Below are 56,069 nucleotides of genomic sequence, written 5' to 3'. Positions count from 1 at the left end.
TGCGGGCCGAGACCTGATGGCGGCTGCGCGGGTCGGTCGGGACGGAGACGTCGACCCCGCCGTCCTGGGTGTGTGTCGCGACCTTGTACGTCGTGCTGCCGGGCAGCGTGAGGGTCAGGGAGCCGTCCTGGGCGTGGGCCGTGACCCGGTCGGGCGCCGTGCGCAGGGCGATGTCGACGGAGCCGTCCTCGCTGTCGGCCGAGACCTGCCGGGCGTCGATGCCCGAGGCGTGCAGCGAGCCGTCCGCGCTGCGCATCCGGAGCGGACCCGAGGTGTCCGAGACCCGGACCGAGCCGTCCCGGGTGGAGATGTCCACGCCGTTGCCGAAGCCGCGCGCACGGACGCTGCCGTCGCCGTTGTCGACGACCAGGGCCACCCCGCGCGGCACCTCGATGCGGTGGCGGGCCGAGCAGTCCGTGAGGATGCCGCCGCAGTGCATCCGCAGGGTGAGCCGGTCCTGCGCGGCGTCCCACCGCCAGGTCGCCCGGGGCGAGGAACCCGCCACCGAGGACCCCCGGAACCAGCGGGTCACCTTCACCTGGTCGCCGTCACCGGGCACGAGTTCGAGTGTCGAGTCGTCCGAGTCCACCGTGAGGGTCCGCCCGTGCAGGGCGAAGGTCCGATGGTCCGGGTGCCGGTCGTCCGAGGCGTCGGCCCCGCAGGCGCTCACCGTCGCGGCGAGGGCCGCCACGGCCGCGGACGCGGCCAGTACGCGGGCGGTGCGGCGTGAGCGAACGGTCATGATGAACTCCCCCTGTGGCGAACCGTGTCCCTCGAACGTAGGTCCGCGCCCGCACCTCCCACGATCCGGACCGCCACCGGATCACAGGTGGGGTTAACCCCCGCAGTCCGGTGTTTGCGGTGCAGGGGCATCGGCAAGGTAGGCTGTCGGCTCGTCCTGGTCGCAGCGCCAGGAGTGCTCGGGTGCGTAGCTCAGGGGTAGAGCGCCTGCCTTACAAGCAGGATGTCGGCGGTTCGAAACCGTCCGCGCCCACAGTAGTTGAGTAGCAGTTCAGGGGCCTCTCGGTGATCGCACCGAGGGGCCCCTTCTGCGATCGAGGTCCCCATGGAGTCCGCGACGCCACAGGATCATCGCGCCCGATCGGCCGCCCCCACGAATGAAGCTGCTCCCCGGGCAAGGGCTGGGCACGGGGAGCAGCCCGGCCCTCGTACCCCGGACCGGGTGGCACATGCGCGCCGCTGAGGACGGTGCCGCCGGACCCGGACCGCCGCGATGCCGACCACTGCCTGTGTCAGGCGGCGCCGACCCGTGCCGAAGTGGTCCGGCACTGGCGCGTGTGGGCCAGGCCGCGGGAGACGAAGCCCTCGGTGCAGCACGCGTTCTGGAGTTCGGCGTCCGGGTCGTGGGGGCGCAGGCAGCCGGGGCCGTGGACCTCGCCGGCGGAGAGGGTCCACAGGGAGCAGCAGGGGAGGCCGTCGTCGATCAGTTCGCCCGTGGCGAGGCGCCGGGCTCTGTCGTGGGCGGCCAGGATGCGGTGATGGTCCGCGCGGGAGCGCTGGGCGCAGTAGGCGAGCAGCGCCGTGACGTAGCCGACGGCGACGGCCCACCACACGGCGTTCGTGGCGGCCAGCCAGGCCGCGGTGGCCGTGGTGAGGACGGCGGCGGCGGTGAGGGCGCGGGCGGTGCGGAGCGCAGGGGTCATGCGCATCGGATTCCCCCGCGGCCCCGCACCATGCGGTGCCGCGGGGAGCGTGAGGCGGGCCGCGGCGGGCACTAGTAGGGCATGAAGATACTGATCATTATCGTCGTCATCGCCGCTGTCGCCTGGTTCATCACCTCGCGCCGGAGCCGCTGACCGCCGCGGCCCGGCAGCCGAAGGGGCTCAGGCGTCGGGTGCCGGGTCGTCGTGCACGTGCTTCAGGCGCGCCCGGGACCGGACCGCCTCGGTGCCGGCGAGGGCGGACCAGTGGCGGTGGCAGGTCACGAAGACGGCCAGCTCCAGCTCGCGCTGCCGGAGTTTCTCGACCGCCGCCTGCTCGTCCTCGGTCCAGCCGGGGGACGCGGGCCGCTCCAGCTTGCGCCAGCCCTGGGTGTCGCTGATCGCGTCGACCGGCTCGACCGACCAGGGGAGCCGCTTGAGCAGGGCTATCAGCTCCGCGCGCACCTGGTGCAGTTCCTCCTGCCCGGCGACGAGGTCGCTCGGGAAGCCCAGGGTGCCGGTGGAGTCGTCGCTGTCATCGTTCGCTGCCACCCGGCAATGGTACGTCTGTTCGAATTTGCGGGGCGAGCCACTTCCGGGCATTCGTCGAGGAGTTCACGCGAACGTGTGGCCGAGCGGCCGGATCGCGGCAGACTGGAATCATGTGCCGCAGCATCAAGACCCTCCGCCCGCCCGTGCTCCCCGAAGAGGCCACCGAGGACGAGATCCGGGCCGCAGCCTTGCAGTACGTACGGAAGGTGTCCGGGTTCCGGGCGCCCGCCGCACACAATCGAGAAGTGTTCGAACGGGCCGTGGACGAGATCGCCCGGGCCACCGCCGAGCTGCTCGACGGCCTTGAGGTGCGGGGTTCCGCGAAGGCTCAGGCTTCCTGAGGGACCGGGCGGCGCATGACGTACGCCGCCACCGCCCCCGCGCCGATCAGCGCGAGCACCGACACGCCCGTGGACAGCCAGCTCGCGCCGAGCCACTGCGCGCCGAAGTAGCCGAGCGCCACGCTGTACGCGGCCCAGGCCACGCCCGCCAGCGCCGACCAGGGCAGGAACTCGCGGACCCGGCGATGAGCCGTGCCCGCCGCGAACGAGACGATCGAGCGGCCCGCCGGCGCGAACCGGGCGATGATCACCAGGAGCCCGCCGCTGGACCGGGCGAGCGCCCCGCCGAGACGTTCCTGCGCGGTCGTGAGGCGGCGGGAGCGGGCGATGGCCCGGTCCAGACGCTCCCCGCCGCGCCAGGCGAGACGGTAGGCGACGAGGTCGCCGAGGACCGATGCCGTCGCGGCGCAGAGCGTGAGGGCCAGCAGCTCCGGGGTGCTGCTCGGCAGCTGTCCCGTCGCGGCGCCCGCCGTACCGGCCGCGGCCGCCGTCGCCGCCGTCACCACGAGGAAACCGCTGGGCAGCACCGGCAGGAAGACGTCGAAGAGCACGGACAGCGCCACGATCACGTAGATCCATGGACTGTCGGCCAGCGACCCCACACTCTCCAGCACTGCGCGCCAACTTCCTGTACGAGCCGTTCTACGGCCGTTCCCTCCACGCGGGAGCACACAGGAGCGGCTTCATGTCAGCTGTACAGCGTACGCGTCGGGTGTGGCGGAAGTGGCGAAAGTGGCACAGATGTTCCTCATCTCACGCGCGGCCCTCCCATCTGTGTCCGGTTCACCCGGGTGCCGCGCCCGGCTCGGTGTGGTGCGCTCGGTTCCCGTACGAACGACCGCAGACGCAGAAGTCGAAGAAGAGGAGCGGTGATGGTGGCAGGAATGGTGACCGGCGCCCTCGCGGCGGCCGTGCTCGCGGCAGGCGGCGGTGGGGGCGGCGCTGCCGGGGATTGCTACTGGGTGATGGCGCAGGGCAGGTTCGCACCGGTGACGGCGTTCGTGCCCGCGTCGGCGATCACGTACGACCAGAAGCTGGTTCCCGCCGGTTCGTCGATCAAGGTCCAGCAGTTCGGGGACGACTCCGGAATGACCGTGGATCTGCGGGTCTCGGGCCTGGTGCCCGGCCACACGTACGGCGCGCATGTCCACCAGAAGCCCTGCGGCGCCGATCCGAAGGCCGCGGGCGGGCACTACCAGCACGTGGTGGACCCGAAGCAGGCCAACGACCGGAACGAGATCTGGCTGGACTTCACCGCCGACGCCTCGGGCGCCGGATCGGCGGTCGCGCGCAAGGCGTGGGGGCTGCGGTTCGGCGGTGCGGGATCGGTCGTGCTGCACGACATGCCGGGCATGAAGGGGGCGCGGGTCGCGTGCCTCACGGTGGGGTTCGCGCCGTCCCCGCGGTCCTCGTGACCCTGGGGGTTCCGCCCGCGCGGAGCTGACGCGGCGCCCGCGCTCCCGAAGGAGCGTGGGCGCCGCTGTCGGTGCGCGGGTCAGACCGCCAGGGTCTCGCGCTGCGCGGGGCTCTCCGCGGCCTGCGCGCCACGGCGGGTGAACAGCCGGTCGAGGCCGAGCGCGCCGGAGCCGGTGAAGACGAGCAGCAGCATCGCCCAGCAGAACATGGCCGAGGCCTCGCCGCCGTTCTGCAGCGGCCACAGGGCCGAGGGCTGGTGCACGTCGAAGTAGGCGTAGGCCATCGAGCCCGACGCGACGAAGGCCGCGACGCGGGTGCCGAAGCCGATCAGCACCAGACCGCCGCCGACGAGCTGGATGACGGCCGCGTACCAGGCGGGCCAGGCGCCGGCGGCCACCGTGCCGCCGCCCTGCGAGCCGCCGAGGACGCCGAAGAGGGCGGCGGCGCCGTGGCAGGCGAAGAGCAGGCCGACGACGATGCGGAACAGTCCGAGGGCATAGGGCTGGGCGGTGTTGAGACGTCCGGTCATGGGGGGACTCCTTCGGTCGGTTGTCGGTCCTCGGCCGAGGTTGGGGACGTGGCCGAGTTCACCGATGTGGTCGGCGCCGCCGTTGCCGCCGTTGCCACCGATGTGGGAGTGGTTCAGATTAGGGGAGCCTAAGTTGTGCTTGCAACTTCAACATTCGGCCATGATCGACCCTCGGTGATCTTGGCGACCGGTTCCGTTTCGGCCCTTTCGTCGCTGTCGGCGGAGCGCAGTGCCGCCCGCGCCACCGCGTCGGCGTCCGACAGCGTCACCGAGTCGACCCCGGGGCGCGCGCCCGCCGCCGTCACCCAGTGGACCCCCTCGGTGGGCACGCCGAACGCGAACCGACGTGCGTGCGCCCGTCCCTGACGGTTGATCAGGCGGTACGGGCGCGGGGTGACGTCGAGGCCGCCGGTCTCGTGCTCGTCGACGGTGTGCGGGCGGGCCTGGCCGGTTTTCAGCAGCCGGGCGAGCAGGTCGTCGGCGGTGCGGCGCACGTCCGGTTCGGGGAGGCGGGCCTCGATGAGTGTGGTGGCCGTCACGGTCGAGCCCGGCACGTCCGGCGAGTGCGCGACGAACCGGCCGTCCTCGGGTACGACGTCCAGGCGCGGGCCGACGACGGTCAGCACGCCCGCCTCGATGAGGGCCGTCATCTCCTCGATGCGGCGGCGCGGCGGGCCGATGGACAGGAACGCGTTGAGCGGGGTGTACCAGCGGTCGAGGTGGTCGCGGCGCGAGGCGCCGGTCAGGCCGCCGTGGTCGACGACGAGCCGCAGTTCGTTGCGCAGGTCGCGCAGGACGTCGAGGGCGGCCTTCACGGGGCCGTCGACATTGCCGAGCGCGGCGTGGGCGGCGTCCTCGCGCAGGCGGTCGAGGAGCCAGTCGCGCCAGTCGGCGGAGGAGGCCGTGGTGCGGCCCGCGTGCGGGCGCGAGATCCGGTCCCAGGACCAGTGGTCGGCCTCGGGTATCCCGAACTCCCGGAGTATGTCGGCCTCTTGAGGGTCCGTGGGGGAGCGGTCGAGCGTGGCGAGGTAGCGGTCGCGGAAGTCCGGGGCGCGCCGGCCGGCGGCTCTCAGCAGTGCCTCGTAATAGACCGTCTCCACTTCCTTGGCGACCAGTGGCCAGATGTCGGCGAGGAAGTCGGGGGCGTCGCCGGAGTCGGCTCTCTTGCGGAAACGGGCGATCGATTCGGCGGTGAGGGCCAGCGGCCGGTGCCGTCCGTACGGGCCCTTCGCGTTGTCGCCGCGTGCCTGGTACGGGATGCCGCGGCGTGAACCCGCGTACAGGCGCGGCTCGGCGCCCGACGGCAGGTAGCGCAGGACGCCCTCCGGTGTCCGGGTGTAGCGGCCGCCCCGGGCCTGCGTGAACAGGGCCATGTGGTCGAAGAAGTTGAGGCCGAGCCCGCGCAGCAGGACCGTTTCGCCGGGGTGTACGCCGGTCAGGTCGAGGTCGGCCGGGTTGGCGGGCGGCACATGGCGCAGGCCGTGCCGGCGGGCGTACTCGGTGAGGGCGCTCTCGGTGCGGGTGGGGGAGACCGGGAGGTGGCCCTGCGCGAGGACGACGGCGTGCAGGCCGGTGAGGGTGCGGCCGTCGGCCAGAGTGAGGGTCTGGCGGCCGTCGGGGGCGTCGTCGAGGCGGACGGCGCGGGTGGGGTGGACGCTGACCTCGACGGCCCGCGGGGCCCTGGCCACCGTCTCCGCGAACACCCAGCGCAGATAGCGGCCGTAGCGGGCGCGGGTCGGGTAGTCGTCGGGGCCGAGCGGTTCGTCGTCGCCGGTGTCGTGGTCTGCCGCCCACTCCCACAGGCTCGGGCCCGGGCGGACCGGGCCCGAGCAGTCGACGCTGTCGTCCGTGAAGAGGGTCACCTGCGAGGCGACCGTGTTCATCAGCAGCTCCGGCGCCTGGTCCGTGCGCCAGACCGCGCCCGCGCCCGGGGGTGCCGGGTCGATCACGTGGACCGTGAGCCGGGCGCCGCGCGGCAGCAGCTCCGGCGCGGAGGCCGTCAGTCGTTCCAGGACGCTGGTGCCGCGGGGGCCCGCACCGACGATCGCGAGGCTGAACGCTCGGGTCGGTTCAGCGTGGGGCTCGGTGGGGGTGCGGGGCAAAGCGGGACTCCCGGGGCATGTGGGGCTGCTGGAAGCGGATGGTCCGCATCATCATGCCGTTTCGGGGGCGTGAGGGGAGGGGCGGAGGTGGGGTGTGGGGTGGATCACGGGTGGGTGGGGATGGGTGCGCAGTTCCCCGCGCCCCTCTCGGGGCTGTGAGGGGCTGGGTGCGCGGTTGTTGGGCTAGTTGTGGGTGGGGAGTGACCGGGAGAGGGCGTTCACTGTCACGTTCGCTACGGACCTGAGCTGTGCGGGGCTTGCGCCGGCTCTGCTCATGACGGCCAGGGACTGGTTCACGGCTGCCGCGTGGACGGCGAAGGTCTCGGCGTCCGCGTCGGTCATCCGGGCGGCCTTCAGCGCGGCGCGCAGGCGCTGGAGCTGGAGGCCGAGGGCCTGTTCGGCGTGGGCCGCCACGGCCGGGCTCAGGACGGGAATCGCCATGACCGACTGGGCGACCAGGCAGCCGTCGGGCACTCCGGGATCGGCGATGCGGTCGAGGGTCACGTCGAAGAACGCGCGGACGGCCGCGACGGGCTCGGAGGCCGCGCACGACAGGGCGGCGTCGTACTTCTCGCCGTAGCGCGCCGCGTAGCGGTCCAGGCAGCGCAGGAACAACGTGTCCTTGTCGCCGAGCGAGGAGTAGATCGAGCTGCGGTTGAGGCCGGTCGCCCGGGACAGGTCGTCGACCGAGGTGTCGGCGTACCCGGCGCGCCAGAACTGGACCATCGCGGCGTCGAGCGCCGTGTCCATGTCGAACTGCTTCCTGCCTGCCACGTGCCACTTCCTTGCCGATGCGTGAGGTGCTGCTCACCACTCTATCTTGAACTGATTGGTTCAAGATGGGTTAGCCTTCCGGCATGACGCTCTCCGCACGCAATCCCGTCCCCGGCCTGCCCCTGCACGACCTCACCGGCTTCACCCACCGCTGGGTCGACGCGGACGGCGTCCGACTTCATGCCGTCGAAGGGGGCCGGCCGGACGGCCCGGCCGTCGTGCTGCTCGCCGGGTTCCCGCAGACCTGGTGGGCCTGGCGCGAGGTCATGTCCGGCCTCGCCGACCGGTTCCGCGTCATCGCGATCGATCTGCCGGGGCAGGGCCACTCCGAGCGCCCGGAGCGCGGCTACGACACCCACACGGTCGCCGCCCACGTCGATGCCGCTGTGAAGGCGCTCGGGGTTCCCGCCTACTGGCTGGCCGCCCACGACGTCGGTGCCTGGGTGGCCTTCTCCCTCGCCCTCGACCACACGAGCCGACTGCGCGGGGTCGCCCTGCTCGACGCCGGAATCCCCGGCATCACCCTCCCGGAGGCGATTCCCACCGACCCGGCCCGGGCGTGGAAGACCTGGCACTTCGCGTTCCACCTCGTGCCCGATCTGCCCGAGACCCTGCTCGCCGGCCGCGAACGGGAGTACGTCGGCTGGTTCCTGAAGGCGAAGTCCTTCGATCCCGGCACCTTCGACGACGCCGAGATCGACCACTACGCGGCGGCCCTGGCCGCCGACGGCGGCCTCCGCGCCTCCCTCGCCTACTACCGGGAAGCCGACGAGTCGGCGCGCAGGAACCACCGGGCGCTCGACCGGCAGCGCCTGACGGTGCCGGTCCTCGGGGTGTCCAGCAGCCACGGCTCCATCCCGGACATGGCGGCCTCCCTCGGCCCCTGGGCCGACAACATCACCGGAGTCGTCGTCCCCGGCGCCGGGCACTTCATCCCCGACGAGCAGCCCGAAGCCGTCGCCGCCGCGATCGCCGACTTCATCGCGGCCGGCGCCTGACACCGCCCGGACCAGCCGGGCCGCCCACCCGCGCCGCTACGAGAGGTTCCGGTGCGCGGCCCTGTGCAGGGTGGCGTCGGGGCGGGCCTGGTCCAGGGTGAGGTCGGCGGAGCGGGCGCGCAGGGTCAGGGTCATCAGCTGGTTGCCGAACCACGGGCCGCCCGTCCTGCGCCACCGGAACCGCGGGGCGGCCGCGCGGGCATGGCGGGCGAAGACACGGCCGAGGGCGCGGCCCGCGCGGCTCCAGCCGAAGCGGAAGCCGAGCCGTATCCCGGCCGGGACGGAGTTGTGCACCGGCGAGCAGGTCAGCTGGAGGATCCGGGCCGTGGGCGCCGCGGCGTCCGGCCAGTGCGGTTCCGCGATGTACGCGTGGTGGACGTCCCCGGAGAGCACGGAGATCGTCGCGGGCGCGTCCGGCCCCGAACCAGCCTCGGCGATCACCTCCCCGAGCCCGTCGAACGACGCCGGGAACGCCGCCCAGTGCTCCAGATCCGCCCGCCTGCGCAGCCGCTCCCCGAACCGCGCCCAGCGCGCCCCGCGCTCCCCGCGGCTCAGCGCCGCGTTCCAGTGCTCGGCGTCGTGGATGAGGTGGGGGAGGAGCCAGGGCAGGGAGGTGCCGATGAGGAGGTGGTCGCAGGGCTCGGTCCGGTCCAGGGCCTGCTCGCGGAGCCACTGCTCCGTCTTCGGGTCGAGCATCGAGCGGTGCTGCTCCTCCAGCACGCGGGCCGCGCGGCTGTCCACCATCAGCAGCCGTACGCGGCCGAAGTCCCTGCGGTAGCTCCACCGGGCCGAGGAGGGGTCGGCGTCGGCCCGGCTCGCGAACTCGCGGAGCGCGTCCGTGCCGTCGGGGGCCGCGCACACCGCTCGGTAGACGGGGTCGGCGTCGAGCTCGGACGGCGGCAGGTTCCCGATGTGCTGGTGCACCCAGTACGACATCAGGCCGCTGAGCAGCCGCTCCCGCCACCAAGGCGTCTCCCGCATCTCCGCGAGCCACGCGGCGCTGGTGTTCCAGTCGTCGACGATGTCGTGGTCGTCGAAGATCATGGTGCTGGGAACGGTGGACAGCAGCCAGCGGATCTCGGGGTCGAGCCAGGATTCGTAATAGAGCCGCGTGTACTCCTGGTAGTCCGCGACCTGGGTGCCGGGTGCGTCGGTGAGGTCGCGGCGGCGGGCCAGCCACTCCTGGGTCGCCGGTGAGGTCTCGTCCGCGTAGATCTGGTCGCCGAGGAGGACGAGGACGTCGGGGCGCTCGGCGCCGGGGTCGGCGGCGAGGCGGGACGCGAGAGTGTCCAGGGCGTCGGGACCCACCGGGTCGTGCTCGTCGGCCGGCGGCGCCGCCCAGCGGCAGGAACCGAAGGCGATGCGGGTCGTGCGGTCGCTGCCGTACGCGGGTGTGCTGATGGTGCTCGGCGGGAACCGGGAGTCCGGCTCGGGCCAGACCGCGCCGCCGTCGAGCACGACCTCGTACGGGGTCGTGGTGCCGGGAGTGAGCCCGGTGACCGGGATCAGCGCGTAGTGGTGGCCGTCGACCTGGAAGGTGTGCGCGCTGCCCCGCGCGCCGTCCGCGCAGCGCACCTCGGCGCGGCACGGCCGGCTCGCCTCGACCCAGACCGTCGCCGTCCCCTCGTCCACGTACCGCAGCAGTGGGCCCAGACGGAGCCTCGCCATGTCATGTCCTCCCCAGTCCTCCGACGTCTCCGTACGGTACGGAACGCCGGAGGGTGGTGGGGAGGTTCCGGCGGGGTTGGTTCGGCGGGGCGGTGTCCGGCCGGCGGGTTCGGGGCCGGATCGTTTCCGCAGGCGGTGCGGGCGGTTACCGGGTCAGCAGCCCGAGAGGCCGGACTGGATCGCCGACTTCTCCGCCGAGTCGACCGCGAGGCTGTAGTAGTGCTTCACCTGGACGTACATCCGCAGGTAGGTGCAGGCGTACGCGGCGCGCGGCGGCATCCACTTCGCCGGGTCCTTGTCGCCCTTGGACTGGTTGACGTTGTCGGTGACGGCGATGAGCTGCGGGCGCGTGAGGTCGTTGGCGAAGGACTGGCGCTGGGCCGTGGTCCAGCCGCTCGCGCCGGACTTCCACGCCTCGGAGAGCGGGACGACGTGGTCGATGTCGACGTCCGAGGACGCCGTCCAGGTCGCGCCGTCGTACTCCGAGTACCAGCTGCCCGCCGTGGCCGCGCAGCTGGAGCTCGTGGTGACGTTCTTGCCGTCGCGCTTGAGCACGGTCTCGCGGGTGTCGCAGGTGCCGGACTGGGTGATCCAGTGCGGGAACTTGTCGCGGCTGTAACCGTCCGACGAGCCTTCGGTCTTGACGGTCAGTTCGGAGAGGTAGGTGCGGGCCGTGGAAGCGGCGATGGGGGTGGGCGGGGAGGCCTGGGCCGGGGTCGCCGCGGTGAGGAGGGTGAGGGTCGCTGCGGCTGCCGTGGCTGCTGTAGCCAGGATCGTTGCGCGGCGGTGGGGGTGACGCGCGTAGACGGAGGGCGTGCTGTGGGGTGCGGGGCGCATGGGAACTCCCTTGGTGTGGGGGGTTGTTGAGGGGTGGCCGGGCTTGGCCATGGTGTGGGGGTGGGGTTTCCGGGAGGTGTGCGTTGGGTGACAGGGTCGCGTCAAGTTGATGTGCGGGGCAAGGGGCGGTGCCGGGTAACTGGAAATTGGGCGGGGGGAGTTGGGGTGGGCGCGACGCCGTCGCGGCTGGTCGCGCGGTTCCCCGCGCTTCTGGGTTGTTCGTCGCGCGCGGCCCGGTGGCCGCTTCTCGCGCAGTTCCCCGCGCCCCTGAGGCAGCGCTTCGCGCGCCTCTCCCCCCGGGGGCACCCGTGATGAGATGGCGCACGAAGTGCGCATCTCAGGGGCGCGGGGAACTGCGCGACCAGCCACGACGGTGGCGCACCTGACCGACCACCCATGAGGGGCGCGGGGAACTGCGCGGCTGGCCCGCGCCCGGGAGGGGCGCGGTGGTCAATGCCGGGAGCGTTTTGTATCGTGTAGGAACAAAGTGGTTCCCGCCCACTCACCCTGACCGGTGGGCGGGGCCGCCTTGGCTCGTTCCCCCAGCCCAGCCTCCGTTCCCAGGAGCCCGCCGATGACGGCCACCCCCACCGTGCTCACCGCGCGCGCCCTCCTCCTCGACATGGACGGCACGCTTGTCAACTCCGACGCCGTGGTCGAGCGGATCTGGCGCCGCTGGGCCACCGCGCACGGCTTCGACGGCGACGAGGTCATGGCCGTCGCCCACGGCCGCCAGGGACACGCCACCATGGCCGAACTGCTGCCCGAGCGGTCCGTCGCGGAGAACCGTGCCGACAACGCCCGGATGCTCGCCGAGGAGACCTCCGACATGGACGGCGTCGTACCGGTGCCGGGCGCGGCGGCGTTCCTGGACTCGCTGCTCTCGGGCGCGGTGCCGCACGCCCTGGTGACCTCCGCCGACGTGGCGCTGTCGACCGGGCGGATGGCCGCCGCCGGGCTGCCGTACCCCGAGGTGCGGGTCACCGCCGAGAACGTCGGCGCCAGCAAGCCCGACCCCGAGGGCTTCCTGAAGGGGGCCGCCGAACTGGGCGTCGACCCCGCCGACTGCGTCGTCTTCGAGGACTCCGGCGCCGGTATCGCGGCCGGGCTCGCCGCCGGGATGCGGGTCGTCGGGATCGGGCCCCGCGCCGCGCAGCACGGGCCCACCGTGCACGTGCCCGATCTGAACGCCGTACGGGTCGAGGTCCTCGCCTCCGGAGAGATCCTGCTCCACGTGGGCTGACCGCGGGCCCCTCAGTGGGTCTCCGCCTCCAGCGCCTTGCGGGTCGCCGGGCCGTACGTGCCCGGCTCGTCACCCTGCACCCCGCGCGCCATCTGGTAACTGCGCACCGCGAACTCCGTCTGGCCGTTGAAGCGGCCGTCGGGCCGGCCGTAGTACAGCGACAACTGCCCCAGGCGCTGCTGGAGTTCGGTCACCGCGGGGCCTTGGTCACCCCTGCGCAGGGTCGCCGCCGGAGCCACCTCGTTCGTGGTCTGCGACGCCGACGGAGACGCGGAGCGCGACGGCGCGGCCGTGCTGTGGGTCGGCGACGCGCTCGCGCTGCGGCTCGCGGACGGCGATGCCGTCGACGGCGTGGCCGAGGGCGACGGCGCCGACGCGGAGGGCGCCGCCGCGCTGGTCGTGGGGGACGCGCTCGGCGCCGTGCTGGTGGCGGGGGCCGAGCTCGGCCGGGCCGCGGACGACCGGGTGCCGTCCGCCGCGGTCGCCACGTCGCCGCTGTCGCCGCCCGAGGTCACCAGAACCATCACCAGCGCCGCCACGCTCAGCACCCCGGCCACCGCCGTCAGCATCAGCACCGGGGCGCGGCGGGCCGCCGGCTGCCCGGGCTCCTCCTCGTCGTCGTCGGCGGCGGCGACCGGCTCGACGGCGGCCGGAAGCTCCTGCCGGAGAGGCGCGGCGCCGGCCGGCGGGTGCGCGTACGGGTCGGCGGGGCGGGGCGGTGGGGGCTGGGTGGGTTCGGGCAGGGTGACGTACGGGCGGACCCGCAGCGGGCTGAAGTCCTCCGCCTCGCGGTCGGCCGCCGCCTTCTGATCGCCGGTCCCGCTGCCGCCCGGGGTCCCGGCGCCGGGCTTGCCGTCGCCCGGTATCGCGTCGCCCGGTATCTCGGGGCCGGGCTCGCGACCGCCCGCCTCCTGGCCGCCCTCGCCCCCCGAACCAGCCTCGGCACCGGCCCCCGAACCGGCCCCAGTCCCTCCCGGAGTCTCCGGTTCCTTCTCACCCATAGTCATCGTCCGCTCCCTCCCCAAGAGCCCCGCCCTCCCCCGAGAGCTGAGCGCATTATGCAGACACCGGTAGCCCGGCGCAGCGCCCGCCCCCGGGAGAACCGGGCGGTCCGTGACGCCCCGCCGCCGGCCGAGCCGGACCGGAAGCGCCCTCAACAGGCCAAACCGCATCACACCGACCAGGATGGAAGTACCAAGCCCCTGGCCCTCCCGGCGCCGGGGAGCCATGGGAGGTGGCCATGAGCACCCCGGAGAGGGAGCACCCGGAGAGAGGGCACCCGGAGACGGAGCGCCCCGAGACGGAGAACGGCGGCGGCGCGACGCGCATCGGCGGCGGCAGCCGCACCCATGAGACGGCCCCCGTCGACAGCGCCAAGAGCAGCAGCGTGCTCATCTCCATCGGCGCCCTGCTCCTCGGCATGCTGCTCGCCGCGCTCGACCAGACCATCGTGGCCACGGCGCTGCCGACGATCGTGAGCGACCTCGGCGGCCTGGAGCACCTCTCGTGGGTCGTGACCGCCTATCTGCTCGCCTCGACGGCCGCGACCCCGCTCTGGGGCAAGCTGGGCGACCTCTACGGGCGCAAGAAGCTCTTCCAGATCGCGATCGTCATCTTCCTCGTCGGCTCCGCGCTGTGCGGCATGGCGCAGAACATGGCCGAGCTGATCGGCTTCCGCGCCCTCCAAGGACTCGGTGGCGGCGGGCTCATGGTGCTCTCCATGGCGATCGTCGGCGACATCGTCCCGCCGCGCGAACGCGGCAAGTACCAGGGCCTGTTCGGCGCGGTCTTCGGCGCGACCAGCGTCCTCGGCCCGCTGCTCGGCGGACTGTTCACCGAGCATCTGAGCTGGCGCTGGGTCTTCTACGTGAATCTGCCGCTCGGCGTCGTCGCGCTCATCGTCATCGCGGCCGCCCTGCACATCCCGGTCCGTTCGCAGAAGCACCGCATCGACTACCTCGGCACCCTCCTCATCGCGTCCGTGGCGACCTGTCTGGTCCTCGTGGCGTCGCTCGGCGGCACCACCTGGGCCTGGGGCTCCGCCCAGATCATCGGGCTCGCGGTGCTCGGTGTGCTGCTCGCCGTCGCCTTCGTGTTCACCGAGTTCCGGGCCGCGGAACCGGTCCTGCCGATGAAACTGTTCCGCGTCCGCACCTTCACCCTCTGCGCCGTCATCAGCTTCGTCATCGGCTTCGCGATGTTCGGCGCGATGACGTACCTGCCGACGTTCCTCCAGGTCGTGCACGGTGTCTCACCGACCATGTCCGGTGTGCACATGCTGCCGATGGTGGCCGGTGTGCTGATCGCGTCGACGGGGTCCGGGCAGATCGTCAGCCGCACCGGCCGCTGGAAGGTGTTCCCGATCGCGGGCACCGCGATCACCGCCCTCGGCCTGCTCCTCCTGCACAATCTCACCGAGACCAGCTCGGCCTGGGAGATGAGCGGCTACTTCTTCGTCTTCGGCTTTGGTCTCGGCCTCGTCATGCAGGTTCTCGTCCTCATCGTGCAGAACGCCGTCCCGTACGAGGATCTGGGCGTCGCGACCTCAGGAGCGACCTTCTTCCGCTCCATCGGCGCCTCCTTCGGTGTCGCGATCTTCGGCACGATCTTCGCCAACCGGCTGACGGGCAGGCTGAGTTCGGCCCTCGCGGGCCAGCAGCTCCCGCCCGGTGTCTCGCCGGACTCCCTCGGCGCGGACCCGCGCGGCATCGCCGGACTCCCGGCCGCCCTCCAGCCCGCCGTCCTGCACGCGTACGCCACCTCGATCACCGACGTCTTCCTCTACGCGGTGCCGATCGTGCTCGTCGCCTTCGCGCTCGCCTGGTTCCTGCGCGAGGACCCGCTGCGCGGCTCGGTCACCGCGCCCGACGCCACCCAGACCCTCGCCTCCAACCCCGTCGAGCGGTCCTCGTACGACGAGTGCGCGCGGGCCGTGTCCGTGCTCGGGACGCGCGAGGGCCGGCGCGAGATCTACGAGAAGATCACCGCGAAGGCGGGCTACGACCTTCTCCCCGCGGCGAGTTGGCTGGTCCTGCGCATCAACCGCTACGGCTGGGCCGAACCCTCCGCCCTCGCCGAACGCAGCGCCGTCCCGCTGCCCGTGATCCTTGAGGCCGCCCGCCAGGTGGAGGAACGCCATCTCGCGGTCCGCGAGGGCCTGGACCTGGTCCTCACCGACGAAGGCCGCGAAGTCGCCGTCCACCTCGGCGCGGCCCGCGAGGAATCCCTGGCCGAACTCCTCGGCGACTGGTGGGGCACCGAACGCCCCACGGATCTCATCCAGTTGGTGTCCGAACTCAACGCGGAAATGTGCGGCTCGGACGCGGAACGCCCGCACGACAGCGGCCCGAGGCCGCACGCTACGGCAGCTTCTTGACGAACCAGTGCTCGGCGTGGATGTCGTCGTTGAACGGCTCGGTCTCCGCGTAGCCGAGTCGTGCGTACAGGGCCCGTGCCTCCGTCAGGTCGGAGCGGGTGTCGAGTCGGATGTGCGTGGCGCCGAGTGTCCGGGCCGCTTCCTCGGCGGCGGTCACCAGGAGGGTCGCGCCGCCCTTGCCGCGCAGTTCCTCCCGTACGAATACGCGCGTCAGCTCGGCGGTGTCGGTGTCGGCGAGCCGGATTCCGGCGGTTCCGGCCGAGTCGTCCTCGTAGCGTGCGACCAGCAACTGGCCTGTCGGCGGGGCCAGTTGTGATCCGGTCTCGGCCGCGATCCCGCGTTCGAGTTCCGCCGGGTCGGTCCTGCGGCCCTCGTGCAGCAGGTACCAGCGGTCGCTGACCTCGGTGTAGTACGCGCGCCAGAGCGCGGCGGCGACCGGGGAGTCGTACGGCTCGGGGGTGACGGTCCAGGCGTTGCGCATGGCGCATTGTGAGGTCGGCGGGGCGGGTGCCCGCAACCGAATTCGATGCGCGAGCGATCCGGCCTGTTTGGCGGCGCCAGGGGCGGCAACTCGGTGCGGGACGGACACCGATACCGAGACCGAGACCGGGAAGGTCGGGAGACATTCATGTCGACAGGCGTGATCATCGCTCTGATAGTGGTGGGAATCGTGGTCGTCGCCGCGGCGGGAATCTTCGCCGCGCGCACCGCATCCCAAGGCGGACCCGGCCTCAAGCGCCGGTTCGGCCCCGAGTACGACCGGGCGGTGGCCCGGCACGACGGTGACACCAAGGCCGCGGAGCAGGAGCTCACCGAGCGGGTGAAGCAGCACGGTTCGCTGCGGGAGCAGCCGCTGGAGCCCGCCGCCCGTGAGCGGTACCTGACGCGCTGGGCCGAGGCCCAGGAGCGTTTCGTCGAGTCTCCGGCCGACGCGGTCGTCGAGGCCGACCAGCTCCTGGCCGACCTCGCGAAGGAACGCGGATTCCCCGACGGCGCCGGCTACGACGAGCAGTTCGCCGCGCTCTCCGTCCACCACGGCCCGCACGTCCACGGCTACCACCGCGTGCACCACGCGGCGCACAGCCGGCCGGGCAGCGCCGAGGAGAGCCGCGCCGGTACCGAGGAACTGCGCACGGCGATGGTCGAGGCGCGGGCCCTGTTCGACGTCCTGCTCGGCACGGAGCGCACGGAGCGCACCGCGCGCCGGACGCACGACACCGGCACCGCTGCCGCCGCCCGCACCGACGCCGACACCGCAGAGCCGCACAAGCAGAGCCGGGGTGGCCTCAAGGGCCGCCTGGCGAAGGGCAATTGAGGGGAGCCGAGGAACACGATGACGGACATCGAGCGCGATCGACAGAAGCGAGAGAACGGCCTTCAGCACGACCCGGAGACCACGCGGCCGGACGCCAAGCGGGACGAGACCGTCGCCGCCCCGGACCGTGATCTGACCCGTGGCACGGAGACGGCCCCGGGGGACCGCGACCTCACCCGTGACCCGGTCCTGGGCACGCCCAAGAACACGAGCACCGGTACGAGTACGAGCACCGGTACGAGTACGGGTACGGGTGCCGCCAAGGGGACGGGCGCGGGCATCCCGACCGACGCGGACATCGCGCCCGGCAAGGACGCCTCCGGCACCCACCGTTCCGCGACCACCGAGAAGAAGCCCGGCGACACCGCCCTGAGCACGCCGGCACCGGGCCGCCACAAGGCGGACCCGCTCGCCACCGGGACCGGTGACCACGAGCGCGGCACCCACCACCGGGACAACGGCCACGCGGGCGACCACGGCAACGGCAACGGCGCGACGGACAAGCGGCTCGTCCCCACCGGCACCCACGACGAGTTCACCGACCGGCTGCGTCAGGCGGTCACCGGCTTCGTCGACCAGCCGCGCGCGTCCGTCGAGGAGGCCGACCACGTCCTGGAGGACCTGACGGCCCGCCTCGCCGAGACCCTCGCCGGCCACCACCGCACCCTGCGCACGTCGTGGCAGGAGTCCGCGGACGACACGGAGAAGCTGCGGCTCGCGCTGCGCGACTACCGCGAGACGGCGGAGAAGCTGCTCAAGCTCTGACCGTCGCCGCGCCGCCGCGCCTCCGAAAGACCCTGTGCCCGCGCCCCCTCCTCACCGGGGGTCGCGGGCACAGCGCTGTGGCGGGGCGGGGGCTCAGCAGCCGCCGCAGTTGTAGTACGTCACGTCCCAGTGATTGCCCTCGTCGGCGTAGATGTTGCCGGAGGCCGCCTTGTACTGCGGGGCGCCGTCGCCGCGCAGGCCGATGTAGGAGAAGTTGTTCTTGATGTAGTTCGTCAGGCAGGTGCTCTTGCCGAAGTCGAGCTTGTAGCCGTTCCAGTGCGAGTACGTGCCGCTCGCGTGGCCGGTCTCGGTGCCGCCGGTGATGTTCAGCGCGCAGCCGCTGGCCGACTTGAGGGTCTGGGCGCCCTGCGCGGTGGCCAGGTTGAGCTGGTCGAACGACGTACAGGTCGAGACGTTTCTGTTGGAACAGCCGCCGGACGACGACCAGGTGATGCCGACCGAGCTGAACATCGACGTGGCGGTCGCGTGAGTGATCTTGGAGACGGCGAAGGCGTCGGTCGAGGTGGTGAGAACGCCGAAGCCGGGGGCGACGAGAGCGGCCGCGGAGAGCGCGAGCGCGGTGAGTGCGGAACGAACACGCATGGGAGGTGGGGTCCTTCCTGCCGGTGCCGGGGCAAGTGATGGTGGGGGAACGTGCGTGGCGCCTGTGGTGCAGGTGGAACGCAACAGATCGTGCCAGGGTCTACGCGCGTACGGAAGACCCACCATCGATCACGGCCCGGACCGGCCGGAAGGACTCCGGGAGAAGGGCTACTCGCCCTTGGGTGACGCCTGCTGGACGACCTCGAAGGACCACACCGACGAGCCGCTGGCGGCGGGCTTCGGGCGGTCGCCGCCGCCCTGGTGGGCCGACTTCATCGGGCCCTCCATCCAGGCCTGGAACGACTCCTCGTCGCGCCAGCGCGTGTACACGAGGTAGTCGTCCGTGCCCTCGACGGGGCGCAGCAGCTCGAACCACTCGAAGCCGTCGGAGTTCTCGACGGCGCCCGCGCGGGACGCGAAGCGCTTTTCGAGGACCTCGCGCTGTTCGGCGGGTACGGAAAGGACGTTGATCTTGACGATGCTCATGGCTGCCATCCTGCCGCAGCCGGGATACGGATCAGGTGAGCGGGGCGCCGTGCTCGTCGGTGACGCTCCATGCGGCGGGGGCCGTCAGCCGTGACCCGTCCGCGAACTCGACGACCAGGCGTCCGCCCGGGTGGACCACGGCCGAGACGGTCTCCGCGCCGAACAGGGTGAGCGCCGGGGCGACGTCCTGGGTGGCCGGGTCGAGCGCGGCCGTGCCGAGGGTGGCGGGGGCCGTGACGGTGATCCGTACGCCCGTGTCCAGTACGAGGGTGAGGTGGTCGTCCACCTGGACCTGGCGCACGGTGAGGCCGGTGACGGGCAGGCGGCGGCCCGCGCGGTCCAGGCGCCACTGCCGGATCACCTCGTCCACGTCGTACGGCTTGAGGCCGAGATGCGGGCCGGGCGGCGGCTTGAACATCATGTCGCGGATCTTGTCGTTCAGCTCCGTGAGGACCCGGCGGACCGTGTGTTCGGAGGGGGTGCGCGGGAAGGCCGCGAAGGCGTCCTCGACCTCTTTGCGCAGGGCCAGGGAGGGTGGCAGGACGGACAGGCCCTCGCGGGCCATCTTCCGCTTGATCCACCAGTTCTCGTCGTAGGTGGTGGAGTCGTCGTCGGGCGCGAAGGGCTTGCCCGCGCCGGACAGGGTGCTGAATTCGCCGCGGCGCTCCGCTTCGCGGATTTGTTTGTCGACGAATGACTCGAAGCTGACGCCGGGTGGTTTGCGTTCGGTCATGAGCACATTGTCCCGCAGGCGGCGCCGGTCGGGGTGTGGGGGCTTAGGATGCGGCCGCTACGGACATCCTTCGTGATGACGCGAACGGTGGGGGGACGCGGTGCTGGAGCTGACGATGGCAACGGTGAGCGGAGCCGAAGCGGGGGCCACGGCGGGGATGACGATGGCCGAGTCGCCGAGCGATCCGGGGGCCGTGCTGCGGGTGGGGCGGGACGGGAGCGTGTGCCGTCTTGTCACTCCCGAGGACTGGCTGTTCGTGTCGCGGGTGCACCTGGAGTTCCGGTGCGGGCCGCACGGCGAGTGGAGCGTCTTCTGGCTGCGCGGATCACAGGCCGACCCGTCGGCGGAGGTCCGCGTGCGCTTCGAGACGCAGGCCGCGCACGAGCCCGGCCTGCCGCTGTCCTACGGCGGGATGACCGAACTGCCGCGTGACGGCTCCGGCGAGGTCGTCGTCCTGGACCGCAGCGGGCCGCGCAGTGTGCATGTGGGCTTCTACCACGAGGCGTGAAGCCCGCCGGGCTTGAGGTGCGCCAGGTGTGGAGCATGTCCATCATGACAGGTCAGCGGCGTTTTTCGTAGGACGGAAAGCACAGTTCGCGAACCTTGTCCGGTCCGGCCCCCGACTCCCAGAATCTCCCTCGTGATTCCACCCGGAGACAGGGAGCTTATGGGGACGATCGATCACGACGCGGTGCTGCGGGCGCGAGTGCTGCTGCTGGGGACGGGGCGGCTCGCACTGCTCCAAGAGGTCAACGCGTACCGGGTACTTGCGGAGGTGAGCCCGAAGGCGTACCTCCCGAAGTTCGTCGACGCGCTGTTGCTGATGAGTTACCGCACCCGGGATGCGGAGGTGCGCCTGCTGTTGACGCGGGAGGCCATCGAGGCGGTGCGGAAGATCGAGGCCGGGATGCCGCGCCGGGACGAGCGGGTCCGCTCCGCGCTGGACGCCCACCAGCGGGCGCTGTTCGGCGTCGGGCGGCGGGACGAAGGACGGGCGGTCTGCGAGGAGTTGGCGCGGAAGGGGCAGAGCGAGCCTCTGGCCAGGGTCCTGACCGAGGAGGGCCGCTTCGGGGAGGCCGCGGCGCTCAACGAGGCGGCGGGCCGCGGTGGCGATCCGGCGGAGCAACCCTTCTGGCGGCTGGTCCCGTGGGCGGCGAATCTGGAGGGCGCCGGACAGCACGCCGAAGCAACGGCCGCCTTCCTGGGGCTGGTTGACTGGACGCGACGTCAGGCCACGGAGCGGCGCTCGGCGCTTGCGGCGCTGGCCTGGGAGGCGGTGCATCTCTCGCGGATGTACGAGACGGCCGGGCGGGGACCGCAGGCCGCCGCCGCCCGGCACGAGGCCCTGGCCGTCCTGGCGGACCTCGCGGCGGACGGGGGGCCGGGCAGCGGGGCCGGCGACCTCTCGCAGTGGTCGACCCTGTTCGTCCTGTCGGGGCGGTCCGGTGAGCCCGCCGCGAGTGCCGACGCGCCGCTGTTCCCCTTCGGTACCGACGTGAATCGGGTGAGCGCCACCCGCGGCGCCTTCCTCGGCGCGCTGCCGGAGCTGGAGGCGCGGGCCCAGGCACTGGAGGAGGCCGGCCGTCTGCCCGAACTGTCCGACGTACGGCGCAGGATCGGCGTCCGCGCGGTCCTCCGCCAGGCAGGCCACTTCCACCTGTTCGAGGAGAGGCTCGCACCGCACTTCGACGAAGGAGTGGCCCTCGCCCGGCGATTGCCGCGCGATCCAGGGCGTCTTGCGCGGGCCCTGACGGACCGCTCGGTGTTCCGGACTGCGATCCGGGCCTTCGGGCCCGCGCACGCGGACTTCGCCGAGGCCGTCGCCGTCCTCGGCGCCCGCTAGGGGTTCGCTACTCCTGTACGTAGGCCAGGGCGAAGCCGTCGTAGCCCTTCGCGCCCACCGTCTGGATCGCCGTCGCGTCCAGTTTGGGGTGGTCGGCGAGGAGTTGGAGGGCGGTCCGGGTGCCGATGACGTCCGGGTCGGTGTTGTCGGGGTCGGCCACGCGGCCGCCGCGCACCACGTTGTCGACGACGATCACGCTTCCCGGGTGGGTCAGGCGCAGCGCCCATTCGAGGTAGTGGGGGTTGTTGGCCTTGTCCGCGTCGATGAAGACGAGGTCGAAGTCCCTTTCCTCGTCGACCAGTTGGGGGAGTGAGTCGAGGGCCGCGCCGATCCTGACCTCGACTGTCTTGTCCAGGCCCGCGCGGGCGATGTTCGCGCGGGCCACCTCCGCGTGGTGGGGGCTGTATTCCAGGGTGATCAGGGTGCCGTCGGCGGGGAGCGCGCGGGCCATCCAGATGGTGCTGTACGCGCCGAGGGTGCCGATCTCCAGGATGTTCTTGGCGCGCTGGATGCGGGCGATGAGGTGGAGGAGTTTTCCGTTGACGGCTGAGACGCTGATGCTGGGGAGGCCGGCCGCGTCGCTGTCCGCGAGTGCGGTGCTGAGGGCTTCGTCGGCGGGGGCCAGCAGGTCGCTGAGGTAGGCGTCCACTGCGGTCGAGGTTCCCGGGGGCGGTGTCGTCATGCCGCCACCCTAGGCTGGCCCGCGCTTCTGGGTTGTCCGTTCGCCCGCGGCCCGGTGGCCGCTTCTCGCGCAGTTCCCCGCGCCCCTGAAAACCTGCGGTTCGTTGTCGGCTGACGGCCGGTGGGCGGCTGGTCGCGCAGTTCCCCGCGCCCCTGAGATGCGCACTTCGTGCGGCATCTCATCAAGAGCGGCGCGCCTTGGGCTGCCTCGCATGGGAGAGGCGCGCGAAGCGCAGCCTCAAGGGGAGGCGGCGCGCAGCGCCTGCCTCAGGGGCGCGGGGAACTGCGCGATCAGCCACGACGAGAGCCGCGGGCGAAGGACGGCTCAGGGGCGCGGGGAACTGCGCGAACCAACCCCGCCGCGCCCCAGCCCCGTCACACCGCCGGCGGGGAGCCCGGGAGGGGTCGGCCTGCCGATTCGCGCATGCGCCAGGCCGCGATGCCGCCCACCAGCGCCGCGCCCATCATGTAGTAGGCCGGAATCATCAGGTTGCCGGTGCCCGCGATCAGGGCCGCCGCGATCAGCGGCGTCGTGCCGCCGAAGAGCGACACCGAGAGGTTGAAGCCCACCGAGAGGGAGCCGTAGCGGACCTTCGTCGGGAACAGGGCCGGGAGCGTCGACGGCATCGAGGACGTGAAGCCGACCAGGAGCAGGCCCAGGCCGGCGAGGCCCAGGGCGATCGCCCAGGTCGAGCCCGCCTGGATGAGGAGAAGCGCCGGGACCGAGAGGAGGACGAAGCCCAGGCAGGCGCCGCCGATCACCTTGCGGTGGCCGAAGCGGTCGTTGGCCATGCCCATCGGCAGCTGCACCACCATCATCAGCAGCATCACGCCGATGAGGATGATCGTGCCGTGCGTGGCGTCGTAGTGCAGTTCCTCGCTCAGGAACGTCGGCATGTAGGAGAGGAGCATGTAGTCGGTGACGTTGAAGACGAGGACGAGGGCGATGCAGGTGGCCATGGCGCCCGCGTTGCCGACGAACATCTCCTTGAGCTTCGGCTTCGGGAAGGACTTCTCCTTCGCCTCGGCCTCCTCCGCCAGCTTCTGGAAGGCGGGGGTCTCCTCCAGCTTCATGCGGACGTACAGACCGACCAGGCCGATCGGGCCCGCCACCAGGAACGGGATGCGCCAGCCCCAGCTGTAGAGCGAGTCGGACGGGAGGGTCGTGATCAGGACTGTGGCCAGGGTGGCACCGGCCACGTAACCGGCGTTCGTGCCCAGCTCCAGGAACGAGCCGAAGAACCCGCGCCGCTTGTCCGGCGCGTACTCGGCGATGAAGGTGCACGCACCGCCGTACTCACCACCGGTCGAGAACCCCTGCACCATGCGCGCCACGATCAGCAGCACCGGAGCCCACACGCCGATCGCCGCGTACGACGGGATCAGGCCGATCGCGAAGGTGCCCGCCGCCATCATGATCATGGTGATGGCGAGGACCTTCTGGCGGCCGATGCGGTCGCCGAGCGGGCCGAAGAAGGCGCCGCCGATCGGCCGCACCAGGAACGCGGCGGCGAACGTGCCGAGCGTGGACAGCACCTGCGCCGAGCTGGACGCCGTCGGGAAGAAGACGTGGCCGAGCGTCGCGGTCAGGTAGCCGTAGACACCGAAGTCGAACCATTCCATCGCGTTGCCGAGGGCCGCGGCCTTGACCGCCCGCTTCACGAGCGCGGGGTCGGTGACCGTGACGTCCTGCTCGGCCTTCTTGGTGCGGCCCCGCGCCGGAGCGTGGAGCCTGCTGGTACTGGGTGCGATGGAAGCGGCGCTCGACAAGGTCTCGCTCGCCTGCCTTTCGTGGGGGACAACGGCAAGGCCGTTCACGCGTCAGCGGAACGGCCGAAAGCGACGATAGGGTGCGACACGATCATCGCGCCGCGTGCCCGATCCGCTACGCTCCGCACGTAAACCCCCTCCGAGCTGGGAAAACGCAGAGCGCTACAGACGGCCCAAACGGGCCGAACTGTGAGCTATGTCGCGGAACCAGGTACGTGGAACGGGCAACTAAGTGGCGCGGGCCACCGTCTTCCATGGCATCTTCCGGTCAAATCCGGAGGGACGGACAGGTGAAGCAGGGGTTGCCTGCGTCTCACACCGATGGGGGCACCGATGGAGGCGGTGTGAACCTCCGACGATGATGGGAGGGCGGGCAGCGCGTGGCGAATGTCGAGCACGGGAGACCGGCGGGACCCGCGGGAGCGGTGACCGGACGGACGAGTGTCCTGCGGGCGGGACTGTGGCTGATCGCCGCCGTCCTCGCGGCCCGTCAACTCGTGGCGGTCCTGAGCACCCCGCGCGGTGAACGCCTCACCGACCTGGAGACGTGGATCGGCCCGCACGGCGTCCTCCACGTCAAGGACTCCCTCTACGACGCGCCCGACCGGTTCACCGGCACCCCGTTCTCCGGGCTCGTCCTCAAACCGTTCTCCCGCGCCGCCGAGCAAGCCCTCGGCTGGGGCTGGACGTTCGGCTCGCTCGCCCTCGTCGTGGCCCTCGGTCTGGTCGCGGCCCGCGCGCTGCCGCAGCCCGTCTCCCGCCGCACGTCGCTGCTCGCGGCGCCCGTCGCGATCAGCCTGCTGATGCTGTCGCTGCCGGTGCGCAACGCGTTCACCACCGGCCAGACCAGCATCATCCCGGTCCTCCTCGTCCTCCTCGCCTGCTTCACCGCGCGCGACGAGCGCGCGTCCGGCCTGCTCATCGGCGTCGCCGCGGCGCTCCAGCCGACGGTGCTGCTCTTCGCGCCGCTGCTCTGGTTCACCGGCCGCAGACGCGCGGCCGTCTCCTCCGCCGTCACCTTCGCCGCCGCCACCGCGCTGGCCTGGGCGGCGATGCCGCACGACTCGTGGACGTACTGGATCCACCACCTGGCCGGCGCGGGCCTGTCCACCACCCCGGCGGCCACCGCCAACCAGTCCCTGCACGGCATGCTGCTCCGCCTCGGCGTCGAGGGCCCGCTGGAGATCACCCTCTTCGCGCTGCTGAGCGTCGCCGTCGCCGTGCTCGGCCTGCGCCGCGCCGTCACCTACGCGCGCGACGGCCAGCTCCTGCTCGCCGTCGCCATCACCGGCTGCGTCGCCGTCGCCGTCTCCCCGACGACCTGGCAGCACCAGCTGCTGTGGGTGCTGCTCGCCGTCGTCGGCCGGGTCGGCAAGCGCGCCTCCGACCGGTACATGTGGCCCGTTCTCGTCGTCCTCGCGCTCAGCCTGCCCGCGAAGATGATGCTGCCGGAGATGACGTTCCTGGTGCCGGTCCGGGACAACATCGTGCTCATCGCCGCGCTCGCCGCCGCCTGCGTCGTCCCCTTCCTCTCCCGTACGTCACCGCTGTACGCGACGCCTGTCCCCACCGAGTACGCGGCGCCGGTGCCCGCGCGCTGGTCGTGGGTGCCGCTCGTTCCGGTCTGGCGCCGGGTCGCGGCCCGCCCGAACCTGATCCTGGAACTGCTCCTCATCCGCGTCGGCTACTCCGCGTACCAGCAGGTGCGGCTCGCCGCGACGGGCGGCACCATCTCCGGCGGCCGGGCCACGGCGGAGGCGCACGGGCGGCAGATCCACTCGATCGAGCAGTTCCTGCACATCGACGTCGAGCACTGGGTCAACCACACGGTCTTCCACCAGGCGCCGTGGCTGACGGACTTCTTCAACTTCTATTACACGTCGTTCCACTTCGTGGTCCCGCTGAGCGTCCTCGGCGTCCTCTACGTGCGCCGCCCCGCCGACTATCGCTGGGCCCGCTCGGCGCTCGGTTTCGCGACGGTCCTCGCCCTGATCGGCTTCTGGGCGTTCCCGCTGGCGCCGCCGCGTCTGATGCCGGGTCTCGGTTTCATCGACACGGTCCACGGCGTGCAGGACTTCTCGAAGCCGAACTACGGCACGCTGACCCAGCTCACGAACCAGTACGCGGCGATGCCCTCGCTGCACTTCGGCTGGTCCCTGTGGTGCGGCGTCGTGATCGTGGTCCTGTCCCGCCGCTGGTGGATGAAGGCCCTCGGCCTGGTCCACCCGCTGTGCACGGTCTCCGCGATCGTCGCGACCGGCAACCACTGGGTCCTCGACGCGGTGGGCGGCGCGACGGTCGTCGGCGCCGGGTTCTTCCTGACGTACGTGCTTCAGGGGCCCCGGGCGCGCACGGTGACCGCCGAGGCACGGAAGACGGACGACGGCCCCGCCCGGGTGGTGGACGGGGCCGTGGTGGGGCGCGGGGTGGGGTCAGGCTGAGGGGGGCTGCGGGGCCCTGGGCTCGGCCGGTTCGGTCAGGACGTCGTCGATGGTGGTGGCGGTGAGAGCGCGGTCGAACCAGGTGTCGAGGGTGTCGTGGTCGGTGCAGCCGGCGATGGTGGCGCGGGCCTCGTCCGGGACGGGGACGCCACGGCGGTCGAGGAAGCGCAGTATGGCGTTTGCGTGGCCCTCGGCCCGGAGGTTCTGTGCGGTCTGGGAGCGGAAGAAGGAGAGGTCGACGGACACCAGGTTCCTCCAGAGATCTGCGGCCGGATCAGGCTGAGGGGGACGGGGGCTCGACCGGTTCTGCCAGGACGTCGTCGATGGTGGTTGCCGTGAAGGCGCGGTCGAGCCAGGTGTCGAGAGTGTCGGGGTCGGTGCAGCCGGCGATGGTGGCGCGGGCCTCGTCCGGGACTGCGACGCCACGGTGGTCGAGGAATCGCAGTATGGCCTTGGCCTCGCCTTTGGCCTCGCCCTCGGCCCGGCCCTCGGCCCGTAGGTTCTGCGCGGTCTGGGAGCGGAAGAAGGAGAGGTCGACGGACACCAGGTTCCTCCAGAGATCTGCGGCCGGGAGGGCTCCCAGGCCAAGTTCGGTGAGTTCGGAGAAGACCATCGCCGTGTCCCGGTCGGCGGTCTTCAGCGCGGCACCCAGCACTTTGAGTATGGCATCGATGTGCGGGTCCTTGCCGTGCGTGACGGCCTACAGCACGGCGAGCGGAAGGTCGGCCGCAGCCACCTCCGGATCGGTGATCACCGGGACGCTGCCAGGCCCCAGGACCAGCGGCCGGACGGTGAGCGTCGCCCACTGCGGCGGTCCGATGTCGATCGGCCGTGCCGCCCAGCGTTCGGTCGCCCGGTCCTGACAGGTGACGAGGAGGACGGGCGGCAGCCCGTACTTCGCGTACAGATGCGCCGCGTAGTACGCCCACGCGCTCGGCTTGGCCTTGCTCTGCGCGCTCTGTGACTCGACGGCGAGGAGGTATCCGGAGCCGTCGGCGGAGTCGAAGCGCAGGAGGGTGTCCACCCGGCGCTCCAGCGGCCGTATCTCGGTCAGGTCCGTCGGCAGGAAGGACACGGCGACCGGGTCGGGGAAGGTGATGCCGAGCTTCCGGAGGGCCCGCGGGAACATCCCGGGGTCCTCCTGGAAGATGCGGTGCATCACCTCGTGTGAAGAACTGACCATGTGCGGGACGGTAGGCACTGGCGGGCATGTGCCGGTGGCGTATGCGGGGCGTTCACTCGGACGGGTTGGCCCTGGCCAGAGCTTCCGGCGGTGCGGCGCGCGCCCGCCCGAGTCCGCCGTTTTGTCAACTGCCGCTAGAAATAACCCCGTTGGGCATCCGTGAGGCGTGATTTCCGGGCGGGCCCTCCCCTTCTCGGCGCCCTCTCCGTAGCCTTCGGGAGACGCCTTCTCGTGGGATCGGGGGATTTCATGAAGCGAGTGGTCACGCTGGTCTCGTTGGTCGTGGGGCTGGGTGCGATCGCCTGTGCCGACGCGGGCACGGGTGCGGGGGTGGGCCCGCCGCAAGCGCGGGGGCGGGTGACCGGCTCGGAGCTGACGGGCCCGGTCGTCGGAAGCTCGGCCCTGGGACTGGCCGACGACAACACCGTCGTGGGGACGGCGCACGAGAACGACGCCGAGTCGCCGTTCCCCGTCGTCTGGCATCCCGGCGAGGACGGCGAACGGCTGGCCCTGCCCGCCGAAGGCCATAACGGGCTCGCTCTGGCGGTCAGCGAGGACGGCTACGTGGTCGGCTGGTACATGGACCGCATCTTCATGATGCCGGTGCACTGGAAGCCCGGGACCGACTCGGCCCGGCCCGCCGCGCCGGTCCGGATGGAGACGCTGGGCGGGGCGCTCCACGGCGTGTTCGGCGCCAACCGCGAGGGCACGGCGGTTGGATTCGCCAACGTCGGGGAGTACGAGACGCCCCACGCCGTTCGCTGGGACCGCACCGGCGCGGTGACCGACCTCGGCACCCTGCCCGGCCATGACGTGAGTGTCGCCCAAGGCATCAACGACGAAGGGGTGGTCGTCGGCCAGTCGGGCCCCACTGACCTCATCGGCCCCGCTGTCCGCTGGGACCCGGACGGCACCCCCACCGAGCTCGCCCTGCCCGCGGACGCCCGGAACGCCTGCGCGTTCGCCGTCAACCGGGCCGGTGTCATCGTCGGCCTGGCGACGGCGGCGGACCAACTGTCCGGCGATCTCGCGAGGGAGGACGAGTGGGCCGTGCGCTGGAGTCCCGACGGAGCCGCCGAACGGCTGTCCGTGCCCGGCGGGGCGGTCGCCACCGCCCAGGACATCAACGACTCCGGTGAGGTGGTCGGTGACGTCCGCCACCACGACGGCACCGAGCGGGCCGTCCGCTGGTCGCCGGACGGCACCCGCACCGAACTGAGCCCCCTCCCCGGCGACGTCGCCAGCCATGCCCGGGCCATCAACAACCGGGGCTACGTCGCCGGGGAATCGACCGACACCGCGGGCCGGACCTGGGCCGTGCTCTGGCACCCCGACGGCTCCGTCACCGCCCTCGGCCGGCACTCGAACCACACCGTCTTGCCCTCGCCCCCGGCCTCGGGGCGCTGAACACCCCACTTCGCCGCCACCGCAGCGACGATCGCCAGGCCCCGGCCGCCCTCGGCGCAGGGGTCGGCCAACGCGGGTGCCGTTTGCGGTAGTTGCGGGCCGTCGTCGGTCACCTCCGCGCGTACGTGGCCGTCATCCGGGGCGTGCCGCAGGTGTACCTCCGCGCGGGCGCCGGGTACGTGGCGTACGACGTTGCTCAGGAGTTCTGTGACGCCTAGTGCCAGGTCGTCGGCCGTGTCCGGCGGGACCGACCAGTCGGCGCACAGGCGGTGGACGATGCGGCGCACATGGCGGGCCGAGTGGGTGCCGACGGTGAGGCGCAGCGTGTAGACGTGGGGCTGCTCGGTTTGCTTGTTCACGGGACGAGCGTGGCGAAGCGTGACTACGCTGAGCAATCGGCTGGATACAACGGGCCCGGATGTGGGCCGAGTTGAAGGGGCTGTGCATGGTCCATATCAACGTCCTCGACCCGAGCGCCTCACCGCTCGACTACTACGGCTTCGAGCTGCGCCGTCACCGGGAGGCCGCCGGGCTGACCCAGAAGCAGCTCGGGCAGATCGTCAATTACACCGGCTCGCTGGTGGGACAGATCGAGACCGCCCGGAAGCTGCCGACGCCCGAGTTCAGCGAGCGGTGTGATGCCGCGCTGGGGACTGATGGGTTGTTGTCGCGGCTGGTGGGGCTGGTGCTGCGGTCGCAGTTGCCGGTGTGGTTCCAGCAGGTCGCGGAGCTTGAGGCGCGGGCGGAGGAGATCTCTACGTTCCAGACGCACATGGTGCACGGGCTGTTGCAGACCAGGGCCTACGCGAGCGCGGTCCTCGGCACCATGGACCGCGAGAACCTGGACGACCGCGCGGAGGTCCGCCTCGCCCGCCAGCGCATCCTGGAGAAGGACCAGCAGCCCGTCTTCTGGGCCATCCTCGGAGAGGCGGCGCTGCTCCAGAAGGTCGGGGACGAGCCGGAAGTCATGCGCGACCAACTCGCGCACCTGTTGGACTACGAGGCGCATCCCTACGTCAATGTGCAGGTGCTGCCGTTCTCGGCGGGCGCGCACGCGGGGCTGCAAGGGTCGTACAACCTGTACCGCTTCCCCACCGACCCGCCCATCGTCTACACCGAGGGGTACGGGCAAGGACATCCGACTGCCAACCCGACCACCGTCAAGGACTGTTCGCTCCGTTACGATCATTTGCAGGCGGCCGCACTGTCCCTCGCGGACTCGGCGCGGCTGATCCGGCGGGTGATGGAGGAGCGTTATGGCGGGCGTCCAGTGGCGTAAGTCGACCTACAGCGGCGACCAGGGCGGCGACTGCGTGGAGTGCGCGCCGCTCGGGGCTCTCACCTGGGCCAAGTCCAGTTACAGCGGTGACCAGGGCGGCGAGTGCGTCGAGGTCGCCGGAACCCCCTGCGCCTCCGTGGCCGTCCGCGACTCGAAGGACCCGGCGGGCCCACACCTGACGTTCTCGCCGGAGGCGTTCGGTACGTTCGTGGAGGGCTACTCCGCGTCGTAGTTCTTGTCGCGCAGGTGCAGGGCGCGCAGAGCGGCCTCCAGGGCGAAGCGGTGCGTCGGGGCTTCGAGGCGGTCGCCGAAGTGGGCGTCGAGTTTGCGGAGCCGGTAGCGGACGGTCTGGGCGTGGACGCCAAGTGCGTCGCCGACCTGCTCCGCCGTGCCCCGGGTGGTCAGCCAGGCGTGCAGGGTCTCGACGAGCCGGGCGCGGCGGGTGCCGGAGGACTTGTCGAGCGGGGCCAGTTCGCGGGTGGCGATCTCGGTGACCAGCGCCTGGTCGGCGAGCAGCCACAGCGTCACCAAGTGGTCTGCGCAGTCGAGGACTTGCTGATCGGCAACGATGTCATCATCAACGAGCTGAAGCACCTGCCGGGCCCACCGCAACGAGTCGGCGGCCTGCTCGGTCGGGATGGTCAGCCCGATCGCGTACGAGCTTTCAGGGGCGGCCGCGGCGAGCATCGCGCGGCGCTCGGTGGTGATCGGGCCGGGGACGAGGAGATGCGGCTGCGGGGCGCCGAGGTCGGCGAGGACGTCGACGGCCAGACCTGGCTGGATGTGTTCGGCCGGTGTCCGCATCGCGATCATGGTGACCTCGGTGGGCAACTGCCAACCGGTCTGCTCGCACAGGTTGTTGATGGTGGTGTGACCCAGCGGGGTTCCGGCGAGCAGCAGGTGGAGTAACCGTCTTCGCACCACCTCGCCGGCCGCACCCGCTCTGGCCTGCACCTCCATGTACCCCTCGTGGGAGAGGGCTTCCAGTTCGCCGATGTAGGCGAAGACGGCCTCAGCGAACGTCAGCAGGAGGGTGGGGGAGAGGTCGAAGCGGCGGCCCAGGTCCTTCGCCCGCCGCAGAGCGACCCGCGCGCCGAGCCGGTAGGCGCCCTGGAGCGTGGCCAGATCCCTGCCCTCATACGCCTCAACCCGCCCGAACTTCCGTAGTAGTTCGTCCCGAGTCGCGGTGGAGGCGTCCGGATCCGCGACCCGGTCCACGAACGCGTGCAGGCTCTGCTCGACGCCCTGCCGGATCGCCGCGCCACTCGGCCCGCTAAGCAGCGCCGCGTACTCGGGGAACGCGCGCGTCACCTCTACCCCGATCTCCTTGATGAGACCGGGGAGTTCGGGGCGCATGATGCGGGCGAACTCCTTGGGCAGTGGCCCCAGGGGGTCGTCTACATCTTTCGTGTGCGCGGGCAGAGGCATGGCCGCGTTCCTCGCTTGTCCGAGCGCCGGGTGGGGGGCCGGGCGGGACGACGACGCACGGGTGCGCTGCTGTCCCACCCGCCAGGTGCATACCAACTGGGTCTATGAAAATTAGAACAACTACTGTGCGTTGTACATCTGTTGCGCAGAGATTGATCGCCGTGTGGGGGATGTGGCTGAGAAGTGATGGGGTGGTGGGGTGGTGGGGCTGTTACGGGAGCTTGTACGGGGGCAGGGTGGCCATGACCGGCGGGCAGCCGAACGCGCCCCAGGGGTCGAGCCCGCAGACAGGGGCCTGATTCATGGAGATCAGGTTGTCCGGGCCGCTGATGGACGCGGTGAACAGGGGGTTGAGGTTCTCGCCGCCGACTCCGCAGCCGGTGAAGCCGGGGATCGTGACCTTGCCCGAGAGGAGACCGCCCGCGAAGACGTTGACGTAACTGCCGCTGCCGTCCGGGCCGAACTTTCCGCGCAACGTGACACGGAAGGGTGTCTTGGTGCGGCAGTTGTCCCCGACCGGAAGACTGGTTCCGTTTACCTTCACGGAGCGGATGCGGAGGGTCTGGACGAACGTCACCACGGCGAACGGATCGAACTCGTCCCGCATGTTTCCGGTGGAGATGGTGATCGGGCTGTTCTCGAACGACACCTTCGCGGTCACGGGGACGAAGCCGAAGCCGAGGAAGGTCGACGTGGCGTCCGGGAGGGTGAGCTTTCCGACGGAGTCAAGGCGGAGGTAGACCTTGGTGGGGTCCTCCGGATACGGATAGCTGGCGGCCTGCATGGCACCGTTGACGTCCATCAGCGCGGGCGACGCGGACGGATCGTTGATGATCATCGAGCCGTCCTGCTTGCGGACCGTGGCCAGGCCCGCTGCGTAGGCGCAAGCCTGAAGGCCCTCGATGGGGTACACGGCGGGGTCGGCGCCCGGAGGAAGCGGTACCTGGCTGAGGTCCGGGTCGCCGCTCGGCCGCGGCCCGCACGTGGCCTCTTCGGCCTTCGGCTCGTCCTTCGGCGTGACGGTGAGCCCATCGCGCGGGCTCTTGTCGCCCTTGCCCGTTGGTGTGTCCGACGGTGAGGAGCCGCCCGGATCCGTCCCCGGGTCGTCGGGCACAGCGATTCGGGCCAGTAGTGGATCGGCGTCCTCGGCCGGTGAGCAGGTGGCGGTGACGGGGCTCGCATTCGCCGGGGACACCGTCAGCACCAGTTGCCGCGCGAGGAGTTCGATGACACCCGACGCGTTGACGGTGACGGAGGAGACGTCTCCCGTGTGGGTCAGGGTGATGTCTGGGCCGTCCGCCGGGACGGTGCTCCGGGCGCCGAGGCCGGACCAGGTCGCATCCGCCGTGTCCTTGTTCTGTCGCACCTCCACGCCGAGAGTCGCCTCGCTCGTCAACTCGGCTCCGGCGGGGAGCAATTCAGCCAGTTCCGCGCGGGGCAGCCGCGTCTCCACCTGCACGGGGCCGATCTGGATCGGGTGTCCCGTGACTGCGGTCGTCGGCGCCTGGGTGGACACCTTCACCGTGGCCTCCAGCTTCACCGCCGGTGCCGTGGCATCGCCCCCCGAAGCTGGGGGGAGGGTGCACTCGTAGGCCAACTCGACGGAGGGGGGAGACTTTTCATCGGCCTGCGAACCAGAACCCGACAGCAGCCCGGCGACCAGTGCGGCCGAGGCCACCGACGCCACCCGCACCAGGCGTCGTGAGTCGCCCCCGGTCCGTTTCCCGTTCGCATTCATCTGGTCGTGCCTCCTGAAGTCGTGTTCCCTCGCCCGCGCCGGACCTGCCCCGCAAACACGTGCACGCCCGCCGCCGAGCGGAAGCTCGGCGGCGGGCTGCGCACTGCTACGCGATCACGGGGAGGTGATCGTCTGCGTGCTGGTCAGCACGTACTTCGCCTTGAAGTCCGCGTGTGCCCCGGCGGTGATCAGGCCCAGGCAGCTGGCGCCCGGCTGAGCGGCGAGAGTGCCGCCGCCCGTGATGTTGAGGGAGTTCGAGGTGTTCTCGTAGTAGCCGAGCGTGGTGCCCGCGAAGGTCGCGTGGCAGCCGGTGCCGCTGATGCTGGCGTTGATGCCGCTGATGTTGCCGTCGATGTGGTTCGCCGTGGTGCCCGTGGCGTTGATGTAGAAGGGCGTGCCGGTCGACGCGGTGCTGGAGACCGTGAACGGGATGCCGGCGACGGTGCAACCGGTGAAGGACAGCGTGGTGATGGTGCCGATCTGCGCACCCGCCAGGCCGGAGCCGGACTTCAGGGTGCCCTTGGCCTGCGACGAGGTGCAGTTCAGCGTGGTGCTGCCGACCTTCAGCGTCGGACCGCTGGCGTTGGCCGTGTACGCCCCACCGGGCGTCACGGTGTAGGTGGCCAGAGCGCCCGCCGAGGCCGACGAGATGGACAGACCGACGGCCGAGACGAGCGCGCCGGCGGCGATGGCGGTGTTACGGGCAAATCTACGCACGGTGTTTCCTCCGCTTGAGTGAGGGTGAATTGGAGCGTGACCGTTACCCGGTGACGCGATCGTGTCGCACCGTCAGGCAACCCCGAGGGGCCGGCCTTGGGGGCCAACCTTCGTCGCCTTCGAGACCGGACGTTACGAGCTGGTAACCGGATGCCGCAATGGGAATGCGCCAGGTTCCTCGAACGGATCGGAATGCGCAATTTTTCTTGTCTCGCCGCATACAGGTCACGTCACTTTCCTTGTCGGCGAGTGACGAATTTTCGCCGCGCCGCGCGAAACACTCACCTGATGAGCAAGTGGACCGCCCGACTGCTCACTTGCCGATAAACCCGTGAGTAGTGGAAGAGGTGTCAGCAAGGGCATTGTGCGAAAGGTTTCCCGTGAGTAACGTCCGGGCTCGCATTCCTCTACGAGAAGGGAAAACCGGCATGGCCACTCTCAGACGCGTGACCGTCCTCGGTGCGACCGCCGCCCTGGCGACGCTCGCCTCCATCGGTACGTCCTCCGCCGCCGGCACTCAGTTGAACGGGAACTGGGCGCCGTTCAACCGCTGCCCGGTCGACAACGCAGCCATGCTGGCCGCAGACGGCATCAACGACCAGGCGACGTGCATCTCCTCCAGCTCGCCCAGCGGCACCATCAAGGTCGGCAGCTCGGTCGTCCCGACCGGGAAGACCGACCTCCAGGTGGGCATCGTCACCCACGCCGACGGCACCAACTCGGTGATCGCGCCGTCGGACGGCGCGCTCATCGCCGACCCCGCCGACCTGCCCGGCGGCCTCCTCGGACTGATGTGTCCCAGCTCCGTGCCCGTCGTCAGCGCGGTTTGCGGGCAGATCACGAACAGCACGACCAACCGGATCGTGGCGACCGTCGAGTCCGTGGGCACCCCCACCGACTTCCAGCTGCTCGCCGGCGTGTCCGAGGGCGTGCCGATCATCGCGATCCCGGTCCGCATCCACCTCAGCAACCCGCTGATCGGCAACAACTGCTACATCGGCACCAAGTCCGCCCCGATCGTCCTGCGCCCGCAGAACGCGGCGGCGCCGAACATCGGAGCGGACAGCGCCACCTCCAACGGCACGCCCGCCGACGACGGCCCCTTCGGCCGACTCACGATGACCGGCGCCACCCAGCAGGACACGACCTTCGCCGCCCCGGGCGCAAGCGGCTGCGGGCCCCTGGGCCTCGGCGCCTTCAACTGGGCCGTCAACCTCAAGTCCGGCCTCCCGGCCGCCTCGGGCGTGAACAGCGTCAAGCTCAACAACACCTCGACCTACCTGGGCACCCTGAACGACCCGGGCGCCGCCGCTCCGAACCAGGGCAAGGTGTTCTCCCAGTACTGGCACTCGGCGGTCAAGTAATGCGGTTACTGCTGCGCAGGGCGGCGATGAGTGGGGTTGCGCTTGTCGCCGCGCTGGGGGTGTCGGGGACGTCGGCGTCCGCCACGGGGAGTGGGGTGTGGACGGTCAGTCCGGGTGGGCTGTACACCGGGAGCGCCACCAATCCGGCGTTCACGTTCCCTGCGGCGACGTTCGCCTGTAGCTCGTCGACGGTGTCCGGGTCACTCGCGGCCACGGATGCGGATGGAATGGCTGCCGGCACATTCATGCCGAAGTCTTTCTCGACCTGCGTCGTGGCGGGGATCCCCTTCACCTACACCGTGGGCCCGACCCCCTGGAAGATCAATCTGTTGCAGCGCAATGCTGCCAGCCCTTCCAAGATCGATGTGTCCATAAGCGGGGTCGCCCTCAACTGGTCCGGGACGGGCTGCAACGTCTCGTGGGCCGGAACCGCCTACGGGCAGTACGACAACAGCACCGGCAAGTTGAGCATCGGGCAAGGTGGCGTGCCCGCCAGCCAAGTCGTCGCCCAGCCCGGTGTGTCCTGCCTCGGGCTCATGCAGCCCGGCGACGCCCTCACCATCAAGGCCACCTACACCCTCAACCCGAAACAAACCATCACCCCGCCCGCCTGACCCCGTTATAGCCCGGTGATAAAAAACCGGACGCCCTTCTTGGATCAGCGCGAAATTGCCGAACCCCTATTGCTAGCCAAGGTTACTCGGCCGTAACGTCTCCAAAAAGCTCTTCCGCTCCTGGTCGGCGCCCCTCGTCGGTCAGGGGTCATATGAGGGCCGACCGGAATCCTCCTTTCCGGTCGGCGCCTCCGTGGCGGGGTCCCTGTCTCTCGTCGCACCCCCGGCGGGACGGGGGCCCCGCCGCGAACTATCAGAGCCCTTGCGGGCTCCGTGGTTCTACTCATCTTCCGACAGGAGAGAACGGCTCTCTTATCACTGGATGACAAGTTTTCAGGAAGATTCGGGGCGACCGCTCCGAGATCTTGTCCGGCACGTATGAAGCGAATTACCGTGCGCTGCCGAGTTCGCTCGCTGAAGGTGAGAAGCGATGGGAATCGAAGTGAAGGTCGAGGGACTCACCAAGTCCTTCGGCCGGCAGAACATCTGGCAGGACGTGAGTCTCACCCTGCCCGCGGGCGAGGTGAGCGTCATGCTCGGGCCGTCCGGCACCGGCAAGACCGTCTTCCTGAAGTCGTTGATCGGTCTGCTGAAGCCGGAGCACGGCCGCGTCCTGGTCAACGGCGTGGACATGGCGCGCAGCCCGGAGCGGGACATCATGGAGGCCCGCAAGCTGTTCGGGCTCATGTTCCAGGACGGCGCCCTGTTCGGGTCGATGAACCTCTTCGACAACATCGCCTTCCCGCTGCGCGAGCACACCAAGAAGAAGGAATCGGAGATCCGCCGCATCGTCATGGAGCGGATCGACGCGGTCGGCCTGCTCGGCTCCGAGGGCAAGCTGCCCGGTGAGATCAGCGGCGGTATGCGCAAACGTGCCGGCCTGGCACGGGCGTTGGTGCTCGACCCGCAGATCATCCTCTGCGACGAGCCGGACTCCGGGCTCGACCCGGTGCGCACCGCGTTCATCTCGCAGCTGCTCATCGACCTGAACACCACCACCGACGCCACCATGCTCATCGTCACCCACAACCTCGACATCGCGGCGACCGTGCCGGACAACATGGGGATGCTGTTCCGACGGAAGCTCGTCACGTTCGGGCCGCGCGAGGTGCTGCTCACCAGCCAAGAGCCGGTCGTGTCGCAGTTCCTGACGGCCAGTAAGGCCGGACCCATCGGCATGAGCGAGGAGAAGGACGAGGCCACGCTCGCCGCCGAGGCTTCGGGCGGGATGGTGGCGCCGCAGCCCAAGGCGCTCGTACCGCAGCTTCAGCCCTCGCCCGGACTCGGCGAGCGGGGCGCTGTCGCTCGGCGGCGGGAGCGGGTGCTCGGGATGCTCGACACGCTGCCGGGTTCCGCGCAGGACGCCATCCGGTCTTCCTACGGGCGGCAGGACGTGCTCGCGCCCACCGTGACGCTGCCCCGGCGGGGTGGGGTCTCGTGAGCGCGGACACGCGGCTGCCCGTCCCGGAGGACTCCCGGGTGCCACCGCGCCCCACCACGCCGCCCAAGGCGCCGGGCCCGTCCAAAGCCCTGGCCCCCCTCCGTCAGACCGGCCAGCTCTTCGCGCTCGCCCTCCGCGTCGTGCGGGACACCTTCCGGCGGCCGTTCCAGTTCCGGGAGTTCGTCGAGCAGTTCTGGTTCATCGCCAGCGTCACCATCCTGCCCGCCGCGCTCGTGTCCATTCCGTTCGGCGCGGTCATCGCGCTCCAAGTCGGTTCGCTGACGCAGCAGTTGGGCGCGCAGTCGTTCACGGGCGGTGCGAGCGTCCTCGCCGTCATCCAGCAGGCGAGCCCGCTGATCGTGGCCCTGCTCATCGCGGGCGCCGGCGGCTCCGCCATCTGCGCCGACCTCGGCTCGCGGAAGATCCGCGAGGAGCTGGACGCGATGACCGTCATCGGTGTCTCGCCCGTGCAGCGGCTCGTCGTGCCGCGCGTCCTCGCCGCGATGTTCGTCAGCCTCCTGCTCAACGGCATGGTGTCCGTCGTCGGCACCCTCGGCGGCTACTTCTTCAACGTCATCCTGCAACACGGCACCCCCGGCGCCTACTTGCAGTCGTTCTCCGCGCTCGCCCAGCTCCCCGACCTCTACATCAGCGAGCTGAAGGCCCTCATCTTCGGGTTCATCGCGGGCATCGTCGCCGCCTACCGGGGCCTCAACCCGCGCGGCGGCCCGAAGGGCGTCGGCGACGCCGTCAACCAGTCCGTCGTCATCACCTTCATCCTGCTGTTCTTCGTGAACATGGTGATGACCGGGATCTACCTCCAGATCGTTCCACCGAAGGGAGGTTGAGTCCCGCATGGCTTCACCCCTCGTCTGGCTCGACCGGGGCGGCGACCAACTCCTCTTCTATGTGCGGGCGCTGGTCTGGATACCGCGGACCGTCGTCCGGTACACGAAGGAAGTGCAACGCCTGCTCGCCGAGGTCGTCTTCGGCTCCGGCGGCCTCGGTGTCATCGGCGGCACCATCGGCGTGATGATCGCGATGACGGCCGCCACCGGCACCGTCGTCGGCCTCCAGGGCTACGCGGCCCTCGACCAGATCGGCACCGCCGCCTTCACCGGCTTCGTCTCCGCCTACTTCAACACCCGCGAGATCGCGCCGCTCGTCGCAGGACTCGCCCTGTCGGCGACCGTCGGCGCAGGATTCACCGCGCAGCTCGGCGCCATGCGCATCAACGAAGAGGTCGACGCACTCGAAGGCATGGGCGTGCGCTCGATGCCGTACCTCGTGACCACCCGCATCATCGCCGGAGTCGTCGCGATCATCCCGCTCTACGCGATCGGGCTGCTCTCCTCCTACCTCGCCTCGCGCATCGTGACCGTCGTCTTCAACGGGCAGTCGGCAGGCACGTACGACCACTACTTCGATCTGTTCCTCTCACCGACCGACGTGCTGTTGTCGGTGCTGAAAGTGCTGATCTTCAGCGTGATGGTGATCCTCGCGCACTGCTATTACGGGTTCCGCGCCAGTGGCGGCCCGGCCGGGGTCGGCATCGCGGTGGGGCGGTCGGTGCGCAACGCCATCGTCGTCATCGCCGTCACCGACTTCTTCCTGTCGCTCGCCATCTGGGGCGCCACGACGACCGTGAAAGTGGCGGGGTGAGAGACGGTGGACACCATCCGACGCCGCCTCGCCGGCCTCGCCTTCCTCCTCGTGCCCGCCCTGCTCATCTGGCTGGCCGTCGCCGTATACAACAAGGACTTCACCGACTCCGACGACGTGACCGTCGACACCGGCTCCGTCGGCAACGAGATGCACCTCGGCGCCGAGGTCAAGATGCGCGGCGTCGTCCTCGGTGAGGTACGCAAGATCGAGCCGACGGAGACCGGGGCGCGGCTCGTCCTCGCCCTCAAGCCCGGCGCCCTCGACCGCATCCCCGACGACGTGCACGCGCAGATGCTGCCGACCACGCTGTTCGGCGAGCGGTACGTGGCCCTCGTACCGGCCAACGGGGAGGACACGGCCTCCGGGGCGCGCACCCTGCCCGCGGGGGCGACCATCCCGCAGGACCGGTCCGCCAACGCCATCGAGCTCCAGCAGGTCCTCGACGACGTGCTGCCGATGCTGACCGCCGTCCAGCCGCAGAAACTCTCCGCGACGCTGTCCGCCGTGTCGCAGGCGCTCCAGGGCCGCGGCGACCAGCTCGGTGACACGCTCACCCAGCTCGACGCGCACCTGAAGAAGTTCAACCCCAACCTGCCGACGCTGAACGAGGACCTGAAGCAGCTCGTCCAGGTCTCCCACGTCTACGCCGACGCGGCCCCCGGCATCCTCGACGCGCTGACCGACTTCACCACCACCAGCGGCACCATCGCCGAGAAGCAGAGCGACCTCGCCGCCGCGTACGGGGACACCACCCGCACCGCCGAGGACCTGGACGCGTTCCTGCGGGCCAACAAGGACAACATCATCCAGCTGTCCGCCACCTCGCGCGGCACGCTCGGCATCCTCGCCAAGTACTCGTCGTCGTTCCCGTGCACGCTGCGCACCCTCGTCGACTTCGTGCCGCGCATGGACAAGGCGCTCGGCAAGGGCACCAACCAGCCGGGCCTGCACGTCGACGTCACGACCGTCGCCTCCCGGGGCGCCTACCAGGCCGGACGCGACACCCCGTCCTACGGCTCCGGCGGCACCCCGCACTGCTACTCCGTGCCCTACCTCGGCGGCGCCTCCGCGCGTACCCCCGCAGCCGTCACCGCGTCGGACTCCGTCGCGGGACAGGATCTCGGGTCCGCCAACTCGCCGCAGGAGAACGACCTGGTGAACGAGCTGATCGCGCCCTCCGCGAAGACCTCGCCGAACGACCTGCCCGACTGGTCGAGCCTGCTCGTCGGCCCCGTCTACCGGGGAACGGAGGTGAAGCTCAAGTGAGTACCCCTCAGGGCGACTTCCGCCATGTGCGGCGGCGCTCGCTCGCCGGTCCCATCACGAAGTCGCTGATCTTCGTCCTCGTCACCGCGCTCGCCACCACCGTGCTCGGCCTGTCCATCGCCAACAGCGGCGTCAACACCGACACCCGCAGCTACAAGGCCCTGTTCACCGACGTCACCGGGCTCATCGACGGCGACGGCGTCCGGATATCCGGGGTGAAGGTGGGTGAGGTCACCGACGTACGCGTCGTCGACCACCGCACCGCGCAGGTCACCTTCACCGTCGACAAGGACCGCACGCTGCCCGGCACCACCACGGCCGGCGTGAAGTACCTCAACATGGTCGGCCAGCGGTACGTGTCCCTGGAGCGCGGCACCGGAGCGGCGGGCTCCGACCTGTCGCCCGGCGACACCATCCCGCTGGACCGCACCACCCCGGCCCTCGACCTGACGCTCCTCTTCAACGGCTTCAAGCCGCTGTTCGAGGGCCTGTCGCCGGGCGACGTCAACGATCTCGCCGGGTCGATCGTCAAGGTCCTCCAGGGCGAGGGCGGCACGGTCGACAGCCTCATCCAGCACGTCGGCTCGCTCACGCAGACCGTCGCCGCGAAGGACAAGGTGATCGGCGAGGTCATCGGCAACCTCACCGACGTGCTCGCGACGATCAACAACCGCGAGGACCAGTTCGACGACCTCGTCACCACCCTCCAGCAGATGGTGTCCGGCTTCAACGAGGACCGCGAACCGCTCGGCCAGGCCGTCGCCGCGATGGGCGACCTGACGACCGTCACCGCCGGATTCCTCAAGGACACGCGCGGCCCGCTCAAGGGCGACATCCAGCAACTCGGCCGCCTTTCCAACCAGTTGGGTGACGGCATCCCGCAGATCCAGAACTTCCTCGACAAGACCCCGGCCAAGCTCACGGCCCTGTCCCGGCTCGCCTCCTACGGCTCCTGGTTCAACCTCTACCTCTGCGAGGCGCACGTCAGCGGGGTCGCCATGTCCGACGGGTCGAAGGCCCCCACCGGTATCTCCGTCAACGAAGCGAGGTGCCAGGGATGACGACGGCGGACAGAAGCCGGAAACGGCAGTGGCTGAAGCCCGTACAGGAACGCAACCCCGTGCTCATCGCGGTCGCCGGAATCGTCGCGCTCGGGCTCGTCGCGCTCGCCGCGTTCAACGCGAGCAGCCTGCCCTACATCGGGGGCGGCACCTCCTACAGCGCCGACTTCAGCGAGGCCGCGGGACTCGGCTCGGGCGACGAGGTGCGGATCGCCGGGGTCAAGGTCGGCGAGGTCACCGGCGTCGGCCTCGACGGACCCAAGGTCAAGGTCACCTTCAAGATCAAGGACGACGGCACCTGGATCGGCGACCGCACCACGGCCTCCATCGCCATCAAGACGCTCCTCGGCGACAAGTACGTGGCGCTCGACCCGGTCGGCACCGGCCGCCAGGACCCCGGCGCCCGCATCCCGCTGTCCCGCACCACCTCCCCGTACGACGTCACCGAAGCCTTCCAGGACCTCAGCGGCACCATCGACGAGATCGACACCAAGCAGCTCGCCGCCAGCTTCGACACCATCTCGGAGACCTTCAAGGACTCGCCGCCCGACGTGAAGGCGGCCGTCAAGGGCCTCTCCGCGCTGTCGAAGACGGTCTCGTCCCGCGACAGCCAGCTCGCCGAGCTGCTCGCCGGCAGCAAGAAGCTGACGAAGACCCTCCAGACGAAGCAGTCCAGCTTCGAGACGCTCATCAACGACGGCGGCTCCCTGCTCACCGAGCTGAAGAAGCGGCGCACCGCCATCAAGGCGCTGCTCAGCGGCAGCGAGGCGCTCGGCCGGGAACTCAACGGCATCGTCGCCGACAACGACCAGCAGCTCGGCCCGACGCTCACCGCGCTCAGCCGGGTCACCACCGTCCTCGCCGAGAACAAGGACAAGCTCGACAAGACCCTCTCCCTCCTCGGCCCCTACTACCGGCTGATCGGCAACACCCTCGGCAACGGCCGCTGGTTCGACAGCTACCTGTGCGGCGTCGTGCCGCGTACCTACCTGCCCGAGAAGTCGCTCCCCGCGAAGTCGTGCAGACCACCGAAGAACGGCTCGTACGGGAACGGGGGCTGACCGCCGCCATGGCCACCACACGAACCACGAAGAGGCTGCTCATCGGCACCCTCGCACTCGCGGTACTGATCGCCGCCGGCATCGTCGGCGTCAGCGCCACCAGCGACAGCGGCACGCGCATCACCGCCTACTTCGACCGGGCCGTCGGCATCTACGACGGCTCCGACCTGCGCATCCTCGGCGTGCGGGTCGGCCGGGTCGACGGCGTGCACCCCGAGGGCACCCGCGTGCGGGTCACTCTCGCCGTCGACGACGGGGTGAAGGTGCCCGTCGGGGCGCGGGCCGTCGCCGTCGCGCCGAGCGTCGTCGCCGACCGGTACGTCCAGCTGACCCCGGCCTACTCGTCGGGCGCGGCCCTGAAGGACGGCGCGGTGCTGCCCGCCTCCCGCAACCGCACGCCCGTCGAGATCGATCAGCTCTACGACAGCATCACCGACCTCAGCAAGGCCCTCGGCCCCGACGGCGCCAACGAGAAGGGCGCGCTGTCCGGGCTGCTGAAGACCGGCGCCGCCAACCTCAAGGGCAACGGCCAGGAACTCGGCAACAGCATCGAGCAGTTCGGCAAGGCCGCCAAGACGCTCAACGGCAGCAGCGACGACCTGTTCACCACGCTCTCCCAGCTCCAGTCGTTCACCACGATGCTCAAACAGGAGGACTCGGGCGTGCGCACCGCGCAGGAGACCCTCGACGACGTCACCGGCTACTTCGCCGAGAACCGCGACGACCTCGCGGGCGCCCTCAAGGAACTCGGCGCCGCGCTCGGCCAGGTGAAGACGTTCATCGACCACCACCGGGACGAACTCAAGGACAACGTCGACAAGCTGGTCCCGATCACCCAGGCCCTCGTCGACCAGCGGGCCTCGCTCGCCGAAGCGCTGGACGCGGCGCCGCTCGCCGCGGGCAACGTCCTCAACGCGTACAACCCCAAGACCCGAACCCTCGACGGCCGCGCCAACCTCAACGAGCTCAGCTCGGGCGGACCGCTGCTGCCGCTGCCCTCCGTGGGAGGCGACCAGTGAACCGGCGAACCACCGCCCGCGCCGGCGCGGGAATCGGCTGCGGAGGCGTCATCATCGTCGCCTTCCTCCTCACCCTCGGCGTGATCAGCGTGCCGTCGCCGTCGTTCGGCGGCCTGGAGGACGTGCCGCTGCCCGGCGGCGCCGACCTCGGCGCCCACCCGTACACCATCACCGCCGACATGAAGGACGTGCTCAGCCTCGTCCCGCAGTCCGCGGTGAAGGTCAACGACGTGGCCGTCGGCCGCGTCACCGACATCGAACTCGCAGGCAAGAACAGCTGGACCGCCCGCGTCACCATGCGCATCAACGGCGATGTGAAGCTGCCCGCCGACGCCGGCGCCCGCATCGAGCAGTCCAGCCTCCTCGGCGAGAAGTACGTCCAGCTCGTCGAACCGGAGAACGCCACCGGCGCCCTCCAGTCCGGCGCCCGCATCCCGGTCTCCCGCACCGGCCGCAACACCGAGGTCGAAGAGGTCTTCGGCGCGCTGTCGCTGCTCCTCAACGGCGGCGGCGTCAACCAGCTCAAGACCATCACCCAGGAACTCAACCAGGCCATCGGCGGCCGCGAGACCCAGGTCCGCTCGACACTGCGCCAGGTCAACGCCCTCGTCACCGACCTCGACGACCACCGCAGCGACATCACCGCCGCGCTCGACGGGGTCAACCGGCTATCCGCGACGCTCTCGCACCGCAAGGAGGACGTCGACACCGTGCTGACCGGCCTCTCGCCCGGCCTCAAGACCCTTGAGGAACAACGGGGTTCACTGATGACCATGCTGCGCTCCCTCGACCGGCTCGGGGACGTCGCCACCGACACCATCAACCGCAGCAAGGCCGACATGGTCGCCGACCTCAAGGCCCTCGCCCCGACCCTGAAGGCGCTCGCCGACTCCGGCCAGGACCTGCCGAACTCGCTCCAGGTGCTGCTGACGTACCCGTTCACCGACGAGGTCATGAACGGCATCAAGGGCGACTACCTCAACACCTATCTCGACATGGCGGCCGTGAAGGGGACGACGCTGATCCCGCCGCTGGAGGAGAACACGGGGGCGGGGACACCGACCGCGACTCCGCAGAGCGAGCGCAAGTCGCTGAAGAAGGCTCCGGGGGCGTCGGGGAAGTCGGCTGATCCGTCGTCGCCGCTGCCGCTTCCTTCCACGACGACTACGAGCAGCAGCGCGACGCCGAGCGGGGGTGCCTCCCGGTGATCACTCTCGCCATCCGGCTGAAGAACCTCGCGTTCCTGCTCATCGCCGTGCTCGTCCTCGGCTACCTCGGTATCCGGTACGCCGACCTCGGCCGCTACGTCGGCGCCGCCGACTACTACACCGTCAAGGTGCAACTCCCGCGCACCGGCGGCCTGTTCACCCACTCCGACGTCACCTACCGGGGCGTCTCGGTGGGCCGGGTCGGGGCGATCAACCTCACCGGGGACGGGGTCGAGGCGGACCTGCGCATCAAGAAGTCCGCGCCCGAGATCCCCGACGACGCCAAGGCCGTCGTCGCGAGCCTGTCGGCGGTCGGCGAGCAGTACATCGACCTGCGCCCGGACCGCTCCGACGGCCCGTACCTCGCGAACGGCGACCGCATCGACCGGACCGCGTCCTCGGTGCCCAAGCCGGTCACCGACGTCCTCTCCAGCGTCGACGACCTCACCACCTCCGTGCCGCTCGACGACCTGCGCACGGTCGTCGACGAGTTCGGCAAGGCCTTCGAGGGGCGCGGCGAGGACCTGCAACTCCTCATGGACAACGGCTCGCAGTTCGTCCAGGCCGCCGACAAGGCCCTCCCCGAGACCACCAAGCTCATGAACGACGGCGAGGTCGTGCTCCGCACCCAGGCCCAGGAGGGCGACGCCATCAAGTCCTTCGCGTCCGGCGCCAGCCAACTGGCCTCCACCCTCAAGGGCTCCGACGCCGACCTGCGCCGCCTGGTCATGGCCGCGCCGGACGCCGCCACCCGGATCAGCGGGCTGCTCCGCGACCTGAACCCGGAGGTCGGCGTCGTCCTCGCCAACCTCCTCACCACCTCCGAGGTCGCCGTCACCCGGCAGCGCGGCACCGAGGAACTGCTCGTGAAGCTGCCCGCGGCCGTTGCGGCGGGAGCCACGGCCGTCGACGGGAAGAAGGTCAACTTCGGTATGGCGGTCACGTTCTTCAAGCCCCTGCCGTGCACGGCGGGCTACTCGGGCACCACGTACCGGCTCGGTACGGATCTCAGCGCGGCGCCCGCCACGAACACCGGGGCCCGCTGTACGGCGCCCGCGTCGAGCGGCGTGAACGTACGCGGTTCGGCGCACGCGCCGGGCGGGGGCGCCGTGCCCAAGCCCGCACAGCCGGGCGCGCTGTCACTCCCGTCGGTGGCCGACGATTCCGGGACGTCCGCGTCGTCCTCCGGGATGGCCGGGCTGCTCGGGCTCTCCGAGGGGAGTGGGCGGTGAGGCGGGTTCTGACGGGGGCGGGGCTCGCCGTGGCGCTCGTGGTGTGCGGTACGGGGGCCTGGTCGTACGCGCAGGCGCGGGGTGACAGCGACCTCGCGTACGGCCGGGCCCGCGATGCCGTGCTCTCCGACGGTCGTACGGCGGTTGCCCGGCTGACGACGCTGGACGCGTCGACGGCGGCCCGCGCCAAGGCGGGGGTGCGCGAATGGAAATCGGTGACGACGGGTCCGCTTCGGGCGTCGCTCTCCTCGGTGTCGCCGGCGGCCGGGGCGTCGTCGCGCGGGGTGGTGACGGATGCCGCTGTGACCGCGCTGGACGACCGTGCGGGTACGTCGAAGCTGATCGCGACGGTACGGGTGACGACGGGTTCGGCGGCGCCCGAGCGCAAGCGTCTTGAGGCGGTCCTGAGCCGGTCCGCCGACGGCACCTGGAAGATCAAGTCACTCGGCGCCGTGCCGGTGACGGGGGAGTCGAAGTGACCCACGACGTTGAAGTCGACGCCCCCGAAGAGGAACCCGGCACCGGGGGCCGCCTTGCCCACCCTGCCGCCCAAGGCGGCAGATTGCCCAAGGCTCTGCGACGCCTCGTACGGGATCGCCGCCAGGGGCGCGAGGAACTGCGCGACCAGCCACCCACGGAGGCGCACCCGGAGGACGAGCAGGAGGCCGACGGCGCCCAGGAGCAGGCGGCCGCTGAAGGCGAGCCCGCCACCGATCGCCGCCAGGGGCGCGGGGAACTGCGCGACCAGCCACCCACGGAGGCGGACCCGGAGACGGAGACCAGCTCTCGCGGCGGGCGGGTTCAGTTCATCGTCGCCGTCGTCGTGGCCGGGCTGCTTGTCGTCAGTGGGGTCGTTCTCTTCTACCTCGCCCACGAGCTCAGGACAGAACCAGCGACCCGCAACCACGCCCTCACCGACGCCGACGCCACCAACCGCGTCAACGGGGACGTCAGCAGTGCTCTCGCCAAGATCTTCTCCTACACGCCCGACGGCACCAACGCCACCGCCCGGACCGCCAATCAGGTCCTCACGGGCAAGGCCGCCAAACAGTACGCCGAGCTGTTCACCCAGGTTCAGAAGAACGCGCCGGCCCAGAAAGTCACCCTCACCACCGACGCCGTCCGCGTCGGCACGGTCAGCCTGCGCGGCGACACCGCGCACCTGCTCGTCTTCCTCGACCAGTCGACGCACCGCGGCGACAAGAAGGCGGTCACCTCCGCCGCCCAGCTCTCCGTCACCGCTCAACTCCACAACGACGTATGGCAGATCGTCGACATCAAGGCCAGGTGAACCATGCTGAAAAGACCCCTGCTCGTGGTGGCGGTCGTGCTCACCCTCGTCGCGGGCGGCTTCGCCGTCTGGGGCGGCTGGTCCTGGTACGGGGCCGCGCACGACGACACGGCCTCCTTCGCGGCGGCCCGCGACGACGCCCTGGAGGCGGGGGAGCAGGCCGTGCAGAACCTGAACACCCTCGACCACCAGAAGCTCGACAGCGGGCTCGACCTGTGGGAGAGCTCCACGACCGGCGCGCTCCACTCCCAACTGGTAAAGGGCCGCGCCGAGTTCGCGAAGCAGGTGACGAGCGCCAAGACGGTCAGCACGGCGAAGGTGCTCGACGGCGCCCTGACCGAACTCGACGAACGGGCCGGAAAGGCCCGCGTCATGGTCGCGCTCCGGATCACGGTGAAGGCCGCCGGACAGAAGGCCACCGACAAGGACAGCCGGATGCTCGGCGAACTCACCCGCACCGACGGCCACTGGAAACTCAGCGCCCTCGCCCAGGCCCAGGTCGGCGACACGGCCTCGACCACCACCGACTGAGGAGCCACCATGCCGTCGACCACCCGCCACACCCTCAACCGGCAACGCCAGCGCCAGAACCAGACCCAGCGGGCCGAGCAGACCACAACCGAGGCTCCGGTCACGGCCGTCGTCGCGGAACCCGCCAGGAAGACCCGGCCGCGCCCCGAACCCCGTACGACGGACAAGGCGGCCAGGAGCACCACCCCCGTCCTCGCCGCGCTGGTCCTGCTCACCCTCCTCCTCGGCGGCTTCGCCGGGTGGGCGCACGCGCGGGCCCACGCGCTCACCGGCACCGCCGCCGCCCAGAACACGGCGCTCACCGACGCGGCCCGCACCAGCGACGTGAAGGGCCGGGCGGAGAAGGCGGTCAACGCGCTCTTCTCCTACGACTACGCCAACCCGAAGACGGCGGAGAAGGCCGCGGCCACCCTCCTCACCGGCAAGGCCGTCGAGCAGCACCGCACCCTTCTCGCGCCCGTGCTCGCGCAGGCGCAGCAGCAGAAGACGGTCGTCACCACGACCGTCACCGACAGCGCGGTCGAGCGGATCGACGGCGACCGCGCGCGGGTCCTCGTCTACGCCGACCAGTCCAGCACCAGCACGGCCGCGAAGGCCAAGGACGCCGCCGCGAACTACGCGGGCGCCATGCTCGCCGTCGACCTCGTGCAGCGCGACGGCCACTGGCTGGTCTCCGCCATCGACACCTTCAGCAGCTGACGAACCGACGAAAGGGTCCTCATGCGTACCCCGCGACTGAGCAAACGCCCCCGCCTCGGCCGACGACTGCGCGGCACCGCGATCGCCGTCGCCGCGACGGCCGTGCTCACGGCGTCCCAGGCCCCGGGTGTCGTGGAGGAGCTGACCAAGAGCCACGACAGAGGCACCGACCCGATCGCCCTCGCGGGCGGTTCCGGCGCCCTGCCCCAGGTCCCCTCGCAGGGCGACGACTCGTACCACACCGAGCTGCCGCCGCTGACGACGCCGGACAACCCGGACCTCACCTTCCCGCCGACGGTGATCCGCGCCGAGGCCGGCATCCCCGCGACCGTCCTCGCCGCCTACCGCAGAGCCGAGACGTCCGTCGGCCGCACCGACCCCGGCTGCGACCTGCCGTGGCAACTGCTCGCCGCGATCGGCAAGGTCGAGTCGGGGCAGGCGCGCGGCGGCGACGTCGACGCGAACGGCACCACACGGCACCGCATCACCGGCCCGCCCCTGAACGGCAAGGGCTTCGCGCTCATCCGCGACAGCGAGGGCGGCCGCTGGGACGGGGACGCCGTCTACGACCGGGCCGTCGGGCCGATGCAGTTCCTGCCCGGCACCTGGCGCCGCTGGGGCGCCGACGGCAACGGCGACGGCGTCTCCGACCCCAACAACATCTTCGACGCGGCCCTCGCGGCGGGCCACTACCTGTGCGCGGGCAACCGCGACGTCGGCACCGACGGCGGCCTGGAGCGGGCCATCCTCAGCTACAACTACTCGCGGGACTACCTGCGGACGGTCCTGTACTGGATGGAGTTCTACCGCAAGGGCGTGCACACCGTCGCCGACGGCAAGGGCACCGTCCCGTTCAGCCCCGGCGCCGGCTCGAAGACCCCGGCGAAGAAGCCCGTCGGCGACGAGGACGGCGGCGGCATCGTCATCGGCCCGCCGCCCACCCGGCAGCCCAGCCCGACCCCGACCACCAGCCCCACGCCGAAGCCCACCGACAGCGGCTCACCGACCCCCAGCCCGACCCCCGGGCCCAGCGACACCGGCTCGCCCACCCCGCCCGCCACCGGCGAGCCGACGGACACGCCCACGCCCCCGGCGACCGACGAGCCCGGCTCCCCCACGCCCAGCGACGGCGGCTGCCCGTCCGACAGCGCGTCCCCGACGGACACCGCGTCCCCGACCGGTTCGCCCAGCCCCTCGGAGAGCCCGAGCGAATCCGCGTCACCCTGCGCGACACCCGGCAGCTGACGGGCTCGGCGACGGCACCCGCTCCCAGCCGGAGCCGACCCGGTAGGTGCCGGGCGCCGTCGCCACCAGCTCGGTGAACTCGCCGCCGCGCTGCCGCCGCACGGTCAGGCAGCCGCCCTCGGACGTCAGCCACGGCGAGTACGCGACCTTCAGCGTCGCCGTGCCCGCCCGCTCGAAGCGGACGGTGACCCGCGCCCCGTCCGAGCGGACGACGGTGGCGGGCGCCGAGACCAGCGGCACCGCGTCCCGCACCCGGTACACGCGCCAGTGCGGGTCGCGCCACACCGGCTCCAGATAGCCGGTTCCGGAGCGCACGAAGGCGGCCTCCTGCTCGGCGAACCCGTCGGGCTTGCCCTCCGGCAGCACCACGAAGCCGACCGCCCACCGGTCCAGCCACGCCCGGTAGGTGGCCGCCGAGAACGAGCCGTCGTAGAAGAGCCGCCCGCGCTCGACGTCGAGCTGCCGGTTCCAGCCGCGCGCCATGTTCACGTACGGGGCGAGCGCCGTCGCCTCCCGGTGGTTGCGGGCCGGGATCACCTCGACCCGGGTGCGGTCGGCGCGGTGCCGCTCCAACTCCCGTACGACATCGTGGGTTTCGGCCGCCCAGGCGGGCACGCGCGTCGACACCCGCAGATCGTCGACGGTCTTCTGTGCCACCCAGGCCGAGGAGAGCACGAGCGCCACGGCCAGGACCAGTGCCCGCAGCCGGTGCCGTCCCGGCGGCAGCTCCTGGAGCGCCGCCAACAGCAGGGCAGGCGCGGCGAGTTCGGCGAGCCGCTCGACGTTCGTGCCGACGGGGGAGGGGACGAGGTACGTGACGACCGTGCCGGCCGCGTAGACGGCGGCCGCCCATCGCGCCACCCGCCGGCGCCGGGGCCCCGCCACCACCAGCGCGAGCGAGAACACGACCGGCGGCCAGATCCGGTCCAGCGGCATCAACTGCTCGCCCTTGAAGGGGAACAGGAGGGTCGTCGTGCCCACGATCAGCGCGGGCGGGACCAGGTACGCGGCGGCCCGGCCCCAGTCCCGTACGCCCAGATACCCGGCGCCCACGACCGCCAGAAACAGCCCCGCGACCGGGGAGGCCATCGTGGCGAGCGCCGCGCAGAGCGTGCCCGCCGCGTACCCGCGCCTTCCGGTGAGCGCCACGCACGCACCGAGCCCGAGGGCCACCCCGAGCGCGAAGGTGGTGCGGCCCGACGCCACGTCGCACCACAGCGCGAGCGAGAGCAGCACGGCGGGCGGCAGCGGGCGGGCGATGCCCGTGCGCACGAGCAGCACCGCGCCCAGCCAGGCGGCGGCCAGCCCGGACACCACCGTGACCGGTCTGACCCCGAGACCCGCCATCAAGTACGGCGAGATCAGCGAGTAGTTGGCGGTGTGCATCCCGCCGTACCAGAACAGGTTGTACGCCGACGCCCCGTGGTCGGCGGCGAACCGGGCCCACGCCTGCTGGGCCGCGAGATCGCCGCCGCCGGTCGCCAGGAACAGCGCCCACACCGCGTACAGCGGCAGTGTGGGCACCGTCGCGAGCAGCGGGACGCGGTGCCGTACGGCCAGGGGCGCGCGGGGGCGGGCGAAAGGCAGGTCGACCGTGGCCACGGGTACCGGTCCATCCGTTTCTCGTCGGGTGACGTCTTCTCCGGAGAAGACGCATAACACGACGAAAGTGTTCATTCAGGGGGATGGATCCGGCCGGATTTCACCCCTTCGCGGGCGCCGCCACCTGAAGCTCCTTGACGCCGTTGAGCCAGGCCGCGCGCAGCCGGCGGGGATCGCCGACGAGCCGCAGGTCGGGCAGGGCGTCGGCGATCGCGTTGAAGATCAGGTCGATCTCCAGGACCGCCAGGGACTTGCCGAGGCAGAAGTGCGGGCCGCCGCCGCCGAAGCCGAGGTGCGGGTTGGGGTCGCGGGTGATGTCGAAGGTGTCGGGGTCGGTGAAGACCTCCGGGTCGTGGTTGGCGGACGAGTAGAAGATGCCGACCCGGTCGCCCTCCTTGATCTTCTGGCCGCCGAGTTCGGTGTCCTGGGTGGCGGTGCGCTGGAAGGAGACGACCGGCGTCGCCCAGCGCACGATCTCCTCGGCCGTGGTCGAGGGGCGGTCGCGCTTGTACAGCTCCCACTGGTCGGGGTGGGTCAGGAAGGCGTGCATGCCGTGGGTGATGGCGTTGCGGGTCGTCTCATTCCCGGCGACGGCGAGCAGGATCACGAAGAAGCCGAACTCGTCCGAGGAGAGGTTGCCCTGGTCCTCCGCCGCGACGAGCTGGCTGACGATGTCCTTGGCCGGGCACTGCTTGCGCTCGGCGGCGATGTTCATCGCGTAGCCGACGATCTCCATGGCCGCCTCGGCGCCGATCTCCTCGGTGATCGCGTACTCGGGATCGTCGTACGCCACCATCTTGTTGGACCAGTCGAAGACCTTGGCGCGGTCCTTCTGCTCGATGCCGATGAGCTCGGCGATGGCCTGGAGCGGCAGCTCCACGGCGATGTTGGTGACGAAGTCGAACGAGCCGTCGGGACCGGCCTGTTCAAGCGCCTTCCGCACGATGTCGCCGGCCCGGGCGCGCAGGGCGCCCTCCAGGGAACGGATGGCGCGTGGCGTGAAACCGCGCTGCACGATCTGGCGCACGCGCGTGTGCTCGGGCGGGTCCATGTTCAGCATGATCATCTTCTGGACCTCGATCTGGTCGCGCTGGATCGAGGAGTTGAAGCGGATCACGGCCGTGTTGACGTTGGAGGAGTAGATCTCCGGGTGCGTGGACACGTACTTGACGTCGGCGTGCCGGGTCACCGCCCAGTACCCCGCGTCGTCGAAGCCGGAGATCCCGCGTTCCTGCGGGATCCAGCGGACCGGCTCGGCCTGCCGGAGTTCGGCGAACTCCGGGTACGGCACGCGGTCCTGGAGCAGATCGGGGTCGGTGAAGTCGAACCCGTCGGGCAGCGCGGGGCACGGCATGGGTCACTCCAAGCTCTGTCTGACGCTCCGTCAGTTATGGCTCGAAAGGTAGTAACGGGTTCTAGAAGTGGCAAGGGGCGCGGGTGTGTCGGTTCCGTGTGTTGTGCTTGCACGACCCTTGCGTACCGGGGGTAAGCGCGCCGAGACTGCATGCATAACTGGTACGCGTTCTAGTTTCCGTCCGGGATTGCGTGGAGAGGACGACTGTCATGGCAGCCGAGCCCGTCATCGTCGAGGCCGTACGTACCCCGATCGGCAAGCGCGGTGGCGCGCTCGCCAATCTCCACCCGGCGTATCTGCTGGGGGAGACGTACCGCGAACTCCTCGGCCGCACCGGCATCAAGGCCGACTGCGTCGAGCAGATCGTCGGCGGCACGGTCACGCACGCGGGCGAGCAGTCCATGAACCCGGCGCGCACGGCGTGGCTGACGATGGGCCTGCCCTACGAGACCGCCGCGACCACCGTCGACTGTCAGTGCGGCTCCTCCCAGCAGGCATCGCACATGACCGCCAACATGATCGCGGCGGGCGTCATCGACGTCGGCATCTCCTGCGGTGTGGAGGCCATGTCGCGGGTCCCGCTCGGCTCCGGCTCCAAGCACGGTCCGGGCAAGCCGTTCCCGGAGGAGGGGAACGTCGACCTGCCCAACCAGTTCGAGGCCGCCGAGCGCATCGCGCGCCGCCGCGAGCTGACCCGGGAGAACGTCGACTCGCTCGGCCTCATCTCGCAGGAACGGGCCGCGATCGCCTGGTCCGAGGAGCGGTTCAAGCGCGAGACGTTCGCCGTGCAGGTGCCGACCACCGAGGCCGAGCAGGCCGCCGGGCAGGGCATGTGGCGGCTGGTCGACCGGGACGAGGGGCTGCGCGACACCACCATGGAGGGACTGTCGGGCCTCAAGGCGGTCATGCCGACCGCCGTCCACACGGCCGGGAACTCCTCGCAGATATCCGACGGCGCCGCCGCCATCATGTGGGCGTCGAAGCGGATGGCGCGGGCCCTGAAGCTCCGGCCGCGCGCCCGCATCGTGGCGCAGGCACTGGTCGGCGCGGACCCGCACTACCACCTGGACGGGCCCGTCGACGCGACCCGCACGGTCCTCGGCAAGGCCGGCATGACGCTCAAGGACATCGACCTCGTCGAGATCAACGAGGCGTTCGCGTCGGTCGTGCTCAGCTGGGCGCAGGTCTTCGACCAGGACCTGGAGAAGGTGAACGTGAACGGCGGCGCGATCGCCCTCGGCCACCCGGTCGGCGCGACCGGCGCCCGCCTCATCACGACGGCGCTGCACGAACTGGAGCGCAGGGACAAGGAGTTCGCGCTCATCACGATGTGCGCGGGCGGCGCGCTGGCCACCGCCACCATCATCCAGCGGCTCTAGTCCCCGGTACGGCTACCTCAGGGGCGCCGTGGACTGCCTGACCACCAGCTCCGGCTCGTGGAGCAGTTCGTGCGGGGTGGGGCTGTCACCCGAGATCTGGTTGGCCAGGAGGGTGACGGCCGCCCGCGACATCGCCTCGATCGGCTGGCGCAGGGTGGTCAGCGGCGGATCGGTGTAGTTCATGAACGCGGAGTCGTCGAAGCCCACGACGGACAGGTCCTCGGGGATGCGCAGCCCCAGGCGCCGGGCGGCGCGCACGGCGCCGAGCGCGAGGACGTCGCTGCCGCAGATCAGCGCGGTGACCTGGTGGCCGAGCAGTTCGGAGGCGACGGCCTGGCCGCCCTCGAAGGAGAACAGCGCGTGCCCGACGGGATGGCTGCCCTTGCTCCCTGAGGTCAGGGCCTCGAACGCGGCGGCCTTCCGGCGCGACGGCATGTGGTGGCCCGGCCCGACCATCAGGCCGATGTCGGTGTGCCCCATCGCCGTGAGGTGGGCGAACGCCTGGCGGACGGCGGCCTCGTCGTCCGTGCTGACGCTGGGGAAGCCCGGATAGTCGACGGCGGCGTTCAGCAGCACGACCGGGACCCCGCGCTGGAGCAGCGCCTGGTGCTCGTCCTCGGTCAGCCCGCCGCAGAAGATGACCCCGGCGACCTGCTGGTCCAGGAGCATCGACACGTACTCGGCCTCGGTGAGACCGCCCGCGGTGCGGGTGCACAGGACGGGCGTGAAGCCGAGCTGGACGAGGGCGCCGCCGGCGATCTCGGCGATCGCGGGGAAGATGGGGTTCTGCAGCTCGGGCAGGACGATGCCGACCAGGCGGGCCCGCGCGGCGCGCAGATGCGTGGGTCGCTCGTAGCCGAGGACGTCGAGCGCGGTGAGGACGGCCTGCCGGGTGCTGTCGGACACGCCCGGCTTCTCGTTCAGGACGCGACTGACGGTTGCTTCACTGACGCCCACTCGACGGGCTACTTCTGCGAGCTTGCGGGCCATGGCCGGAGTGTAACCGCACGTCAGTGCGAGGAGGCGGGCCGGTGGTCGCCCCTGTCCCAGGGACGGCCACCGGCGCGGTCGGTCAGAAGCCGCTGTTGCCGCTGCCGCGGGTGAGCGTGAAGCCGGGGGAGTTGTTGAGCAGCCCGCCCGTCTTCGCCGTGACGCTGGTGTTGGCGACCGTCATGCCGCCGGTGACGTTGTTGAGGTCGAAGCCGTAGGTTCCGGCGTTGGCGATGGTGTTCCCGTCCATGGTCAGGTTGCTGATCTTCTTGGCGTAGGAGAGCAGGACGCCCTGGTAGGTGCTGTCCTTGATGGTGTTGCCGTCGACGTGCACGGGCTGGGTGATGTCCGCGGTGTCGGCGTAGATCCACAGCGCGCCGATGGTGGTCGACCAGTTGATGTGGTACGAGCCGCAGCGGGTGAGGAGGTTGTTCCGGACGTAGATGTCGGAGCTGAAGCCCTGCCCGAAGTACGTGCTGATGGTGATGCCGGACCCGAAGGCGACCGTGTCGCTGACCGCGTTGTTCTCCAGGGTGTTGTCACCGCCGCCGTAGACCCCGATCCCGTTGGCCTGGATGGGCAGCTGGGCGGTGTTGTGCGAGACGGTGCTGTGCGTGACGTTGCCGTCCTCGGTGTCGAGCGCGAGGGAGTCGTCGCCGGTGTTGCGTACGTGCGACTGCTCGACCCGGGTGTTGTCGGAGCCGCCGTGGACGTGCAGGCCGTCCGCGAAGACGTTGCGCACGCGGACGCCGGAGACGAGCAGGCCGGTGCCGGGCCGTGCCCACAGGCCGACCTTGGTGTGCTCCATCCACACGTTGTAGATGAGCGACCCGGAGGCGAAGCTGCCCTCGATGGCCGCCGCGCCCGAGTCGTTGTTGCGGAAGGTCTGGTCGCCGAAGACCGACAGGTCGGCTATCTGCACCCGGCCGCCGGTGGAGAAGAGGCCGCCCGCGCCGTTCTCCGCGGTGGACTTGAGCGTCGTGTACCAGGGCCCGGCGCCGCGCAGCGCGACGCCCGACAGGTTGACGCGGCCCGAGATCGAGTAGGTCCCGGACGGCAGCCACAGCCCCTTTCCGGCGCTCGCGGCGCTGCTCAGCGCCGCGTTGAGGGCGCTGGTCACATCACTCGTGCCGGGCGTCACGCCGTAGTCCGCGGCGGAGA

56 protein-coding genes, 1 tRNA gene and 2 pseudogenes (2 of these 59 running past the window's edge) are annotated in these 56,069 nt (G+C 70.9%); 30 read left to right on the top strand and 29 right to left on the bottom strand.

Annotated features, from left to right (window positions below):
- Positions 1–742: the 5' portion of a DUF4097 family beta strand repeat-containing protein gene (locus K377_RS06170; RefSeq protein WP_111662096.1), read on the bottom strand. Its footprint begins 38 nt before the window's first position; 742 of the gene's 780 nt are visible here — the first part of the coding sequence; the start codon lies at positions 740–742; its stop codon lies beyond the left edge, outside the window.
- Between the two features lie 180 nt (positions 743–922).
- On the opposite strand from K377_RS06170, the gene K377_RS06165 reads away from it, so the two are divergent.
- Positions 923–994, top strand: a tRNA-Val gene (locus K377_RS06165).
- A gap of 259 nt (positions 995–1,253) precedes the next feature.
- On the opposite strand, the gene K377_RS41565 is transcribed toward K377_RS06165, so the two are convergent.
- A complete protein-coding gene (locus tag K377_RS41565) occupies positions 1,254–1,664 on the bottom strand; it encodes a hypothetical protein (RefSeq protein WP_161195047.1) in 411 nt (136 codons plus the stop codon).
- A gap of 180 nt (positions 1,665–1,844) precedes the next feature.
- Positions 1,845–2,213, bottom strand: coding sequence for a hypothetical protein (locus K377_RS06155; protein ID WP_181512487.1), 369 nt, complete (start codon positions 2,211–2,213; stop codon positions 1,845–1,847).
- Between the two features lie 110 nt (positions 2,214–2,323).
- Between K377_RS06155 and K377_RS06150 the strand changes: the two genes are divergently transcribed.
- Positions 2,324–2,554 (top strand): DUF2277 domain-containing protein, encoded by a 231-nt coding sequence (locus tag K377_RS06150; RefSeq protein WP_018530860.1) that lies wholly within the window; start codon positions 2,324–2,326, stop codon positions 2,552–2,554.
- Here K377_RS06150 and K377_RS06145 read toward each other — a convergent pair.
- Positions 2,542–3,168, bottom strand: a complete 627-nt coding sequence (locus K377_RS06145; protein ID WP_111662094.1) for a DedA family protein — start codon at positions 3,166–3,168, stop codon at positions 2,542–2,544. The genes K377_RS06150 and K377_RS06145 overlap by 13 nt on opposite strands.
- 258 nt (positions 3,169–3,426) lie before the next feature.
- Between K377_RS06145 and K377_RS06140 the strand changes: the two genes are divergently transcribed.
- Complete coding sequence (locus K377_RS06140) at positions 3,427–3,969, top strand: superoxide dismutase family protein (protein WP_111662093.1); 543 nt, start codon at positions 3,427–3,429, stop codon at positions 3,967–3,969.
- An 80-nt stretch (positions 3,970–4,049) separates the two neighbouring features.
- On the opposite strand, the gene K377_RS06135 is transcribed toward K377_RS06140, so the two are convergent.
- From K377_RS06135 to K377_RS06125, 3 genes are all read right to left on the bottom strand, one after another.
- On the bottom strand, positions 4,050–4,499 hold the full coding sequence (locus K377_RS06135; protein ID WP_111662092.1) for a DoxX family protein: 450 nt from the start codon (positions 4,497–4,499) through the stop codon (positions 4,050–4,052).
- Positions 4,500–4,627: 128 nt separating this feature from the next.
- Positions 4,628–6,601: an FAD/NAD(P)-binding protein gene (locus tag K377_RS06130; protein WP_111662091.1), complete on the bottom strand. Its 1,974-nt coding sequence runs from the start codon at positions 6,599–6,601 to the stop codon at positions 4,628–4,630.
- Between the two features lie 183 nt (positions 6,602–6,784).
- Positions 6,785–7,375: a TetR/AcrR family transcriptional regulator gene (locus K377_RS06125; RefSeq protein WP_111662090.1), complete on the bottom strand. Its 591-nt coding sequence runs from the start codon at positions 7,373–7,375 to the stop codon at positions 6,785–6,787.
- Between the two features lie 83 nt (positions 7,376–7,458).
- Here K377_RS06125 and K377_RS06120 point away from each other — a divergent pair, with 83 nt between their 5' ends.
- A complete protein-coding gene (locus tag K377_RS06120) occupies positions 7,459–8,373 on the top strand; it encodes an alpha/beta fold hydrolase (RefSeq protein WP_111662089.1) in 915 nt (304 codons plus the stop codon).
- 36 nt (positions 8,374–8,409) lie between these two features.
- Here the strand turns inward: K377_RS06120 and K377_RS06115 are convergent, their stop codons facing one another.
- On the bottom strand, positions 8,410–10,041 hold the full coding sequence (locus K377_RS06115) for an alkaline phosphatase D family protein (RefSeq protein WP_111662088.1): 1,632 nt from the start codon (positions 10,039–10,041) through the stop codon (positions 8,410–8,412).
- Between the two features lie 153 nt (positions 10,042–10,194).
- On the bottom strand, positions 10,195–10,878 hold the full coding sequence (locus tag K377_RS06110; protein ID WP_111662087.1) for an HNH endonuclease family protein: 684 nt from the start codon (positions 10,876–10,878) through the stop codon (positions 10,195–10,197).
- A gap of 574 nt (positions 10,879–11,452) precedes the next feature.
- Between K377_RS06110 and K377_RS06105 the strand changes: the two genes are divergently transcribed.
- Positions 11,453–12,121: an HAD-IA family hydrolase gene (locus tag K377_RS06105; protein ID WP_111662086.1), complete on the top strand. Its 669-nt coding sequence runs from the start codon at positions 11,453–11,455 to the stop codon at positions 12,119–12,121.
- Positions 12,122–12,132: 11 nt separating this feature from the next.
- Here the strand turns inward: K377_RS06105 and K377_RS41305 are convergent, their stop codons facing one another.
- The gene (locus tag K377_RS41305) at positions 12,133–13,128 is read right to left on the bottom strand and encodes a peptidoglycan-binding protein (RefSeq protein WP_146614691.1); all 996 of its coding nucleotides are present in this window, start codon (positions 13,126–13,128) and stop codon (positions 12,133–12,135) included.
- A 233-nt stretch (positions 13,129–13,361) separates the two neighbouring features.
- On the opposite strand from K377_RS41305, the gene K377_RS06090 reads away from it, so the two are divergent.
- Positions 13,362–15,497, top strand: coding sequence for an MFS transporter (locus tag K377_RS06090; protein ID WP_258394976.1), 2,136 nt, complete (start codon positions 13,362–13,364; stop codon positions 15,495–15,497).
- On the opposite strand, the gene K377_RS06085 is transcribed toward K377_RS06090, so the two are convergent.
- Positions 15,481–15,978, bottom strand: a complete 498-nt coding sequence (locus tag K377_RS06085) for a GNAT family N-acetyltransferase (protein ID WP_111662084.1) — start codon at positions 15,976–15,978, stop codon at positions 15,481–15,483. The genes K377_RS06090 and K377_RS06085 overlap by 17 nt on opposite strands.
- A 147-nt stretch (positions 15,979–16,125) precedes the next feature.
- Between K377_RS06085 and K377_RS06080 the strand changes: the two genes are divergently transcribed.
- Together K377_RS06080 and K377_RS06075 are read left to right on the top strand one after the other, a co-directional pair.
- Entirely contained in the window at positions 16,126–16,812 is a 687-nt protein-coding gene (locus K377_RS06080) for a hypothetical protein (RefSeq protein ID WP_181512486.1), read from the top strand.
- Between the two features lie 18 nt (positions 16,813–16,830).
- A complete protein-coding gene (locus K377_RS06075; protein ID WP_111662083.1) occupies positions 16,831–17,577 on the top strand; it encodes a hypothetical protein in 747 nt (248 codons plus the stop codon).
- A 93-nt stretch (positions 17,578–17,670) separates the two neighbouring features.
- Here the strand turns inward: K377_RS06075 and K377_RS06070 are convergent, their stop codons facing one another.
- The 4 genes and pseudogenes from K377_RS06070 to K377_RS42155 form a co-directional block, all read right to left on the bottom strand.
- Positions 17,671–18,180, bottom strand: coding sequence for a hypothetical protein (locus K377_RS06070; protein WP_111662082.1), 510 nt, complete (start codon positions 18,178–18,180; stop codon positions 17,671–17,673).
- Positions 18,181–18,348: 168 nt separating this feature from the next.
- Complete coding sequence (locus K377_RS06065) at positions 18,349–18,666, bottom strand: antibiotic biosynthesis monooxygenase (RefSeq protein WP_111662081.1); 318 nt, start codon at positions 18,664–18,666, stop codon at positions 18,349–18,351.
- A 31-nt stretch (positions 18,667–18,697) separates the two neighbouring features.
- Positions 18,698–18,976 (bottom strand): annotated as a pseudogene (locus tag K377_RS42160) (DUF6188 family protein); the annotation flags it as partial.
- A gap of 15 nt (positions 18,977–18,991) precedes the next feature.
- Positions 18,992–19,399: pseudogene (locus tag K377_RS42155) on the bottom strand (DUF1992 domain-containing protein); the annotation flags it as partial.
- A gap of 100 nt (positions 19,400–19,499) precedes the next feature.
- Between K377_RS42155 and K377_RS06055 the strand changes: the two are divergent.
- Together K377_RS06055 and K377_RS06050 are read left to right on the top strand one after the other, a co-directional pair.
- Positions 19,500–19,907 (top strand): FHA domain-containing protein, encoded by a 408-nt coding sequence (locus tag K377_RS06055; protein WP_111662079.1) that lies wholly within the window; start codon positions 19,500–19,502, stop codon positions 19,905–19,907.
- Positions 19,908–20,066: 159 nt separating this feature from the next.
- On the top strand, positions 20,067–21,242 hold the full coding sequence (locus tag K377_RS06050; RefSeq protein ID WP_111662078.1) for a hypothetical protein: 1,176 nt from the start codon (positions 20,067–20,069) through the stop codon (positions 21,240–21,242).
- 7 nt (positions 21,243–21,249) lie between these two features.
- Here the strand turns inward: K377_RS06050 and K377_RS06045 are convergent, their stop codons facing one another.
- Entirely contained in the window at positions 21,250–21,924 is a 675-nt protein-coding gene (locus tag K377_RS06045; protein ID WP_111662077.1) for an O-methyltransferase, read from the bottom strand.
- A 374-nt stretch (positions 21,925–22,298) separates the two neighbouring features.
- Entirely contained in the window at positions 22,299–23,693 is a 1,395-nt protein-coding gene (locus K377_RS06040) for an MFS transporter (RefSeq protein ID WP_111662076.1), read from the bottom strand.
- A gap of 380 nt (positions 23,694–24,073) precedes the next feature.
- Here K377_RS06040 and K377_RS06035 point away from each other — a divergent pair, with 380 nt between their 5' ends.
- On the top strand, positions 24,074–26,134 hold the full coding sequence (locus K377_RS06035) for a bifunctional glycosyltransferase 87/phosphatase PAP2 family protein (RefSeq protein ID WP_161195046.1): 2,061 nt from the start codon (positions 24,074–24,076) through the stop codon (positions 26,132–26,134).
- Here K377_RS06035 and K377_RS06030 read toward each other — a convergent pair.
- The 4 genes from K377_RS06030 to K377_RS06010 all read right to left on the bottom strand — a co-directional run bounded on the left by K377_RS06030 (position 26,126) and on the right by K377_RS06010 (position 29,083).
- Entirely contained in the window at positions 26,126–26,380 is a 255-nt protein-coding gene (locus K377_RS06030) for a hypothetical protein (RefSeq protein WP_111662074.1), read from the bottom strand. The genes K377_RS06035 and K377_RS06030 overlap by 9 nt on opposite strands.
- 28 nt (positions 26,381–26,408) lie before the next feature.
- Positions 26,409–26,789 carry a hypothetical protein gene (locus K377_RS42685; protein ID WP_309252211.1) on the bottom strand — a complete coding sequence of 127 codons (381 nt, stop codon included), beginning with the start codon at positions 26,787–26,789 and terminating at the stop codon, positions 26,409–26,411.
- A 45-nt stretch (positions 26,790–26,834) separates the two neighbouring features.
- Entirely contained in the window at positions 26,835–27,317 is a 483-nt protein-coding gene (locus K377_RS42680) for a hypothetical protein (protein WP_309252210.1), read from the bottom strand.
- 1,271 nt (positions 27,318–28,588) lie between these two features.
- Entirely contained in the window at positions 28,589–29,083 is a 495-nt protein-coding gene (locus tag K377_RS06010) for an ATP-binding protein (RefSeq protein ID WP_111662072.1), read from the bottom strand.
- Positions 29,084–29,169: 86 nt separating this feature from the next.
- Here K377_RS06010 and K377_RS06005 point away from each other — a divergent pair, with 86 nt between their 5' ends.
- Together K377_RS06005 and K377_RS06000 are read left to right on the top strand one after the other, a co-directional pair.
- The gene (locus K377_RS06005; protein ID WP_111662213.1) at positions 29,170–30,003 is read left to right on the top strand and encodes a helix-turn-helix transcriptional regulator; all 834 of its coding nucleotides are present in this window, start codon (positions 29,170–29,172) and stop codon (positions 30,001–30,003) included.
- The gene (locus K377_RS06000; protein WP_111662071.1) at positions 29,981–30,235 is read left to right on the top strand and encodes a DUF397 domain-containing protein; all 255 of its coding nucleotides are present in this window, start codon (positions 29,981–29,983) and stop codon (positions 30,233–30,235) included. Before K377_RS06005 ends, K377_RS06000 begins: the two co-directional genes overlap by 23 nt.
- Here the strand turns inward: K377_RS06000 and K377_RS05995 are convergent.
- From K377_RS05995 to K377_RS05985, 3 genes are all read right to left on the bottom strand, one after another.
- The gene (locus K377_RS05995) at positions 30,220–31,431 is read right to left on the bottom strand and encodes a helix-turn-helix domain-containing protein (RefSeq protein WP_111662070.1); all 1,212 of its coding nucleotides are present in this window, start codon (positions 31,429–31,431) and stop codon (positions 30,220–30,222) included. The genes K377_RS06000 and K377_RS05995 overlap by 16 nt on opposite strands.
- A 211-nt stretch (positions 31,432–31,642) precedes the next feature.
- Positions 31,643–32,971 (bottom strand): DUF6801 domain-containing protein, encoded by a 1,329-nt coding sequence (locus K377_RS05990; protein ID WP_111662069.1) that lies wholly within the window; start codon positions 32,969–32,971, stop codon positions 31,643–31,645.
- 312 nt (positions 32,972–33,283) lie between these two features.
- Positions 33,284–33,886: a hypothetical protein gene (locus K377_RS05985; RefSeq protein WP_111662068.1), complete on the bottom strand. Its 603-nt coding sequence runs from the start codon at positions 33,884–33,886 to the stop codon at positions 33,284–33,286.
- Between the two features lie 428 nt (positions 33,887–34,314).
- Between K377_RS05985 and K377_RS05980 the strand changes: the two genes are divergently transcribed.
- Positions 34,315–35,250 (top strand): hypothetical protein, encoded by a 936-nt coding sequence (locus K377_RS05980; protein ID WP_111662067.1) that lies wholly within the window; start codon positions 34,315–34,317, stop codon positions 35,248–35,250.
- Here the strand turns inward: K377_RS05980 and K377_RS41300 are convergent.
- A complete protein-coding gene (locus K377_RS41300; RefSeq protein WP_146614690.1) occupies positions 35,243–35,464 on the bottom strand; it encodes a hypothetical protein in 222 nt (73 codons plus the stop codon). The two genes, K377_RS05980 and K377_RS41300, sit on opposite strands and share 8 nt — an antisense overlap.
- A gap of 13 nt (positions 35,465–35,477) precedes the next feature.
- On the opposite strand from K377_RS41300, the gene K377_RS41295 reads away from it, so the two are divergent.
- The 15 genes from K377_RS41295 (at position 35,478) to K377_RS05905 (ending at position 49,583) form a co-directional block, all read left to right on the top strand.
- Positions 35,478–35,864, top strand: a complete 387-nt coding sequence (locus K377_RS41295; protein ID WP_146614689.1) for a hypothetical protein — start codon at positions 35,478–35,480, stop codon at positions 35,862–35,864.
- A 430-nt stretch (positions 35,865–36,294) separates the two neighbouring features.
- The gene (locus tag K377_RS05970) at positions 36,295–37,305 is read left to right on the top strand and encodes an ABC transporter ATP-binding protein (RefSeq protein WP_111662065.1); all 1,011 of its coding nucleotides are present in this window, start codon (positions 36,295–36,297) and stop codon (positions 37,303–37,305) included.
- A gap of 38 nt (positions 37,306–37,343) precedes the next feature.
- The gene (locus K377_RS05965) at positions 37,344–38,153 is read left to right on the top strand and encodes an ABC transporter permease (protein WP_181512494.1); all 810 of its coding nucleotides are present in this window, start codon (positions 37,344–37,346) and stop codon (positions 38,151–38,153) included.
- A gap of 7 nt (positions 38,154–38,160) precedes the next feature.
- Positions 38,161–38,967 carry an ABC transporter permease gene (locus K377_RS05960; protein WP_111662064.1) on the top strand — a complete coding sequence of 269 codons (807 nt, stop codon included), beginning with the start codon at positions 38,161–38,163 and terminating at the stop codon, positions 38,965–38,967.
- A gap of 6 nt (positions 38,968–38,973) precedes the next feature.
- Positions 38,974–40,236 carry an MCE family protein gene (locus K377_RS05955; RefSeq protein ID WP_111662063.1) on the top strand — a complete coding sequence of 421 codons (1,263 nt, stop codon included), beginning with the start codon at positions 38,974–38,976 and terminating at the stop codon, positions 40,234–40,236.
- Positions 40,233–41,297: an MCE family protein gene (locus K377_RS05950; RefSeq protein ID WP_111662062.1), complete on the top strand. Its 1,065-nt coding sequence runs from the start codon at positions 40,233–40,235 to the stop codon at positions 41,295–41,297. Before K377_RS05955 ends, K377_RS05950 begins: the two co-directional genes overlap by 4 nt.
- Positions 41,294–42,358 carry an MCE family protein gene (locus K377_RS05945; protein ID WP_111662061.1) on the top strand — a complete coding sequence of 355 codons (1,065 nt, stop codon included), beginning with the start codon at positions 41,294–41,296 and terminating at the stop codon, positions 42,356–42,358. Before K377_RS05950 ends, K377_RS05945 begins: the two co-directional genes overlap by 4 nt.
- Before the next feature lie 8 nt (positions 42,359–42,366).
- Complete coding sequence (locus K377_RS05940; RefSeq protein WP_111662211.1) at positions 42,367–43,377, top strand: MCE family protein; 1,011 nt, start codon at positions 42,367–42,369, stop codon at positions 43,375–43,377.
- Positions 43,374–44,585 carry an MCE family protein gene (locus tag K377_RS05935; protein ID WP_111662060.1) on the top strand — a complete coding sequence of 404 codons (1,212 nt, stop codon included), beginning with the start codon at positions 43,374–43,376 and terminating at the stop codon, positions 44,583–44,585. Before K377_RS05940 ends, K377_RS05935 begins: the two co-directional genes overlap by 4 nt.
- Entirely contained in the window at positions 44,582–45,817 is a 1,236-nt protein-coding gene (locus K377_RS05930; protein WP_111662059.1) for an MlaD family protein, read from the top strand. The genes K377_RS05935 and K377_RS05930 overlap by 4 nt, the downstream gene beginning before the upstream one ends.
- A complete protein-coding gene (locus tag K377_RS05925; protein ID WP_111662058.1) occupies positions 45,814–46,296 on the top strand; it encodes a hypothetical protein in 483 nt (160 codons plus the stop codon). Before K377_RS05930 ends, K377_RS05925 begins: the two co-directional genes overlap by 4 nt.
- A gap of 83 nt (positions 46,297–46,379) precedes the next feature.
- A complete protein-coding gene (locus K377_RS42150) occupies positions 46,380–47,108 on the top strand; it encodes a hypothetical protein (protein ID WP_237551518.1) in 729 nt (242 codons plus the stop codon).
- Positions 47,109–47,111: 3 nt separating this feature from the next.
- Complete coding sequence (locus K377_RS05915; protein WP_111662057.1) at positions 47,112–47,639, top strand: nuclear transport factor 2 family protein; 528 nt, start codon at positions 47,112–47,114, stop codon at positions 47,637–47,639.
- 9 nt (positions 47,640–47,648) lie between these two features.
- Positions 47,649–48,338 (top strand): hypothetical protein, encoded by a 690-nt coding sequence (locus tag K377_RS05910; RefSeq protein WP_111662056.1) that lies wholly within the window; start codon positions 47,649–47,651, stop codon positions 48,336–48,338.
- A gap of 21 nt (positions 48,339–48,359) precedes the next feature.
- Entirely contained in the window at positions 48,360–49,583 is a 1,224-nt protein-coding gene (locus K377_RS05905; RefSeq protein WP_111662055.1) for a lytic transglycosylase domain-containing protein, read from the top strand.
- Here the strand turns inward: K377_RS05905 and K377_RS05900 are convergent.
- Both K377_RS05900 and K377_RS05895 read right to left on the bottom strand, forming a co-directional pair.
- Positions 49,557–51,185 carry a DUF2029 domain-containing protein gene (locus K377_RS05900; RefSeq protein ID WP_111662054.1) on the bottom strand — a complete coding sequence of 543 codons (1,629 nt, stop codon included), beginning with the start codon at positions 51,183–51,185 and terminating at the stop codon, positions 49,557–49,559. The genes K377_RS05905 and K377_RS05900 overlap by 27 nt on opposite strands.
- A 100-nt stretch (positions 51,186–51,285) precedes the next feature.
- On the bottom strand, positions 51,286–52,539 hold the full coding sequence (locus K377_RS05895; protein ID WP_111662053.1) for a cytochrome P450: 1,254 nt from the start codon (positions 52,537–52,539) through the stop codon (positions 51,286–51,288).
- A 209-nt stretch (positions 52,540–52,748) separates the two neighbouring features.
- Between K377_RS05895 and K377_RS05890 the strand changes: the two genes are divergently transcribed.
- Positions 52,749–53,918, top strand: a complete 1,170-nt coding sequence (locus K377_RS05890) for a steroid 3-ketoacyl-CoA thiolase (protein ID WP_111662052.1) — start codon at positions 52,749–52,751, stop codon at positions 53,916–53,918.
- Between the two features lie 12 nt (positions 53,919–53,930).
- Here the strand turns inward: K377_RS05890 and K377_RS05885 are convergent, their stop codons facing one another.
- Both K377_RS05885 and K377_RS05880 read right to left on the bottom strand, forming a co-directional pair.
- Positions 53,931–54,908, bottom strand: coding sequence for a LacI family DNA-binding transcriptional regulator (locus K377_RS05885; protein WP_111662051.1), 978 nt, complete (start codon positions 54,906–54,908; stop codon positions 53,931–53,933).
- Between the two features lie 82 nt (positions 54,909–54,990).
- Positions 54,991–56,069 carry the end of a CBM35 domain-containing protein gene (locus K377_RS05880; RefSeq protein ID WP_202455014.1) on the bottom strand. It continues 1,882 nt past the right edge of the window, so only the last 1,079 of its 2,961 coding nucleotides appear in the window; the start codon falls outside the window, past its right edge; the stop codon is at positions 54,991–54,993.

This window comes from Streptomyces sp. PsTaAH-137 (assembly GCF_003259365.1).
Classification (GTDB): domain Bacteria; phylum Actinomycetota; class Actinomycetes; order Streptomycetales; family Streptomycetaceae; genus Streptomyces.
This window is presented reverse-complemented; position numbering and strand designations above follow the sequence as displayed.

Coding starts and splice junctions, on each gene's coding strand:
- K377_RS41565 (WP_161195047.1), bottom strand. CDS start 1,664: ATGACCCCTGCGCTCCGCACCGCCCGCGCCCTCACCGCCGCCGCCGTC.
- K377_RS06150 (WP_018530860.1), top strand. CDS start 2,324: ATGTGCCGCAGCATCAAGACCCTCCGCCCGCCCGTGCTCCCCGAAGAG.
- K377_RS06140 (WP_111662093.1), top strand. CDS start 3,427: ATGGTGGCAGGAATGGTGACCGGCGCCCTCGCGGCGGCCGTGCTCGCG.
- K377_RS06135 (WP_111662092.1), bottom strand. CDS start 4,499: ATGACCGGACGTCTCAACACCGCCCAGCCCTATGCCCTCGGACTGTTC.
- K377_RS06120 (WP_111662089.1), top strand. CDS start 7,459: ATGACGCTCTCCGCACGCAATCCCGTCCCCGGCCTGCCCCTGCACGAC.
- K377_RS06115 (WP_111662088.1), bottom strand. CDS start 10,041: ATGGCGAGGCTCCGTCTGGGCCCACTGCTGCGGTACGTGGACGAGGGG.
- K377_RS06110 (WP_111662087.1), bottom strand. CDS start 10,878: ATGCGCCCCGCACCCCACAGCACGCCCTCCGTCTACGCGCGTCACCCC.
- K377_RS06105 (WP_111662086.1), top strand. CDS start 11,453: ATGACGGCCACCCCCACCGTGCTCACCGCGCGCGCCCTCCTCCTCGAC.
- K377_RS41305 (WP_146614691.1), bottom strand. CDS start 13,128: ATGACTATGGGTGAGAAGGAACCGGAGACTCCGGGAGGGACTGGGGCC.
- K377_RS06090 (WP_258394976.1), top strand. CDS start 13,362: ATGAGCACCCCGGAGAGGGAGCACCCGGAGAGAGGGCACCCGGAGACG.
- K377_RS06085 (WP_111662084.1), bottom strand. CDS start 15,978: ATGCGCAACGCCTGGACCGTCACCCCCGAGCCGTACGACTCCCCGGTC.
- K377_RS06080 (WP_181512486.1), top strand. CDS start 16,126: ATGTCGACAGGCGTGATCATCGCTCTGATAGTGGTGGGAATCGTGGTC.
- K377_RS06075 (WP_111662083.1), top strand. CDS start 16,831: ATGACGGACATCGAGCGCGATCGACAGAAGCGAGAGAACGGCCTTCAG.
- K377_RS06070 (WP_111662082.1), bottom strand. CDS start 18,180: ATGCGTGTTCGTTCCGCACTCACCGCGCTCGCGCTCTCCGCGGCCGCT.
- K377_RS06065 (WP_111662081.1), bottom strand. CDS start 18,666: ATGAGCATCGTCAAGATCAACGTCCTTTCCGTACCCGCCGAACAGCGC.
- K377_RS06050 (WP_111662078.1), top strand. CDS start 20,067: ATGGGGACGATCGATCACGACGCGGTGCTGCGGGCGCGAGTGCTGCTG.
- K377_RS06045 (WP_111662077.1), bottom strand. CDS start 21,924: ATGACGACACCGCCCCCGGGAACCTCGACCGCAGTGGACGCCTACCTC.
- K377_RS42680 (WP_309252210.1), bottom strand. CDS start 27,317: ATGGTCAGTTCTTCACACGAGGTGATGCACCGCATCTTCCAGGAGGAC.
- K377_RS06005 (WP_111662213.1), top strand. CDS start 29,170: ATGGTCCATATCAACGTCCTCGACCCGAGCGCCTCACCGCTCGACTAC.
- K377_RS06000 (WP_111662071.1), top strand. CDS start 29,981: ATGGCGGGCGTCCAGTGGCGTAAGTCGACCTACAGCGGCGACCAGGGC.
- K377_RS05995 (WP_111662070.1), bottom strand. CDS start 31,431: ATGCCTCTGCCCGCGCACACGAAAGATGTAGACGACCCCCTGGGGCCA.
- K377_RS05980 (WP_111662067.1), top strand. CDS start 34,315: ATGGCCACTCTCAGACGCGTGACCGTCCTCGGTGCGACCGCCGCCCTG.
- K377_RS41295 (WP_146614689.1), top strand. CDS start 35,478: ATGGCTGCCGGCACATTCATGCCGAAGTCTTTCTCGACCTGCGTCGTG.
- K377_RS05970 (WP_111662065.1), top strand. CDS start 36,295: ATGGGAATCGAAGTGAAGGTCGAGGGACTCACCAAGTCCTTCGGCCGG.
- K377_RS05960 (WP_111662064.1), top strand. CDS start 38,161: ATGGCTTCACCCCTCGTCTGGCTCGACCGGGGCGGCGACCAACTCCTC.
- K377_RS05945 (WP_111662061.1), top strand. CDS start 41,294: ATGACGACGGCGGACAGAAGCCGGAAACGGCAGTGGCTGAAGCCCGTA.
- K377_RS05940 (WP_111662211.1), top strand. CDS start 42,367: ATGGCCACCACACGAACCACGAAGAGGCTGCTCATCGGCACCCTCGCA.
- K377_RS05915 (WP_111662057.1), top strand. CDS start 47,112: ATGCTGAAAAGACCCCTGCTCGTGGTGGCGGTCGTGCTCACCCTCGTC.
- K377_RS05910 (WP_111662056.1), top strand. CDS start 47,649: ATGCCGTCGACCACCCGCCACACCCTCAACCGGCAACGCCAGCGCCAG.
- K377_RS05905 (WP_111662055.1), top strand. CDS start 48,360: ATGCGTACCCCGCGACTGAGCAAACGCCCCCGCCTCGGCCGACGACTG.
- K377_RS05895 (WP_111662053.1), bottom strand. CDS start 52,539: ATGCCGTGCCCCGCGCTGCCCGACGGGTTCGACTTCACCGACCCCGAT.
- K377_RS05890 (WP_111662052.1), top strand. CDS start 52,749: ATGGCAGCCGAGCCCGTCATCGTCGAGGCCGTACGTACCCCGATCGGC.
- K377_RS05885 (WP_111662051.1), bottom strand. CDS start 54,908: ATGGCCCGCAAGCTCGCAGAAGTAGCCCGTCGAGTGGGCGTCAGTGAA.